Below are 55,208 nucleotides of genomic sequence, written 5' to 3'. Positions count from 1 at the left end.
ATCTGGAACGACCTCGCCTGCGGCCACCGTGAGGCCGCCGCCGTCCTGGTGGCGCTCAATAGCGTGTTCCAGGTGATCGCCTTCTCCGCGCTCGGCTGGTTCTACCTCTCGGTGCTGCCCGGCTGGCTCGGTCTGGAACAGACCGGTCTCGACGTCAGCGTGTGGGAGATCGCCCGCAGCGTGCTGATCTTCCTCGGCATCCCGCTGCTGGCCGGGTTCCTCACCCGCCGCATGGGCGAGAAGGCCAAGGGGCGGGCCTGGTACGAGACGACGCTCATCCCACGCATCGGACCGTTCGCCCTGTACGGGCTGCTGTTCACCATCGTCCTGCTCTTTGCCCTCCAGGGAGACGCGATCACCTCCCGTCCCGTCGACGTAGCGCGCATCGCGCTGCCGCTGCTGGTGTACTTCGCCGTGATGTGGGCCGGATCCATGGCCCTGGGACGCGCGGTCGGACTGGACTACCCGCGGGCGGCCACGCTGGCCTTCACCGCGGCGGGCAACAACTTCGAACTCGCCATCGCGGTCGCCATCGCGACTTTCGGCGCCTCCTCTGGCCAGGCCCTGGCCGGAGTCGTCGGCCCGCTGATCGAAGTCCCGGTCCTGATCGGCCTGGTCTACGTCGCCCTGGCCGCGCGGCGCTTCTTCCCGACCCCCGACAGCGCCGTTCAGTCGGCAGTTGCTCCGGAAGGTCCCGCCCGTGTCTGAGTCCCGCAAGCCCTCGGTGCTGTTCGTCTGCGTCCACAACGCGGGCCGCTCCCAGATGGCCGCCGCCTTCCTCACCCACCTCGCCGGCGACCGCATCGAGGTCCGCTCCGCCGGATCCGCCCCCGCGGACACGATCAACCCCGCCGTGGTGGAAGCGATGGCCGAGGCCGGCATCGACATCGCCGCCGAAACGCCCAAGGTCCTCACCAGCGAGGCCGTACAGGCATCCGACGTGGTCATCACCATGGGCTGCGGCGACACCTGCCCCGTCTTCCCCGGCAAGACCTACCTGGACTGGAAACTCGACGACCCGGCCGGACAAGGAGTGGCGGCTGTGCGACCGATCCGCGACGACATCCGCACCCGCGTCCAGAACCTGATCAACGAACTCACCCCGGGACACCGCGCGTGACCGCCACCACCGGCACCCTACGAATCAGCGAGCTGACCACCGAGCACGCTGAGGACGTGCTGGCGATCTACCAGCTCGGCATCGATGAAGGGAACGCGACCTTCGAGACCACCGCACCGACGTGGGAAGCGTTCGATGCGGGCAAACTCCCCGGCCACCGGCACATCGCGCTCGACGCCGACGGGCACGTCCTCGGCTGGATCGCCGCCACCAAGGTCTCCGACCGCTGTGCGTACGCGGGCGTGGTGGAGCACTCCGTCTACGTCCACCCCACAGCTCGCCGTCAAGGCGTCGGGGCCGCGCTCATCGACGCACTGATCGCCTCCACCGAAGCGGCAGAGATCTGGACCATCCAGTCCGGCATCTTCCCCGAGAACACCGCCAGCCTCCACCTCCACCAGAAGGCAGGCTTCCGCGTCATCGGCACCCGCGAACGCATCGGCCGCCACCACGGCACATGGCGCGACGTCGTCCTCATCGAACGCCGCAGCCCAACCATCACCTGACCAAGGCCGAAGTCGCCCCCGGCGCCCGCCCTGTTGAGCCGGGACACGATAGTTGGAGCCAGTGCGGCGAGGTGACCTGGTGGTCTTGACCTTCCGGAACGCTTGTTGGAACCATCTGGTCGCGCTTCTTGCTACGTTCGACGCATTGCCATTCATGTTGGAACCAGTTCCGGACATCTCGGTCCTGCGGCGTCCGTGGTCGCTTTCCCGGGAGGTATGGAACCGAGCGCGCGTACGCAGGGCGGCGGGTGGGGTGGCGGCGACGGCGGGTGGGCCGCTGTGGTCGCGCCTTGCCGCTTGGGGTGAGCTTCTTGTCCCGGTCTCGGTGGAGGGCGACAGGGATGGCCTGGACCTGGGCAAGGGCTGGACCGGGCGGTGGGCGGTGACGTGGAGGACCGGCAGTGACCAGGTGTCCTATCTGGTACGGGATCTCGTCCGGACACCGGTGGTGGACGGCGATCCGATTCGTGTTTCTCGACATCCTCCTTGAGAAGATCGATGTGACTGAGTGCCACGGTTGGCCAGTATGAGCGTCACAGTCGACCGCTCGGCACCGACGACACATTGGTCTACCTGGACACTCGACCGCAACGGGATACTCCCCCCGTGACTACCGCTGCGTTCGTTGTCGTATCAGGGCTGCCAGGAAGCGGAAAGAGCACTCTGTCCCGTTGTCTGGCCCGACATCTGGACCTCCCGGTGATCGACAAGGACGTGATCCTGGAGTCTCTCTTCGACTCCCTCGGAGTCGGCGATGAGGCATGGCGCCACAAGTTGAGCCAAGCAAGTGACGACATCCTGTTCGCACTGGGCGCGGATGCCGACCGTGCCATTCTCGAAAACTGGTGGCACCACGACACCGCCCCCGGAAGGCTCACGAGCCTCGCCGACCTCCTGATCGAAGTTCACTGCGACTGCGACGCCGCCCTCGCTGCCGAACGATTCCGCACGCGCACCCGTCACCCCGGCCACCTGGACCCGCAGCTCACCTCTGCCCAGGTCGCCGAACGCGTGGCAGCCATCCGCGCCGCCTACACAGGGCCGCTCCGCCTGGACGGCCCCCTGCTGACCGTCGACACAAGCCACCACGTCGACACCCTCGACATCGCCAACAAGGTCGCACAGATCTTGACAGCCAGCTCAGAACCTGAGACAGGAACGGCCAGCTCAAGCACTCAGCGTCCGGCTGAAGCACTCAGTCACACTCGATCCCAGCCCTGGCACGTCTCGACTCCAACAATCCCGGCCAGGTTCCAACTAACGTGTCACGGCTCAGGCGCCCGCCCTGTACAACGCTCAGGGCCCGCCAACTAAAGCACTCACTCGCCAACTACGGCGCTCAGTCACACCACGATTCGGCTCGAAGCTAAGGCCGCCGCCGATGCTTCTGCGAGCCCCTGGCCGCAACCGGAGCGAGCCACTTCGACCGCATACACCGGCCGTGGACGCAACCGCGTGCTTCTCGCCGGACCGGCCGAAATCATGGCAAGTAGCTGCCACCGGGCAGGAGCCGTGGAGGTGGGATTAGGGTGGAAAGTGTCATCGCGCGAATGTTCCGTCAAGGCCGATGAACGGATCGAAGCAATGCCCAGAGCGACCAAGACACCACCTCCCACCAGCGCAGACTCCCGGGCACCGGCTCCGGCCGCGAGGAGAGGATCCCACGGACCCCGCGCCGCGGCCGACCGCGTCTGCTCACGTCATTCGGTCACCGTGTGCTTCGGGGGGCGGCGGGTGGAGCTTCCGTCGGAGGAACAGCTCTGCTTTCTCGCGGGCGTCGGCCTTCTCGCCGCGATCGAGGTCATCGAGTGGCCGGTCGCGGCGGCCATAGCGATCGGGCACGGGCTCGCCCACAGCCAGCACGGCAAGGCGCTGCGCGAGTTCGGAGAGGCCCTGGAAGAGGCATGACCGAGTACACGCCGGACTACCCCGGGATGATCGTTCCGGTCGGGCAGGTGGAGCCCGTACCGCGCCGCATCCGCGGCTACGTCGCCGGCCGCCCCGTCTTCGACACCGTGCGGGCGCGCTATGTGTGGCTCTGGCCGGGCTATCCGCAGTACTGCGTTCCCCGCGAGGACATCGCCGAGGGGGCGCTGGTCGACGAGGGCCGGAACCTGACGCTGAAGGTCGGCGGAGCGCGCCGCCAGACCCTCCAACTGGGCTCGCTCACCCGCCCCGGCGCGGCCTGGGAGTGGGCGCAGGACGCGCCTTCCGGCATCGTCGGCCACGTCAGCTTCCGGTGGGAGGCCATCGACGCCTGGTACGAGGAGGACGAGCAGGTGTTCGTCCACCCCAGGAGTCCCTACACCCGCGTCGACGCACTCCGGTCGGGCCGCGGTCTCCGCGTGGAGCTGGACGGCACCGTGCTGGCCGACGCCCCGAACTCGGTGATGGTGCTGGAGACCGGGCTTCCGACGCGCTACTACCTGGACCGGGTGTATCTCGACTGGACGCGCATGGAGCCCACCGAGACCGTCACCAGCTGTCCGTACAAGGGGACGACGAGCGGTTACTGGGCCGTGCGGACCGACACGGCCGCCTACCCGGACCTCGCCTGGGCATACGACTTCCCGACCCGGCAGGTCTCCCCCATCGCGGGGCTGGTCGCCTTCTACAACGAGAAGGTCGACCTCTATCTGGACGGCCGGCCGCTCCCCCGCCCCGCCCCGGTCAACAGGGTGACCTGGGAGAACGAACACCGGTAGAGGGCAACGCCCGATCACATGGTGGTGCCGCCCCCACGGGTATGGGGACGGCACCACCGTGTGATCGGGGCGCGTCATTTGACGCCGATGGGCGCTCCGGGACCGAGCGGCAGGTCCAGGCCGTAGAAAATGCCGAGGATCGTCAGCCACACCACCAGGAACGGCACCACGAAGATGGCGAGCCGGGAGATGAGGGTCCCCAGTCGGGCTTCCGGTTCGTATTCGCGGACCATCGCCAGGATGAGGAGGAGATACGGGTTCATCGGGGTGATGGCGCCGGTCGCCGAGTCACCGATGCGGAAGGCCGCCTGGCTGAGCGCCGGACTCATGTCCATCAGCATGAACGCCGGGATGAACACGGGACCGACCAGGGACCACAGGGCGGATCCGGAGAGGATCACCAGGTTGAGGCACGAGGCCAGCAGGACGAACGCGATGATCGCCCAAAAGCCGGTCACACCGATGGCGTTGAACAGCGCGGCGGCCTTCACCGCCAGCAGCACCCCGAGGTTGGACCAGGTGAAGAGTGCGATGACCTGGGCCGCGAAGAACATCATCACGATGTAGCCGGACATGTTCTTCACCGAGTCGGTCATGGCGGTGACCACGTCCTCCGTGCCGGTGAGCTTCCTGACCGTGAAGCCGTAGGTGAGCCCGGCGATCAGGAAGGCGCCGAAGAGGACCGGGACGACACCGCTGAGCACGGGCGAGGGCACGAAGGCACCGCCCTCTCCGCGCAGCGGGGCGCCCGATGGCAGCCAGAGCGCGAGGACCGCCGCCAGGTACAGGCCGACGACCGCGCAGGTGTACGCGAGCCCCTTGCGCTGCACCGGGGTGAGCGTCAGGTCCTCCCGCGGGGTCTCGCCGCTCTCGGCCGCCTGGTAGGGGCCCAGACGTGGTTCGAGGACGCGGCTGATGAGGAATCCGCCGAGCAGCCCCAGGACGACACTGCTGGCGGCGGTGAAGAAGTAGTTGATGAGCACATGGATATGGAGGCCCTCGGCGGCCGGCAGCACCGAGGCCGCCTGCTGGGTGATGCCCACGTACAGGGCGTCGAGCGAGCCGATGGTGAAGCCGGCCGCGTAGCCCGCGGTGACACAGGCGAAGCCGCCGATGAGTCCCGCCACGGGATGGCGTCCGGCGCTCTTGAACACCAGGGCCGCCAGCGGGGGCAGCACGATGGCGCCGACATCGCTCATCATGTGCGCCTGGCTGGCGATGACCGCCACCGCGTACGGCAGCACGGCGCGCGGCACCCGGGCCAGGGAGGCCCGCATCGCGGTTTCCAGCAGGCCGGTCCTCTCCGCGAGTCCGACCACCATCATCAGCACCAGGACGGCGCCGATCGGCGGGAAGGTGGCGAAGTTGGGGATCAGGTTCTCCAGCAGCCAGCGCAGTCCCTCACCGGTGAGCAGCCCGCCGATGTCCTTGGTGTCATCGGTGCCGGGGACGGTGACGGAGAGGCCGATGAGGGCGAGGACGGTGGACAGGACGGCCAGCAGCACGAAGAGCCCGGCGAACAGCACGATGGGGTTGGGCAGGGCGTTGCCGGCCCGTTCGATGAAGGAGAGGACACGGTCGAGGCCGCCGCGCCGCTCCTTGTCCGGGGAGGTGCCCCCGGGGGCGGGCAATCCGGTCGCCGTCGGCATCAGGGCCGCCTTCCGGCCGGCGTGGCCGACGGCAGGAGGCCCTTGGTGTCCTTGCGGACATGGCCGTCCTGCACGACGCATACGACGTTGGCGGGATCGCCGAGGACACCGATGTCCGCGAGCGGGTCTCCCTCGCAGACGACGAGGTCGGCGACGCGGCCGGGGGCCAGGGTGCCGAGCCGGTCGGCGACGCCGAGGAGTTCGGCGGCGGTCCGGGTACCGGCCACGATGGCGTCCATGGGGTCCATGCCCAGGTCGACGAGGTAGCTGAGCTCCATCAGGTTCTGCCCGTGCGGGCAGACGGCGGCGTCGGTGCCGAGCGCGATCCGGGTCCCCTGCTCGATGGCGCGGGAGATGTTCTCCTTGGTGATGCCGGACCAGCGCACCTTCTTCTCGTAGTGATAGGGCTCCATGGTGGCCTTGTCGATGCCCGCGTAGACGGTGGAGAGGGTCGGGACGACGAAGACGCCGCGCTCCCCCGCCATCTCCCGGGCCCGGTCGTCCAGGCCGTAGCCGTGCTCGATGCTGGTGACGCCGCCGCGGATGGCGTTGAGGATGCCCGCGTTTCCCTGGGCGTGCGCGGCCACCGGCTTGCCGCCGTGGCGCCGGCACTCGTCGACCACGGCGCGGATCTCCTCCTCCAGGAGCCCCTCGTCGTCCGGCTGGTCGTACGGGCTTCCCATGCCACCGGTGGCGCAGATCTTGACCAGGTCGGCACCCGCGCGCAGCACCTTGCGCACGGCCAGGCGCGCCTCGTCCACGGTGTCGGCCAGCTCGGACATCTCACCGCCGCTGAGGTCCGTGCCGTCGGGCAGGCGCACATCGGCGTGGCCGCCGGTGTGGCTGATGATGCGTACAGCGGTGTGCACCCGGGGGCCGGTGATCCGCCCGGTCTCGACGGCGGTGCGGTAGCCGGTGGCCAGGCCGCCCAGGTCCCGGACGGTGGTGACGCCCGCGTCGAGGGTCTGCCGCAGCCGGGTGGCGGTGTCGTAGGTGACCAGGACCGGGTCGAGCTCACCGCGGCGGCCGGGCGGTGTCGCATGGGCGTAGGCGAGGTGGGTGTGGCAGTCGAAGAAACCCGGCAGCACGGTACGGCCGCCCGCGTCGATGACACGACCGGTGAAGGCGTCGCCGGAGGCCGGGGGCGCGGTCGCCGCCGGGCCCGCGTAGGTGATTGTTCCTTCGGCGTCGGCGATGACGACGGCGTCCGCGATCGGGGTCGCCCCAGTGCCGTCGATCAACGTGGCGTTCTCCACGCGCAGAGCGGTCCTGGTGGTCTCGGACGTGGTGGCATCCGTCATGAGCGAGATCTCACTCCTCGTTGAGGGAACTGGTGGGGAGGAGTGTCGATCCATCGCGTGTTTCGGGTGTTATCATGCAGCATTCCATCGAGATTCACATGCGATACGCAGAAAAGCGCCGCCCATGCAAACGCAGGATTACGCCGCGCATGACCTCGACGAGCTGGATCGTGGCCTCGTGCACGCGCTGCAGATCCATCCCAGAGCACCGTGGACACTTGTCGGTGATGTCCTCGCGGTGAACCCGGTGACGGCCGCACGACGCTGGCAGCGGCTCCAGGAGGCGGGGCTGGCCTGGGTGACCGCCTACCCGCAGCTGTCCGACTCCCGGGTCGTGGTGACCGGCATCGTCGAGGTCGACACCGAGCCCGGGGTCGGGGAGGACGTGGCCGAGGCCCTGGCGGCCGAACCCTCGGTGGCGAACGTCAAGCTCACGGCGGGAAGCCGGGATCTGGTGATCGCGCTGCAGGCTTCGGACCTGGGTGAGCTCGCCCAGCTCAGCACGCTCCTCTTCCGGGGCGCGCCAGGGGTGCGGGCGACACGTACGCATGTGACCACGGCCCTGCCCTCCGAGGGCAGCCGGTGGCGGCTTCGCGCTCTGGACGCCGCGCAGTGCGCCCGGCTCGAGGCGGCGCTCCCGCCGGTCGAACCGCTCCCGCCGGGGACGTCCGGCTGGGACCCCTTGGACGTACGGCTCCTGGAGCTGCTGAGCGTCGACGGGCGCATGGCGATCAGCGACCTGGCGGAGCGCGCCGGGGCGCCTTTGACCACGGTCCGCAGAAGGCTGCGGGGACTGCTGGGCTCACGGGTGTGCCTGCGCTGCGACCTCGCCCGGCCCATGTCCGGGTGGCCGATGGCCGCGGTGTACTTCGCGTCCGTACCGGCCGAGCGCCTGGAGGAGACCAGCCGGGCGCTGGCGGGGGTGCGGGAGGTGCGGTCGTGTGCGATCACGGCGGGCCCGCACAACCTCGTGATCGACGTCTGGCTGCGCGCGGCCGGCGATGTGCACGCCTTCGAGGCGCATCTGTCCAGGCGGCTGCCGCAACTGACCATCGACGACCGCTCGGTGGTGCTGCGCACCGTCAAGCACATGGGCCGGCTGCTGGACCGAAGCGGCCACAGCGTGGGCATCGTCCCGCTCCGCCCCTTCGCCACCCCGGCTCCCGGGAGTGCCACGGCCACCTGATGTGCGGCCCGGCCCACGTGGGCATCGGACCCGTCGGGCCACGTCGGGACCGGTCCGGACTGGTCGGCGGCACACCGGACGCGCGGGCGCTTTCCGCTGTTCGTGTGCGTGCCATCTGCCGGTACCTGCGGCCGGACACGCTGGGGCGCCATGGCACCTGTGCGCGCGACAGTCCAGGCCGTTCCGCTGGTGGCTACGGCCATCGTCATGCTCGACGCGGCCACCGACTTCTTCCCGGACGCCCCTCTGGTCGGCGTCGTCACACCGGTGCGCCTTGCGGTGCTGGCGGGGCTGGTCGCCACGGCGGTGACGGCGCCTCGGCTCGCCACCTTCCGCACCCGGCTCGACCCCGCCATCGCACTGCTCCTCCTCAGCGCCGTCGCCACCACGTACGTCGGCGGGCACCCCGACGCGCCGCTGCGCGCCCTGATGACCGCCCTCGCCACCTTCTACCTGCTGGTCGGGATCCGGCGGGCGCAGCCCGAGTCCTGGCGGGCGGTCGCACTGCTCGCGCCGGCCGCCGCGGCGGCCGCGGCCACCTCGGCGTTCGCCCAGGTGACCAACGAGGTGCCGACCGGCTTCTGCCGCACCGGTCTCTTCACCGACGTCGACTGCGACAGCGGCGGGCCCGGGTCGATGATCCGCGCCACCGGCACCTTCGCCAACCCCAACCTGCTCGCCGCGTTCCTGGTGCTGCTCACCCCGATCGCCCTGCTGACCGCGGTGACGGTCGCCGAGCGCACGGCCCGTGTCGCGGTCGTGAGCGTTTGCCTCGTCGGCTACGGCGCGGTGCTGACCACCTTCTCCCGGGCGGGCTGTGTCGCTGCGGCTGCGGGCCTGCTGGTGCTCGGCGGCGCCTACTGGCTCGCTCCCCGCCTCGGCCGGTGGGGGGTGCGGACGCTGACGGTCGTGGGGCTGGCCGGGCTGGTGGCCGTGACGGTGGCGCTGTGGGTGGTGTCGCGGGCCGGGGACGCGCTCGGTGTCCGGGGCCAGGCGTGGAAGGCGGCCGTCGACCTCGCCGTGGACCATCCGCTCGGTGTCGGGCTGGGGCGGGCCGGGGACGCGGTTTCCGCCGCCGTACCCGGCGGCCGGACGTTCGTCCACGCCCACAACATGTGGCTGAACTGGCTGGCCGAAGCGGGCGTGGCCGGTCTGCTCGGCATGGTGCTGGTGACCGTGATCGCCGTCGCCACGGCGGTCCGTGCCGCCCGGGAGAAGTCCGTGGCCGGAGTCGTCGGGCTCGCCGCCCTGACGGGGTTCTTCCTCGCGGCCACGGTGGACCACCCGGCCAACCTGGACCGGATCGCCATGCTCTTCTGGCTGGTCCTCGGCCTCGTCATGGCCGAGGTCCCGGGCCGGTGGCGGGACTCCGGGACACCCGCCCGGACCCCCGCCCGATCGGGCCGCCGCGCGCGGCGCCGCTAGGGTCTGTCGGCGAAAGTTGATCTTGATGGCCGGTGGTCATGTGCTGCGGGACATGCACGTCGATGCCGCCGGCTCCCGGATTGTGGCGGCCGCCGACGCGGGGCAGAGTGGTCTCAGAACTGTCCGAGCGAGGCAGAAGGCGCACGGCAGGGTTACGGAGGTGTGGTGCATGTCCGAGAAGGATCCGGCGCACGGGACCGCCGACGAGCGGCCGGAAATCTCGTGGCCGCCCGAAGTCCAGATGCTGCAAGACGTCACTCCGCCCTTCTTCCCCGAAGGTGGTTCGGGAATGACCATCCGTGTCGAGTGGCCTCCCGGTCACCCCGGGCTCCCTCCGCACCGCCACTCGGGGCCGGCGTTCGGCTATGTGATGGAGGGCGCGGTCCGGTTCGAGATCGAGGGTGAGCCGGAGCGTGTGGTCGAGGCCGGTGGGACGTTCTGGGAGCCGGGTGGTGACGTGATCCACTACCAGGACGCCAATGCCCTGTCGGACGCGCCGACCACATTCCTCGTGACCATGGTGTGCGCGCCGGGTCAGCCGATGCTCACGTTGGTCGACGAGGAGGAGCTGAAGGAGCGGGCGCACCTGCGGGCCCCACGTCCTTCCAAGGGCTGACCCGCTCCGTCTCACTCCTCGAAATGCACTCGCTTCCGCACCCTCCGGCCCCAACCATGACCCCCATGGTTGATGCCTCCTTGTACACGGCGTTCCTCCTCGCCGCGTTCGTCCTCTGCGTCACTCCCGGCCCCGACATGATGTTCATCGTGGCGATGGGCGGCCGGGGCGGCCCCAGCGCGGGGGTCATGGCGGCCTTCGGGGTGGCGTGCGCCATGTTCGTGCACGCGGTGGCCGCGGCGCTGGGGCTGTCGGCGCTGTTCGCGGCGCTGCCGACGCTCTATCACGTGCTGCGCTGGGCGGGGGTGTCGTATCTGCTGTACCTGGCTGTCAAGGCGTTCCGGGACCACTCCCTGCCGGGCGAGGAGAGCGGGAACGTCGGCCCGGGACACCGGCGTGCCTTCTGGCAGGGAGCCCTCATCAACCTGCTCAACCCCAAGGTGATTCTCTTCAACATCGCCTTCCTGCCGCAGTTCGTGAACCCGGAACTCGGCCATGTGCCCGGCCAGTTCATGCTCCTGGGGGTCACCTTCGTGGTCATGGGCTTCTGCGTCGACGGGTCGGTGGGCCTGCTCTCGGGGAAGCTCGCCGGACTACTGCGCCGCAGCCGCCGGGTGGCGCGGGGGCTGAACGTCTTCAGCGGGACGGTGTTCACCGGGCTGGCGGTACGGCTGGCCGCCGCACCGAAGTAGGCCGCCGGGGGCAGGCCGGGGCAGCGCCCTGCGGCCACCCGCGCCGGGGTCCGGACAGCGGACCGTTCGCCTGGTCCCGCCCGCTCGGCGGCGACGAGAGTGGGCGGGCGGTTCGGGTCAATCGGAAGGCGGCTCACGGCGATGGCGAACACGGTGCGGCGGGGCTACGCGCCCAGTCCCTTCGGACAGTTGCACTACGCGGAGTGCGGGTCCGGCGAGGCGGTGCTGCTGCTGCATCAGACGCCGCGTTCCTGGACCGAGTACGCCGATGTGCTGCCCCTGGTGGGCCGGGCACACCGGGCGATCGCCATGGACACCGTGGGGTTCGGCGCCTCGGCCAGGCCCGAGGGGCCGCACTCGATCGAGCGGTTCGCCGACGGGGTGGAGGCCCTGGCCGACGGGCTCGGGCTGGACGCGTTCCACCTGGTGGGCCATCACACGGGCGGTGTGGTCGCCGTGGAGGTGGCCGCCCGGCTGGGCGACCGGATCAGCAGTCTGCTGCTCTCGGCCACGGCCTTCGTGGACGAGGCCAAGCGCGCAGCATCCCCCTCGCGCCCGCCGGTCGACCATGTCGATCCGAAGCCGGACGGCTCGCATCTGGTGGAGCTGTGGAATAGGCGCCGCGGCTTCTACCGGGAGGGCGAGGAGGCCGCGCTGACCCGCTATGTGATCGACGCGCTGACCGTGCTGGACCGGGTGGAGGAGGGACACCAGGCGGTGTACCGGTACCGGATGGAGGAGCGGCTGGCGCACATCACGGCCCCGGTACTCGCCATATGCGCCCCGGAGGACCACTACTCGCTGCCCGCGCTGGAGAAGTTCGCGGCGGCGCTCGGCTGCGAGACCGCGGTCCTGCCCGGCGGCCACGTACCGGCGCCCGAGCAGCTGCCCGGGGAGTTCGCCGACGTCGTCACCGCGTGGGTGGACCGGCCTCGGCCCTGACCCGGTCCCACGTCGTCTCGGTGACGCCACGCCGCCGCAGCGCCGCCTTGCGCACCTTGCCGGTCTCGGTGAGCGGCAGTTCCCGCAGGATGTCCACGTAGCGGGGGGCGGCGAACGGGGGCAGCTCGAGCTCGCAGTGGCGGATCAGGTCGGCCGGGTCGAGGGTGCTGCCCGCGCGGGGCAGCACGGCGACCATCACCTCGTCCTCCGCCAGCTCGGACGGCACCGGGAAGACGGCCGCGTCGGCCACCGCGGGATGGCTGCGGACGACCGTCTCGACCTCGCAGGAGGAGATGTTCTCCCCGCGGCGGCGGATGACGTCCTTGATGCGGTCCACGAACCGGAACCAGCCGTCGGGCTCGCGCACCACCCGGTCGCCCGTGCGCCGCCACGCGTCCGCGGGCTCCGCAGGCTCGCCCAGGTAGCCGGTGGCGAAGGCGTACGGCCGGTGGCTGCGCACCAGGAGCTCGCCGGGGGTGCCGTCGGGGACGGGGGTGAGCAGTTCGTCGACGACGCGGGCGTCGAAGCCGTCGCGCTGGGTGCCGATATAGCCGGGCCGCTGTTCCTCGGGGTGGTGCCGATGACGAGGTTGGTCTCGGTGGAGCCGAATCCGTCGACCAGGGTGACGCCGAACCGCTCGCGGAACGGCTGCCAGGCGTGGGCCGGTGTCGCCGGGGAGAGTCCGCGTACGGCCCGGTGGGCACGGTCGTGCGGGCCCGGCGGCTGGGCCAGCAGCATCGGCACCATGGCGCCCAGCAGATAGACGACGGTGGCCCCGGCCGCGGCCGCCTCGGTCCAGTACCGGGAGGCCGAGAACCGGGGGCGAGGGTGTACGCCGCCCCCACGGTCATCGCCTGCGCCAGCGCGTTCAGCGCGTTGGTGTGGAACAACGGCAGGCAGGTGTAGAGGACGTCGTCCGCGGTGAGGCGCAGCGCGCCGGAGACGTTGCGCCCCCACCAGACGAACTGGGCGTGGGGGCAGCGGACCCCACGGGAGGTTCCGGTGGTCCCGGAGGTGAAGAGGACGCACGCGGTGTCGCCCGGGCGGACGGGGGCCGCCGGCAGGGCGGGGCCGTGGCCCGGCCGGGGCACGTCGTCCGCTCCCGCGAGCCACAGCGTCCCCCGGTACCCGGCCGCCCGCAGGCGCTCCGCCGTCTCCTCCTCCGCGAGCAGCTGGGTGGGGCGGGCCTGGTCCAGGACGTTCCGCAGCCCGCTGCCGCGCAGCTGCGTGTTCAGCGGGACCAGCTCGGCGCCGAGCCAGGCGGCGCCGAGGAACAGGTCGACGAGTTCGACCCGGTTGCCCGTCATCGCCGCGATGCGGTCGCCCGGGCGGCAGCCGCGGGCCGCGAGGGCCCCCGCCATGGTGGCGGCGGCCTCTCGCGTCCGGCGGTAGGTGCGGACGGTGTCCCCGATCCGCAGGAAGGGGCGGTCCCCGTGGTCCCGGGCCGCGGTGTGGAGCAGCCCGGGAATCGTCAGGGAGGTCACCGCAGCACCTCGCGCTCGCGCAGTTCGCGGATCCGCTCCGGTGGCAGCCCCGCGACCTCGCGCAGCACGTCGTCGGTGTCGGCGCCGAGCACGGGTGCCGCCGTGCGGACGCCGCCCGGGGTGCGGGTGAGCCGGATGGGCGGCCCCTCGTGCAGGAAGGCGCCCGCCACCGGGTGTTCCGCGCGGACGTAGAAGCCCCTGGCCCGTAGCTGCGGGTCCTGTTCGACGAGGTCACGGCCGTCCTGCACCGCGCCCGCGGGTATGCCGTGCTCCTGGAGGAGTTCGGCGGCGGCGTCGGCCGGCAGGGTCCTGGCCCAGCCGGCGAGGGCGTCGTCGACCAGGTCGGCGTGGTGTGCGCGGTCGGCCGCGGTGCGGGTGCGTTCGTCGGTGGCGAGGCCGGGGCGTCCGATCGCCGTGCACAGCCGGGCCCATTCGGTGTCGTCGCGGACGCTGACGGCCAGCCAGCGGTCCGCGCCGAGGCAGCGGTACACGCCCTGTGGGCGCCACCGCGGATCGGTGTTCCCGGCGGGCTCGACGGGGTTGAGCAGACTGGTGCCCATATGCGAGGCGATCGCCTCGAGCTGGGACAGGTCGATGTGCTGTCCGCGCCCGGTCTCCTCCCGGTGTTCCAGGGCGGCGGCGGTGGCGAGCGCGGCCTGCAGTCCGGCGACGATGTCGCCGTGGCCGTAGATCACCCCGACCACGTCGTCCGGGCCCCATCCGGTCAGGCCGGTGAGCCCCGAGGAGGCCGACACGGTGTCCGCGTAGGACACCCAGCCGCTGCGCGGGCCGCTGTGTCCCATGCCGGACATGCTGACGTACACCAGGCGGGGGTTGATCTCGCGGAGGGTGTCGTAGCCCAGGCCCAGTTTGGTCATGACGGTGGCGCTGAAGTTCTCCACCAGGACGTCGCAGGAGGCGATGAGCTCGCGCAGTACGGCGATGCCGTCCTCGGTGCGGGTGTCCAGGGCCAGGCTGCGCTTGTTGCGATTGACCTCGTTGAAGTAGCCGTTGGTGTTGGGATCGGTGTGCGGGCCGCGGGACAGATGCATGAAGGGCGCGAACCGGGTGGGGTCGGGACGGCCCAGCGACTCGACCTTGATGACATCGGCGCCATGGTCGGCGAGCACCTTGGTGCAGTAGGGCCCGGCGAGCACCCAGGTCAGGTCCAGGACGCGAACGCCGTGCAGGGCGGGCCGCGCGGGTTCCGCGGACGCCGCGGGCACCCGTGGGGCCGGCCGGTGCTCCTGCAGCAGCCGCTGGTCCGCACCCCGTTCCGGGACGTCCAGCTCCTTGATCCGGTGGCCTTCCGGGAACGCGAAGGGGAAGCCCAGGTCGGTGCGGCCCCCGGCGCGGAGGAAGAAGTCACGGGCGGCGAGCTGCGGGTTGCCGGGCATCTCGTGCGGCAGGTCTACGGACGCCCAGGGCAGCTTCCTGGACTGGGCGAGCTCGGCGAATTCGGCCTTCGGCCACCGGCCCGCGAAGTCCTGCACCACCTCGAAGACGTGCTGCTGGTACTTCTTGCGCTCCACCGGGTCCTGCCAGCGCGGCTCGGCCAGGTCGGCCTCGGCGCCCTCCTCGCGCAGCCAGGCGAGGAGCGCGTCCCACATGCGGGGACTGCCGCCGAGGCCACCGCCCAGATAGCCGTCGGCGGCCCGGAACAGTCCGTGCGGCACCAGCGGATGCACCCGGCCGGGGCGTCCCGGCACCCGGTCCTCGTGCAGATAGGCGAGAGTGCCGGCCTCCAGCGCGGCGGCCGCGCACGCCTGGGCGGACACATCGGCGAGCTGGCCCGGCCCGGTGCGCCGCGCCCGCAGTCCGAGCAGCGCGGCGATCGCGCCGTGCACACCGGCGAGCTGCTCCGCCTGGTTCTCCGGCAGGCGCAGCGGCGGGCCGTCCGGGTCGCCGACCTGCGCGAGCATGCCGCCGAGCGCGGCGACCACCAGATCGGTGCCCTGCCAGTGGCTGCGGGGACCCACCGTCCCGAAGGGGGTGACACGGACGTGGACGAGGTGGTCCAGACCCGCGACGGCCTCCGGCGCGCCGTCCGGTGTCCCGTCGAGAAGGACATCCGCTCCCTCCACCAGGCGCCGCAGTTCCTCCGGGGACGCGGGGGTCACCGACCGTTTACCGGCGTGCCAGTGGACGAACGCGTCGCCGTCCAGTTCCCGCCGGGTCGGATCCCCCTCCTCGGGCTCGACCAGGACGACCTCATATCCGAGGCCGACCAGGAGCCGGCCCGCGAACCGGGTGAAGGGGCTGGACAGTTCGACGACGCGTACGGCCGGGTTGCTCACATCTCCTCCGCGGGATGCTCAGGCGTGCTGCTGGTTGAGGAAGCCGGTGACCGCCGTGTAGTAATCGTGCGGCCGCTCCTCCTGAAGGTGGTGGGAGACCTGGTCCATGACGTGCAGATTGCCCTTGGGGACCATGCGGGCGAGCATCAGCGGATAGTCGGGGGTGAGGAACGCGTCGTACATGCCCCAGATGAAGAGGGTGGGGGCCTGGATGGCGCCGAGCTCCGCGGTGAGGTCCTGCCAGTCGCCGCGGGGGTTGTCGGAGGCGCCGGCGAGGGCGGTCTCCTCCGGGTCGAGACTCTGCTCGTAGCGCAGGGTGACGGTGTCGTCGGGGATGGCACCGGCGTCGTACCACTCCAGGCGGGCGATCAGGTCCCGCATCTTCTCCCAGGAGGGGCCGGTGCCGCCGTAGTACACATCACGCGCGTTGCGGCCGCGCCGGCCGCCCTCGGGCAGCGGGGCCAGCGGGCCGTGGAACACGGGCATGCTGCCGGTGATCGTCAGCGACCGGACCCGCTCGGGGTACTTCGCGGCCAGGTTCAGCGCGATGGTTCCGCCCCAGGAATTGCACACGAAGTCGGCGCGTTCGATGCCCAGGGTGTCGAGCAGGGCGACCGTCTTGGCGGCGTGGTAGTCCCACATGGGGCCTTCGATGACAGGTTTCGCCGACTTGCCGTACTGCAGGATGTCCACGAGGAAGCAGTGGCGGTCCTGGGCGAACAGCGGCGCCACCTGTCCGAAGTCGGACCAGCCCGTGCACCCGGGGCCGCCGCCGTGGAGGAAGACCGTCGGGCTGCCGCCCGGCGTGCCCAGCTCGATGTAGTGGTACGTGACGCCGTCCGCTTCCGCGTGGGCGCCCTCCGGCGGCTTCTGGATGTTCATGAGGTCCATGCCCCGATGGTGTGGTGCCGGTGATCTCCCCCCAAGCGGTCCGGTCCGCTGAGCGGGCCGGTCCCGTGGTGACCGCCTCCGGGCGGTGGCTAGCCTCCCGGTCCGACGTGTCCGCGGTAGTCGTGCGCAGAAAGGCAGTACATGTCCGCGTGGGAAGTTGCCGAGGAACGGGCCAGGGCGGCGATCGGCCGCCCGGAACACCGGGACCTGGGGGTCGTACGGGCCGAGGACGCGGCGGAGTTCGCGCGCTCGGCCGGGGAGACCGGCCCGCATCTGGTCGACCCCGGCCACCCGGACTTCACCGTCCACCCGATGTACCCGGTGAGCCTGTTGCGCGGTGCGGGAGGCGTTGGCCAGGAGGAGTTCCGGCCGGACGGCATGTACCGCGACGAGGTCCCGGGCACCGACGGCCTGGATGTGCGGCTGATGGCGGGCGGCCAGGAGGTCCGGTTCACCGGCGAGGTGAGGGCGGGCGACCGGATCCAGGTCCGCCGGGTCCTCACGGATGTCGAACGCAAGGGCAGCGGAACGCCGTTCCTGCTGCTGACCGTCGAGAAGACGTACACGGCGGAGCGGGGCACGCTCGTCCGGGTGCGGGAGAGGTTCATCGTCCGATGAGGGTTCATACGGGGCAGCCCGTACCACCGGTGGAGTTCACCCCGGATGCCGTCACGCTGCTGCGGTTCGGGGCGGTCACCCGCAATGCCCACCGCATCCACTACGACACCGGGTTCGCGCGTTCCGAGGGGCTGGACGGCCCGGTCGTCATGGCGCAGCTGCACGGCTGTCTGATGCACCGGGCCGCCAGGAGCTTCGCGGGTCCGGGCGGACAGGTGCTGGAGGTCGGATGGCGGAACCGGGCCCCGGCCCTCGCCGGGGAGCGGCTCGTGGTGAGCGGCACGGTCGGCGAGGTCGATCCGGAGACGGGGCGGGTCACCCTGGAGCTGGTCGAACACGGTGGGCAGGGTGATGTGGTGTGCTGCCGGGGCACGGCCGTGGTCCTGATGGGCTGACCGCGCCCCGCGTCGGGATGAGATCGCTCGGGCGAGAACGTCCCTCGGGCGAGGTCCGGGATCACCCCTCGGGCGGGATCCGGGAGCATCCCTCAGCCGAGATCGAGGACCACCTTGCCGATCGCCTCCCCGGACCGCAGGCGTGCCACGGCTTCCGCCAGGCCGTCGATGCGATGGTGCTCGATGGGCAGGGTGAGCTCCCCGGAGGTGAGGTCGCCGAGCATCCGCTTGGTGTCGGCGGCGACCTCCTTGCCCCGGGTCATCAGGTTCACCGGCAGCAGCGACACATCGGCGAGGAGGAAGTCCGCCAGGTCCACGGTGAACTCCCGGCCCGCGGTGTAGCCGACGAGGGCGACCCGGCCACGGGGACGCACCAGCGGCAGGGAGTCGCGCAGGACCGGCCCGCCCACGGTGTCGATGACGACGTCCACCGGGCCTCCGACCGCGTCGGCGCACAGGTCGGTGGCGAGCACCACCTTGGCGGGGGCCGGGACATGCGGCAGCTTGGCGGGGCGGCCCACCACGCCGATCACCTCGGCTCCGGTCCGGGCCGCGACCTGCACGGTGAGCGCGCCCACCGCACCGGCCGCACCGGTCACCAGGACCCGCTCCCCGGGCCGGACGCCCGCCACGGCGTGCACCGAGGCCCACGCCGTCCCCGCGGGCGAGAAGTAGCAGCAGGCCATGGCGGGGTCCGTGCCCTCGGGCACGGCCTCCACGGCGGCGTCGGGGACCAGCGCGTGCTCGCTCCAGGCGCCGTCGCGGCGCATTCCGAGGGCCTTGCCGCGGAGGAGGACGAGGCTCCCCTCGGGGTGGACATCGGAGGTGACGACGGTGCCGCTGCCGGCGGTGCCGGGAATCGACGGCAGGTCGGGGAGGATGCCGAACTTGCCGTCGACGACGTTCAGATCGAGGTGGCTGACGGCGGCCGACCTCATCCGCACCAGGGTGTGGCCGGGCCGTGGCTCGGGGACCGGCCGCTCGACGAGCCGCGGCAGGGTGCCGAACTCCTCCAGCACCAGGGATTGTGACGTCGGGTGGCTCACGTTTTCGCTCCGTATCCACGGGCTCACGGCCGTGTTCGGTGGTGGCGGACCCCGCGCACGCTAGACCGCGCCCGCCGTCCGCGCACCGGGACGGGTCCGCTCAGCGGGACGCGCCGCCGCGGCCGCCGTCTCGTCCTCCCTCGGGAAGGGAGCGGTCTGCTGAGCGGACCGGATCCCTTGGGCGGATCCGCGCCGCGCCGGATGCTCGGGTCCACCGAAAACCGGCAGCAGGAGGACACGCACGATGACGGTCGAGGACTCTCCCGACACGGCCACCCCCGTCCGGAGCCGCCGCAGAAAACCCGCCGAGCCCGGTCGCCAGGACTGGTCGTCCTGGCCCCATTACGACGGCGCCGCAGCGGGCTTCCGCGGCTACTGGTATCCGGTCACCTGGTCCAGCCAGGTCACGGGAAAGCCACTGCCGTTCACCATCTGCGGCGAGCGGATCGCGCTGATCCGCGACAACGGTACGGCGTACGCCCTGCACAACCGGTGCCCGCACCGCGGTGTGCCGCTGTCCGAGGGCAACCAGCAGTTCCCGGGCACGGTCAGCTGCCCTTACCACGGCTGGACCTTCGATCTGCCCACCGGGCGGCTGTCGGCGGTCATCACCGACGGCCCCGGGTGCCGGCTCACCGGCAAGCTGGGCGTGCGCACCTACCCGGTCGAGGAGCGCCTCGGCATGGTGTGGGTGTACATCCCGATCGCCGACGAGGAGCCGCACTCGATCGACTCCCAGCTTCCGGAGGAGCTCGTCTCCAACGCCTTCGTGATGGGCGGGCGGATCGAGCCGCGCGGTGGCAACTGGCGGTTCGCCTGCGAGAACGGCTTCGACGAGGGCCACGCCAAGTATCTGCATCGCACGGCCCTGTGGCGGCTGTTCAAGCCCATGCCGACCTGGAACATCACCCGGATCGTGCCGCGTGGCCGGTGGATCTTCCGGGTCCAGGACGAGGTCCACTGGGACGCCGAGTTCCCGGGGGTGGGCCGCTGGTCCAACAAGCGGTGGTGGAAGATGCAGCCGCCCAAGGAGACCTTCAACATCGGCAACACCGGCAAGGCCGACAGCGTCGACCCGACGATCGAGGCGCAGGACTTCCCCGGGTTCGCCTCCCTGTCGATGCCGGGCGTGCTGCGCATCGCCTACCCCAAGTTCATCCACTACGAGTTCTACGTCCCGGTCGACGAGGACAACCACCGCTATGTCGGTGTGATGGTCAACTTCACCGAGGGCTGGGAGACCCTGCGCTTCTACGCCAAGTACCTCGGCGCGATCCGCTGGCTGTTCCACGGCCAGTTCTCCGGCCAGGACGCGTGGATGGTCGATGTCACCGACGCCCCGCCGGAGAAGCTCTACCGACCCGATATCTCGCTCACCGCCTGGCGGAATCTGAGCGAGGAGGAGTACGGCAAGAAGCTGGCCGCGGTCGACGGTGCGTCCGCACCCGAAGAGAAGGCATGACATGTTCCGTAAGCTGTTCACCCTGCTGCTGGGCGCCGCGATCGCCGTCGGGATCCCACTGGCCACAAAGCGCATCGCGCGGACCACGATGACCCAGGTCCACAGGATCAACCAGTGACCGCCGACGGCCTGGCGGGACTGGATGAGCGGCGGCGGTCCTGGGCCCTGGACGCCGCCCGCCACATCAGCACCGACCGGCTCCGCGAGCTGATCACGGGCCTGGTGAACATTCCCAGCCCGACCGGTGACGAGGGCCCGCTGGCCGCCCATATCGCCGGCACCCTGCGCACCGCCGGCTGCCACGCGGCCGTCCAGCCCCTCGACGACCGCCAGGCCAACGCCTGGGGGCGGCTGACCGGTGACGGCACCGGCCCCGACCTGATGCTGTACGCGCCCATCGACACCCTGACGGTGGGCGAGGAGAGCGAGGACGTGCCGTGGATCGGCCCGGAGCTGCGCGAGGACATGCGCCCCGCGGCCACCGTGTACGACGACCTGGTCACCGGGCTCGGCGCCTCCAACCCCAAGGGCCACGCTGCGTGCGTGATGATGGCCGTCGAGGCGATCTCGCTGGCCGGTGTCCCGCTCGCCGGTGATCTGGTCGCGGCGTTCGGCGCGGGCGGGATGCCCACCAACGCCCGGCCCGTGGGCACCCGCCTCAACACCGGCCAGGGCGCCGGGTGTTCGTTCCTGCTGGAGCAGGGGGTGTGGACCGACTACGCGGTCATCGCCAAGCCCGGCTGGACCGTCTCGTGGGACGAGGTCGGACTGGTCTGGTTCGAGGTGACGGTCGGCGGCATCCACACCTACGCGGGCTCCCGCCACCGGCTCCCGTACGACAACGCCATCGCCCGCGCCGGGGAGGTGGCCGCGTACCTGGAGAAGTGGTTCGAGGGGTACGCCGAGCGGCACACCTCGGGCACGGTGGCGCCGCAGGGCATCGTCTCCTCCATCCGTGGCGGCTGGCCGCGGATGGCGGCGGTCACCCCCGCCGTGTGCACCCTGATGGTGGACCTGCGGATCAGCCCGGACATCACACCGATGCGGGCCAAGCGCGAGTTCATGGACGCGCTGGCCGCACTGCGGGCCGCCTCGCCCGGGCTCGACGTCCGGGCGGAGATGGTGCTGGCGATTCCCGGCACCCGCACCCCCCGCGAGTCGTGGATCCACCGCAGCGCCACGGCCGCCTGGGAGGCGCTGGAGGGGCGCGAGTACGAGGTGATCCCCGGGAACAGCGGCGCCACCGACGCCAACATCCTGCGCGGCCGCGGCATCCCCACGGTGCGGGTCGGCATGCCCAAGGTGGCGGAGGCGCCGTTCGAGATCGACTTCGCCCGCGGCATGAACACGGTGTCGCTGCGGGCCATGGAGAAGCTCACGCGCCATCTGGTCCGCACGGCCGTGGACACCGTCACCCGGTCCCGCGACGAGCTGGAAGGAGCAGGGGCATGACCGAGATCGTCCTGGGGGTCGGAGCGTCGCACAGCACGCTGATGAACACCCACTGGGAGGAGACGTACCACAAGGACCGCGCCGAGCGGTTCCGGGACGCGCTCGGCCAGGCGCGGGACGCGCTGGCCGCGGCCCGCCCGGACACAGTGGTCCTGGTCGGCTCCAACCACTTCCGGGGGTTCTGGCTCGACCTGATCCCCAGCTTCACCATCGGGGTGGACGAGTGCGTCGCCAGCGGCGAGTCCGCCACCCCGAAGGGCCCGCAGCCGGTGGACCGGGAGCTGGCCCTCCACCTCGCGGGCTCGCTCGTGGAGCGGTCCGGTTTCGACGTGGCGTTCTCCGCCCGGCTGCAGATCGACCACGGCCAGTCGCACGCCGTCCAGTATCTGCTCGACGGGCTCGACGTCGACCTGGTACCGCTCGTGGTGAACGTCTTCGCGCCGCCGCTGCCCACCCTGGAGCGCTGCGAACAGTTGGGCCGGGCGATCCGGGAGGCGGTCCTGGCCTTCCCCGGCGACCGCCGGGTGGCCGTCATCGGCTCCGGCGGGCTGTCCCACCGGCTGCCCTGGCCGGACTGGCGCGACCCGAACGGCGAGGACGAGGAGTTCATGGTCGGGGCCTGGCTCAACGGCCGGGAGAACTGGCAGGACTACGACGTGCGCCGCCGCGAGATCATCCGGGCCGCCGAGGCGTCGCTCAACCCGGAGTTCGACGAGGAGTTCCTGTCCTGGATGGAGCGGGGACAGGCGCACCGCCTCACCGAGTACACCACCGCGGAACTGGAGAAGGTGGCCGGCAACGGCGCCCAGGAGCTGCGCACCTGGCTGCTGATGTCCGCGCTGCTCGATCACATCCCGGGCCGGCGGCTGGCCTATGAACCGATGCCCGAATGGCTCACCGGCATGGGGGTCGCCGTCCTCGATCCCGCACAGGCCCCCGCACAGACCCCCGCGCAGACCAGCGAAAGGCAGTCATGAGCATCTGGAACGAGCTGTCGGGCATCGACTACCGGCACGCCTACGTCGACACCGGCGACTTCAAGACCCGCGCCCTGCAAGCCGGTCCCGAGGACGGCGAGCATGTGGTGTTCCTGCACGGGACGACCGGCCACCTGGAGGCGTTCGTACGGAACATCCCGGCGCACGCCGAGCGCTACCGCTGCCACTCCATCGACATGCTGGGCCACGGCTACACGGGCAAGCCCGACCGCCCGGCCGAGATCCCCCTGTACGTCGAGCACCTGATGGCCTATCTGGACGCCGTCGGCGCCGAGCGCGCCCATCTGGTCGGCGAGTCGCTGGGCGGCTGGGTGGGGTCGTGGGCCGCGAGCGAGCACCCGGACCGGGTCGCCTCGCTCCAGCTTCTGTGCATGGGCGGTACGAAGATCAACCCGGCGATCATGGAGCGGCTGAAGACGTCCACCAGCGACGCGGCCCTCAAGGACGACATCGCCTTCACCCGGGAGCGGCTGCGGCTGCTGTGGGCCCACTGGGACGAGGACCTGGGCGAGGAGCTGACCCGGATCCGCTACGACATCTACCACCACCCCGATTTCCAGCGGAACCTGCACAATCTGCTGGCGCTCCAGGAGCCGGAGGCCCGCGAGCGCAACCTGCTGCGGCCCGACCGCATGGGCCGGATCAAGGCGCCGACCCTGGTGGTGTGGGGCAACAAGAACCCGCTCGGCGACGTGCCGGAGGCCGAGGCCATCGCGGCGGCGATCCCCGGGGCGCGGCTGGAGGTGTTCAACGAGTGCGGCCACTGGCCGCAGCACGAGAAGGCCGATCTGTACAACCCGCTCAGCCTGGAGTTCCTCGCCGCGTCCTCGGCCACCTGATCGTGAGGTACCTGTCATGACCGTAGTCCCCATCGACCAAGCCGTCAGAGCCTGTCCCGACCCGATGAACTCCGTCCTCGGCAAGGTCCGGTCCATCCTGGAGGCGTTCACCGCCGACGACGACTCACTTTCGCTCGCCGATCTGGTGCGCCGTTCGGGAGTGGCGAAGGCGACCGTCCACCGGCTGTCCCAGGAGCTGGTCGCATGGGGGCTGCTGGAGCGGGCGGGCTGCAACTACCGGCTCGGACTGCGCCTGTTCGAGATCGGGCAGCGGGTGCACCGGCAGCGCATCCTGCGGGAGGTGGCCCAGCCGTATATGGAGGATCTGCTGCTGGCCACGCGGGAGACCATCCACTTCGCCATCCATGACGGGCTGGACGTGGTGTATTTGGAGAAGATCCTCCCCCACCGGGGGCTGAGCGAGGAGTCGCGGGTGGCGGGGCGGCTTCCGCTGTACTGCACGGCGACCGGCAAGGCGATCCTCGCCCACTCCCCCGGCAGCCTGTTCGGCGAGGTGATCAGGAGCGGGCTCAAACCGTTCACCCGCCACACCATCACCTCGCCGGGCCGGCTGCGCACCCAGCTGGACCGCGTCCGCGACCAGGGCATCGCCACCGAGGCGGAGGAGGTCCGGCTCGGCTATATGAGCATGGCGGTCCCGGTCTTCGGCCGGCAGAACACCCTCGCCGGGGCCCTGTCGATCACGGCGCCGACCTACCGGGTGGACGCGATCGCCCATGCCAGCGCGCTGCGTACGGCGGGCCTTGGCATCAGCCGCTCGCTGAGGTCGGCGCTGTGACGGCGCCCGTCGTGTCCTCCCCCGCGCTGGACGAGGTGCTGGCACGGGCGCGGGAGCTGATCGACCAGTGGCGGGACGAGGACTGCGGCACCCCGACGGTCAAGGACTTCTGCCGTTACGCGGCCGCCCTCAACGACGGCGCGTACATCCGCCGGGCCCGCGTCCTGGAAGCGGACGGCCGGCCCGTCGAGGCGCCCGCCCTGTTCCTCGCGGCCACCATGAGCTGGGAGGACGGCCCGCCGGAGGACGAACTGCGGCCGGATGGCCTCGCCCGGCGCGAGTCGCCGTGCACCGAAGGTCTCCCGGTACGCCAGGTGCACGGCGGCCAGTCGGTGCGCCTGGTCCGGCCCCCGGTGGCCGGTACGCGGATCACGGCGGCCCGTGCGGTCGTCTCCGCGCGGCACAAGCACGGACGGTCGGGCGAGTTCGTCCTCCTGGGCGTGCGGACCCGGTTCCTGTCGCCCGACGGGAGCGAGCTGACGTCCGTGGAGGAGACGATCGTGGTGCTCGACGCCACCGGAGGTGACCGATGACGGCGCCCGCTGCCGGGACCGAGTGTCCGCCGCGCCGGTACGCCCACACCAGTGTGCAGTTGTTCCGCTTCAGCGCCGTGTCGTGGAACGCGCACCGGATCCATTACGACGCCGCGTTCGCGGCGTCGGAGGGGTTTCCCGACACGGTGGTGCAGTCGACGCTGCACGGCGAGACGCTCAGCCGCAATGCCCTGGAGTGGGCCGGGCCGGGCGCCCGGCTGGAGTCGGTGGCGTGGCGCAACGTGGCCACGGCGGTGGCCGGTGAGCAGCTGACCTGGGCCGCGACGGTGTCCTCGGTCGAGGGCGCGCGGGTCCGTCTGGACGCGCGCATCCTCAAGGCCGACGGCTCCGAATGCGTCACGGGGACGGTCGAGGTGACGCTCGCCGGATGACGGCCCGGCTCGTCCGGGTGCGGGAGCGGTGGAACCCAAGGCCGGCGGGGGCCTTGGGTTCCACCGCTCCCGCATGTCCGGGCCACGGCGTCCCGGCGCCACCGGTTCCGCACCCTGTCCCGGCAGGCGGACCGATTCCGTTGGACCGTGATCCGCACCTGCCTACGCTCCTTTTCCATGAGCGTTCTCAACGTTGAGCCGGTCGCCGCGGAGGACGCGGCGGTGGTCGAGACGGACATCCTGATCATCGGCGCCGGCCCCTCGGGCCTGTACGGCGCCTACTGCGCGGGCTTCCGCGGGCTGCGTGTCGCCGTGATGGATGTGCTGCCCCAGCGCGGCGGCCAGATCAGCGCGATGTACCCGGAGAAACCGATCTTCGACATCGCCGGATTCGCCTCGGTCCGCGGCCGCGACCTGGTCGACAACCTGGTCGCGCAGGCGCAGACACACGGCACCCGCTATCTCCTCGGCCACCGCGCGACGGAGCTGTCCTACGACGACGGCCTGCCCGTGGTCCGCAGCGACCGGGGGACGACCGTACGGGCCGGGGCGGTGGTGATCACCGGCGGCGTGGGGACCTTCACTCCCCGCCCGCTGCCGGCCGGGGAGGACTTCCTCGGCCGCGGCCAGGTGTACTTCGTGCCCGACCCCACCGCCCACGCCGGCCATGACGTGGTGGTCGTCGGCGGTGGCGACAGCGCCTTCGACTGGGCGGCCCTGCTGGCCCCCGTGGCGCGCTCGGTCCGGCTGGTGCATCGCACCGCGCGGTTCCGCGCCCACCGCGCGTCGGTGGAGAAGGTCCGGGCACTCGGCATCGAGATCCTCACGGATTCCGAGGTCAGTGGCCTGTACGGCGGCGCGCTCCTGGAGGAGGTCGAGATCCGCCACCGCGTCACGAAGGACACCACGCGCCTCCCCGCGCAGACCGTGGTGGCGGCCCTCGGCTTCATCGCCGACCTCGGCCCGCTGCGGGACTGGGGCCTCACCCTGGAGGCACGCCGGATCGCCGTGGACACCCACATGGCCACCAGCCTCCCCCGCGTCTTCGCGGCCGGCGACATCACCGACTACCCGGGCAAGGTGCGCCTGATCTCCGTCGGCTTCGGCGAGGCCGCCACGGCCGTCAACAACGCCGCCACGGTCATCGACCCGGAGGCGGCGCTGTTCCCCGGGCATTCCACCGAGAAGGAGAACTGACATGGCCTACGTCATCGGCGCGTCCTGCGTTGACATCATGGATCGGTCCTGCGTGGAGGAGTGCCCGGTCGACTGCATCTACGAGGGCGAGCGCAAGCTCTACATCAACCCGGTGGAGTGCATCGACTGCGGCGCCTGCGAGGTCGCCTGCCCGGAGCAGGCGATCACCGTGGACCGGAAGGCCGATCCCGAGCACCGCGCGGACAACCGGCGGTTCTTCGAGGAGGTCCTGCCCGGCCGGGACGCCCCGCTGGGCACCCCGGTGGCGCCGGGGCGATCGGCCCGCTGGGCGCCGACACCGCCCTGGTGGGGGGCCGCTGAGCGCACCGGACGTGGCGCCGCAGCCGGTGGCCCCCGCCGGATTCCGACCACTCACACCATTCCTGCCAGGCACAAAAATCTCTATATTGTCCATCCTCAGAACTAATGGTGTCCTTGGTCAGGCGCCAGCGGGCGAGGAGGGCATGTCGTGACGACTGCAGCGGTACCTCGTGGCAACGGCGAGGAAGCCCGGCCGGACGGGCGGTCCCCCAGGTCCGTCCTCGGCAAGGTCGGGCTCATCCTGTCCGCCTTCGGCGACGGCGACCTCGCCCTCAGCCTCACGGAGCTCACGGCGCGCACCGGGGTCGCCAAGGCCACGGTGCACCGGCTCTGCCAGGAGCTCGTCACCTGCGAAATGCTGGAGCGGGACGGCTCGGACTACCGGCTCGGCCTGCTGCTGTACTCGATCGGGCTGCGCGCGCCCCGGCAGCGCACCCTGCGCCACGCCGCACGGCCGGCCCTGGAGAACCTCGCGCAGGCCCTCGACAGCCCGGTGAGCCTGTCCGTGCCGAACGGCAGCGACCTGCTGTGCATCGACAACGCGGGCCGCCACCGCAACCGGGCCGGAGCCTCGATCGGCGGACGGCTGCTCCAACTGCACAGCACGGCCCCGGGAAAGCTCACCTTGGCCCTGCTGCCCGAGCAGTACCCGCTGGCGCGGCTGACCCCCCATATGCGCCGGATGACCGCCCGCACCCTCACCGCCGACCGGCTCCCGGGGGAGCTCGTCCGCATCCAGGAACAGGGCTACGCCACCGACTGCGAGGAACACCGGCTCGGCTATTCCGCCGTGGCCGTACCCGTGCGCGGACCGCGGGACGGCGCCTACCTGGGCGCGCTGTCGGTCGTCGCCCCCACGGCACGCCAGAACGTGCCCCGTACGCTGGCGGCGCTGCGGACCGCCTCGGAGGCCGTCACCACCCGTCTTTCGGTGATCGAGGCATACCGCGCCGAGCCGTAGCCCCCGTTCGTCGTAGTCCTCGGTCCGTGACCCCCAGCCCGTAGCCCTCAGTCGACGAGCAGCCGGGCTATTCCGCGTTCGCTGAAGACGTCCCCGGTGGCGAGGGCCACCGCGCCGTGCAGGGCCGAGGCGGCGCCGAGCTGTGTGGTGGTGATGGTCAGCTTCCGCGTGGCCAGCGGCAGGGCGCGCTGGTACACCACGGCCCGCACCCCGGAGAGCAGGTCGTCGCGCAGTTCGCTGAGCGGCCCGCCGAGGACGAGGGTGCGCGGGTTGAACATGTAGACGAGCATGGCGGCGAGTTCGCCGATCTCGGTGGCCGCCTGCCGCAGGGCCCGGACGGCGGGCGGGTCGTTGTTGGCGACGCGCTCCGCTAGTTCGTGGACCCCGTGCAGCGGGTCCTCCTCGGTGGACTCGGGGATGCCCAGGTTCCGCAGTACGGCGCGGTGCGAGGCGATGGCGCGCACACAGCCGACGTTGCCGCAGGTGCACAGGGCGCTGCCGCCGCCGAGGGACCGGATGTGGCCGACATCGCCGGCCGCGCCGTCCGCGCCGCGGTAGATCCGGCCCTCCGCGGTGGCGAGCCCCGCGCCGATCCCGGTGGCGATCTTGAGGCAGAGCACCGGGGTTTCGGCCCGGGCGTGCACGGCCTCGCCGAGGGCCATGAGGTTCGCGTCGTTGTCGACCTGGGCGGGGGCGCGGAACCGGGTCCGCAGCCGTTCGGCCACCGGGAAACCGTCCCAGCCGGGCATGCCGTTGGGCCGGAGTGGCGAGCCGCGCCACGGGTCCACCGGGGCGGGCAGCCCCATCACCACCTGACGGACCCGGTCGGGGTCGCACCCGGACCGCTCCAGCAGCGCGAACAGCCGGTCGCACACCAGCTCCAGGACCGTTTCCGGCCCCGCGTCGATCCGCACGAGCACCGTGTCCCGCGCGAGGATGCCTCCGCCGAGGTCGGCGATCGCGATCCGCGTCTCCAGGTTGTCGACGTCGGCGACGGCGATGGTGCCCGCCCGCGGGCTCAGCGCCAGCAGCCGCGGGGGCCGCCCGCGCACCGATTCGCCGGACTCCAGCTCCTGCAGGATGTCACGGCCGAGGAGTTGGTCCACCTGCTGGCCGACGGTGGAGCGGGCCAGACCGCTGCGCCGCGCGATCTCGGCCCGGTTCGTCGCCTCGCCGGCCACCACGAGGTCCAGCACTCTGCGCAGTCCGACGGGGACCGCGGGCAGCAGCGCCCGGTCGGCGAAACGACCGTCGTTTTCACGCATTTCCTCAACCTAGCCGCCGTGGATCACCGGCCACCAGCCTTCCTTTAAGACGTTATTAGTTTGCAAGGAAAATTAACAACTGCCTCTTGTTCGCGGTAGCCGAACTAAACGAAGGTGTGAGGCGAGGCGAACACGCCCCACTCAAGGTGTGAGGCGAGGCGAACACGCCCCACTCAACCCTCAGAAGAGGGCCGTCCTCTAGCAACCCCCGTTCCCGAAGTCAACGGCGGTGGACCGCTTCACGAGGCGCGGCCCGCCTCCGCGGCACCCGTGCCGCGGCCTTACGCGACCCGCGCACACCGCCCTGGCCTGCCCTTTTCTCGAGCGTGACCCGCCACAACGCACATTGAGCACCACGGAAAACACATCGACCCGCGTGCCACTGAGCGGACTGTTCATCTCGTCCCGGCGCCGCCGGGGCCCTTGAATACTCGCCAACCCGGCGAGACACCGACACTCCACACAAAGGTGTCGATCACTCGCATACCCGAACACCCCACGCATCACTCCCTGGGAGAGGAACCCCGGCCATGGCCAAAGAGACCCATCGCATCGGCATCCTGGGCAGCGGCAACATCTTCGGCCGGTATGTGACCGGCCTCGCCCGCTACCCGGAGCTGGAGATCGTGCGGGTGGGCGACATCGATGTGGCACGAGCGAAGCAGGCTGCCGCCGAGCATGCCATCCCGGCCTGGGGTGACGACGCGGAGCTGTACGCCGACGACTCGGTGGACATCGTCATCAACCTGACGCCGCCGGTCCACCACGCCCGCACCGTCATCACGGCCCTGGAAGCGGGCAAACACGTCTACGCCGAAAAGCCGTTGGCCACCACGGTCACCGACGGCGAAGCCGTCCTCGCGGCGGCCGCCCGCACCGGGCGCGTCCTCGGATCGGCGCCGGACACCTTCCTCGGCAGCGCCGCACAGACGGCCCGCAAGGCGATCGACTCGGGCTCGATCGGCACGCCCATCGGCGCCTCCGCCTTCATCGGGCACAGCAAGGCCGAGACCTGGCACCCCAACCCGGCCTTCCTGTTCCAGCCGGGAGGCGGCCCCGTGATGGACATGGGTCCGTACTACCTGGCCATCCTCGTCAACTGCCTCGGCCCCGTCTCCACCGTCTCCGCGGCCGGCCGCATAGGCGTGCCCCGGCGCACGGTCACCGCACCCGGTCGGACCGTCGAGACCATCGACGTCACCATCCCCACCCACACCGGCGCCGTGCTCACCTTCGCCTCCGGTGTCATCGCCACGGCCCAGATGAGTTTCGACGTCTGGGACAGCGACCTGCCGTACATCGAGATCTACGGCAGCGAGGGCACCCTGTCGCTGGCCAACCCGAACCACTTCGACGGCGATGTGCGGGTCCGGCGGCACGGGGACGGCGAATGGACCGTCCTGGAACCGGCCCTGGAGCTCTTCGGCGCCGTCGGGACCCGCGAGCAGGCCCGCCGCGGGCTCGGCGTCCGCGATCTCGCCAACGCCGTCGAGGGCGGCCCGCACCGCGCCAACGCCGCCTTCGCCTTCCATGTCCTGGAGGCTCTCTGCTCGTTGGAGGGCTCCGCCCAGCAGGGCCGGTCCGTGACGCTGACCAGTTCATGTGAGCGCCCCCAGGCCCTCTTCACCGTCTGACACCCGCCCGCCCCACCACATCCGAACCCCGAGGCAGGACCCGCATGACCATCCGCCACGACCGGATCGCGATCAACCCCCTGCAGTGGATCGCCACCGAAGACGGCTGGATCGACCCCGCTCTGGCACCGGCCCTGCCCGAGCGCCTCAAGGCCATCCACGCGGCCGGTATCGCCGCCGTCCACGCGGACGTGCCCGCCCAGATGTCCGCCGCCGAATACGGCCGGCTGCTCGGCGAGCACGGCCTGGCGCCCGCCCCGGGCTATATCTCGGGCCCCCTCCCGAGGACGAGAGCAGCCTGCGCGAACTGCTCGACAAGACCGACCGCATCAGCACCCAGATGGCCGAACTGGGCCTGCCCATCGTCTTCGTGGCCACCGGGATGAACAAGCAGGCCCCCGTGTGCACCGCCCCGCCGTGGGCGCCGAGGCGACTCCCGAACGGCTGGAGCGGGTGCGCGAGGTGTTCGCCCGCATGGGCGAGACCACCAGGGCCAACGGTGTCGCCGCCGCGTTCCACCCGCACATCGGCACCTGGGCGGAGACCGAGGAGGAGACCCGCTTCATCCTCGACGGCGTGGACGCGGACGTGCTCTCCTTCGGCCCGGACATCGGCCACCTCGGCTGGGCCGGTGCCGATGTCATCGGCCTCATCGCGGACTACGCCGACCGGGTCGCCGCCCTGCACATCAAGGACTTCCACGCCGAGATCGCCGAACGTGGCCGCACCGAGGGGTGGGCCTACCAGCAGACCGTGCTGGCCGGTCTGTGGGCCGAGCCCGGCCACGCCTCGGTCGACATCCCCGCCACCCTGGCGACACGCTGACGCTGTCCATCGGCTACTACGAGCCCGTCTTCGACTCGCTGGTCCGGCTGGACTCCAAGGCCCGTCCCCGGCCGAACCTGGCGACCTCGTGGTGAATTTCGTCGACCCCTCGGGCATGATCGCCAGGCCTTGAGGTGCAGGGACACGCCGACAGCGTCGAAGGCCTGTACATCTGGGACCGCACCGGGGGGATCGTGCCGGCCCTGGGCAAGGCGAAGGTGCGCCAGGCGCTGAACTACGCCTCCGACCGGGAGTCGATCGTCGAGAAGCTCAACCTCGGCTACGCCACCGCCACCTCACAGATGGCGACCGCCGACAGCGCCTGGTACGACACATCCCTCGAGAGCAACTACGCCTACGACCCGGCCAAGGCCAGGAAGCTGCTCGCCGAGGCGGGCTATCCCCACGGTTTCACCGTCACCATGCTCGATGTCTCCTCCGTCGCGCCGGGCCAGCAGGTGGTCATGACCCAGGCCCTGGAGGACATCGGCATCAAGGTCAAGGTGGACAAGATCCCGTTCACCCGGCTGTTCCCGTCGCGTCAGCCGGCGGGGGCCATGTCGTAGATCGGTAGCCGAGACAAAGGCCCGGGGCCTCACCTTGATCTTCTTGGAGTTGCCCTGGACGGCATCCAGCACATCCCAGGGCGCGTTGAAGGCGTGGTCCTGCAGATAGGCGTTGATCTCGCGGAACGCGGCGGTCTGCGCCGCGCCCTGGGCCTTCTGCGTCGCCTTGTCGATCATGGAGTTGAGCCTCGGGTCGAAGTCCTTGGCGGGGTTCCAGGCGGCGCCCTTGGCCAGCCCGGACTGGATGAAGTCCCAGGGCTGGCCGGACTGCAGCTCGAACCACGACATCGCGTACGTGCTGGAAATGCGGGCCGGCACCGTGCCAGGTGTGTGACGGGTGGGGTACGGCTGTGCCACGTGATCGGTAACCGGCTGTCGAGCCACGCCGGCTACCGCTTAGCATCGCGACGGACCATCGTGAGCTGGTGATGTCAGGGGGGCTTGTGACCGTGATCAGGGAAGCGGTGCGCTTCGGCTGCGCCGTCGCGGTGTCCGGTTTAGCGCTGGTGAGCTGTACCTCCGGCGGAGGCGAGCCGTCCCAGTCGAGGTCTGCGAAGAAGGCCGGTGCCACGATGTCCGCCGGCCCGTCGACGACCGCCGTCGTGGACATCGATCCCGCCGCATTGCCGACGACCCGGGCTCAGGCCGCCGCTCTGATCCGGGACGTCATGCCGGACCCCTCCGCCTTCGGCCCCGGCGCCGTCCCCCGGAGCCCGTACGAGAGCGACCCGCGGCGCCGGCCGGTCCTCGGTGACGACTGTGTCTGGCACCAGCAGGCGCTCCCGAAGGACGTCCTCGCGACCTCGACCCGCTCCTACGAGATCCCGGCGAGGGGCGCCAAGGGCCCGCTCCGGCTGAGCGCCGTCGTCACGGTGCACCGCGATGCCGAGCAGGCGGACTGGGAGAACGCCGAGGTTCTGGAGGAGATGATGCGCTGCCCGGAGCAGCGGCTGCGCTCGGACGAGGTGCTCACCTCGCTGAACGATGTCCCGAACTCCTTGGGCGACTCCGGAAACGCGTACGCCGATGACGTTCTCACCGAACTCGGCAGCTACACGAGCGCCGAAGTCGGCGGCCCCCACGAGTACCTCTGGGGACAGACCCGGATCGGTCAGTTCACCCTCGCCGTCTCCGCCAAGGGCTCCAAGGGCTGGTCCCGGGCAGACCTGTTCGAGCGGCTGCGGGATCCGCACGCCGGTATGCGGGCCCAACTCAAAGCCGCGATCGAGCGGGACACGCCGAAGCCAGGCGGCAGCACGAAGGGCGACGGCCGATGACCGACAAGCTCACCGCCTCCGATCCGGCCCGCATCGGCGGGCACCGGCTGCTGGCCCGGCTCGGCGCCGGCGGCATGGGCGTCGTCTATCTCGGCCGTGCCGAGTCGGGGGAGCTGGCCGCCGTCAAGGTGATCCTGCCCGAGTACGCCGACCAGTCGGAGTTCCGCGCGCGCTTCCGCCGTGAGGTCGCCGCCGCCCGGCGCGTGGACAGTCCCTGGGCCGTGCCGGTCACCGGCGCCGACCCGGACGCGCCCGCGCCCTGGCTCGCCACCGCCTTCGTCGCCGGCCCCTCGCTGGCCGAGGCCGTCGCCACCTGCGGTCCGCTGCCGCCGCGCGGTGTGCGGATCCTCGGCCGGATGCTGGCCCGCGCCCTGACGGCCGTACACGACGCGGGACTCGTGCACCGCGACGTGAAGCCCGGCAATGTGCTGATCGCCGTCGACGGCCCCCGCCTCATCGACTTCGGCATCGCCCGGGCCACCGAGGAGACCGCGCTCACCTCGGCCGACATGGTCATCGGCACACCCGGCTTCCTCGCCCCGGAACAGGCACAGGCACAGCCCGCCTCGCCCGCCAGTGATGTCTTCGCCCTCGGCTGTCTCCTCTCCTACGCCGCCACCGGCCGCCCGCCCTTCGGCACCGGTGCCGTGGACGCCCTCCTGTACCGCACCGTGCACGACGAGCCCCACCTCGACGGTGTCCCCGACGACACGCGCGACCTCCTGGAGCGCTGTCTCGCCAAGGATCCGGCCGCCCGGCCCACCGCCCGGGAGGTGGACGAGACGCTGGTCGAGGACACTCCCCAGGACAGCGTCGACTGGCTGCCCGACGCCGTCGTACGACTCATCGCGGACCGCTCCGCCGCGATGCTCGCCCTCCCGGACATCGAGGCCACGGCCCTCGACGCGGCGGCGGACGGGCAGCCGGCGGAAGGTCCGGCGGACACACCGGTGACGCCGGGCCCCTCCGGCCGCCGCCGCTTCCTGCTGCTCGGCGGCGCGGCCCTGATCGCGGCCGGTGGCGGTGCCGCCCTCTGGGCCGCCCGGCGCGAGGACGGCACCGCGCCGAGCGCCTCCTCCCGCGCCCGCCGCTGGATTCTCGGTGTCCAGGCCGACCTGACAGGCCCACAGAAGACCCTCGGACAGGCCCAGGAGCGTGGCATACGGCTGGCCGTCGAGCAGTTCAACTCCCGCGAGGACAAACCCTTCACCCTCACCCTCAGGACGGCCGACGACCGGGGCGATGCGACGCGCGCCGCCAAGGTGGCCCGCGCCCTCGCCACCGACCGCGACCTGCTCGCCGTGATCGGCTCGACCGGCGACGAGACCACCGGGGCGAGCCTCGACAGCTATGACGAACAGCTCGTCCCCCAGCTCACGGCCTCCTCCGCGCAGTCCGTGTACGGCGTCTCCGAGCCCCGCCACTTCCTCCAGGCCGTCCCCGGCTACACGAGCCTGCCCGCCACGGCCGCCTTCTCCCTGCGGGCCCAGGGCGTCCGGCGCGTGGCGGTGCTGATCGACCGCGACGGCGGCGTCCCGGCCTGGCAGCTCGGCCGCACGATGTTCCAGTACCTCGGTGTCCTCAAGATCGCCGGCCAACCGCGCGTCGTACCGCGGCTGGCCGAGGACCTCGCTGCGGTGGCCGCCGAGATGGTCGCGCACAAGCCGGATGGCTTCGTCTACCTGGGCACTCCCGTCCGCGCGGCGGCCGTCGCGCGCGCTCTCGCGCGGACGGAGTTCAACGGCCCGCGCGTGCTCGGCTATCCGGCCGCCGGCCCGGAGTTCCTGACCGCCGCGGGCACCGCCGCCGACGGCTGGCAGATCTTCGCCCCGTACATCGACCCGTCGGCCGCCCCCGTCCGCGCCTTCGCCACCGCCTACCGAAAGCGCTACGGCTCCGCACCCCCGTACTGGGCGGCCGAGGCGTACGACGTGGCCCGCATGGTCATCACCCGCCTCACCGAGGCCGGCCGCAGGCCCTCCAGGAACAGGCTGTACGACCTGCTGGCGAAGGGCACGTACAAGGGGCTCGTCCGGACGTACGCGTTCGACGAGAAGAACCGGTCGTGGCTCAAGGGGGATGAGGTCTTCCGCTATGAGGTGAAGGGCGGCCGGTACTCCTACGCGGGCAAGGTCGACGTCTGATGCGGCCCCTGACCGCCGACGACCCCGAGGACATCGGCGGGCACCGGCTGCTGGCCCGGCTCGGCGCGGGCGGCATGGGCGTCGTCTACCTCGCCCGTACGGTGGGCGGGGCGCTCGTCGCGCTCAAGACGATCCGCGCCGAACACGCGGCCGACTCGGCCTTCCGCGCCCGGTTCCGGCGCGAGGTGACGGCGGTCCGCGGCCTGACCGGGCACGGGCTGGTGCCGGTCGTGGCCGCCGACACGGAGGCCCGGGAGCCCTGGCTGGCCACGGAGTTCATCCCCGGCCCCTCGCTGGCCGAGGCGGTCGACGGCTTCGGCGCGCTGCCCGTCGCCGCCGTACGGACCCTGGGGTTCCGGCTGGCCGACGCGCTGGCCGCCGTACACGCGGCGGGAGTGGTGCACCGCGATGTGAAACCGGGCAACGTCCTGCTCGCCCTGGACGGCCCCCGCCTCATCGACTTCGGCATCGCCCACGCCACGGGCGCCACCGCGCTCACCGCACCCGGCGCCGTCGTCGGCACGCCCGGCTTCCTCGCGCCGGAACAGGCACAGGCCCGCGCCGGGGAGGTCGGCCCGCCCAGCGACGTCTTCGCGCTGGGCTGCGTCCTCGCCTACACGGCCACGGGCCGGCGCCCCTTCGGCACCGGATACGCGGCGGGCGTCCTCTTCCGTACGGTGCACGAGGAGCCGGATCTGGCGCAGGCCCCCGGCGAGCTACGGGCTCTGATCGGGGTCTGCCTGGCCAAGGACCCGACCGACCGGCCGACGGCCGCCCACGTCGCCGCCGCGCTCCGTGACCCGCGGATCTCACTCGCACGGGAGAGCCCCGAGGCCCAGGAGCGGCACTGGCTGCCGCCCGCGGTCCTGCGCGTGGTCGCCGAACGCTCCGCACAAGCACTGGACATGCCCACTCCCAGGCGCCCCACACCGCAGGCGACGGACGACGACCCGGCCGCCGGCCCGACGCCCTCCCGGGACGCCCGCCCGCCGACCCGACGGCGCGTGCTGCTGATGGGGAGCGCGGCGGCGTCCGTGGTCGCCTTCGGCGGCGGGGCCACCGCCTATCTGACGGCCGGGCGAGGGGGCACCGGCGGCTCGGGCGGCGCCCTTCCCGTGCACACCCTCGGCTTCCAGGCCGACCTCAGCGGCCCGGACAAGGCGAACGGCGTGGCGCAGGAGCGCGGAGCGCGGCTCGCCGTGGAGCGGCACAATGCGCGCGCGGGCATCACGTTCCGCCTCGCCCTCGACACCTTCGACGACCGCGGCGAGAAGACCCGCGCCCGGCAGGCGGCCCGGCAGTTCACCAAAGCCAAGGTGAGCGCCGTCCTCGGCCCCGGCACGGCCACCGCGGCGGACGCCGCCGGTCCGCTCTACCAGGACGCCCGCACGGCCATGGTGCTGATCTCCCTCGACGAGGGCAGCCTCGCACCGTCGCGTCTGCGCACCCTGTGCGTCACCCGCGCGCCCGAGTCCTTCCTGGCGTTGCCGCTGACCTCGTATCTGACCTCCGTACGACCGGTCGACCGCACCGCCGTCATCGACGACCGGGCGGCGGGCCGGACGGGATCGGATCTCACCAACCAGCTCTCGCAGGTGCCGCCCCATGAGGGCACGACCAGCGTCCACCCGGTGGCAGCCGGCAGCGACGACTTCGCTCCCGCCGTCCGCGCCGCCCTCGCCACCAAGGCGCAGGCCATCGTCTTCAGCGGCATATCGCCCGAGCGCGCCGCACGCTGCGCCCGCGCGCTCGCCGACGCGGGCTTCACCGGACCGCGCCTGGGCACCTGGCACATCATGCGCCCGGGCTTCCTCCGACAGGCCGGAACCGCGGGCCAGGACTGGCTTTTCGGCACCCCCTTCACCGACCCCGGCAGCGTGTCCCGGGCCTTCGGGACCGCCTACCGCGCGAGGTACGGCACGGCACCCGGACGCTGGTCCCCGGAGGCGTACGACGCCGTGGGGCTGGTCGCACGCGCCCTGGAGGAGCTGGGCGGCACGCGCGACATCGAGCCCGGGGCCGTGGCCCAGCGCCTGCTCCACGTCACCTACCGGGGACTCGCCAAAACCCTCCGCTTCGCCACCGACGGCACCCCTGCCGGGGAGCGGGGCGCGGGGTACTTCCTGTTCCAGGCGAAGGGGAACACCTTCCGCTTCCTGGGACGCAGTGACCAGGTCACATGAGCTCAGGTGTGCTCGGCCGGGTTGATCCGCGACGTGTCGATCGCGGAGGCGCCGGTGCCCCATTTCTTGAGGATCCGGGCGTAGGTGCCGTTCTCGATCAACTCGTTGACCGCGGCCTGGAAGGCGCGGGTGAGCGAAGAGCCCTTCTTGAAGGCGAAACCGACGTCGAGGCGGTGGTACTCGCCGAGGAAGGAGGTGCGGGCGGCGGACTGGGCCGCTTGGTAGCGCAGTCCGTTGATGGTGGACATGACGACGTCGATGCGGCCCTGCTGCAGGGCCGTGAGGACGGCTCCGTTCTCCGCGTAGACCTTCACGTCGTACGGCTTCTTCCCGGCCTTGGCGCACACGCCCTTCTGCCGGGCGAGGGTCGCCTCGAAGGTGGTGCCGGCCCCGGTGCCGATGGTCAGCCCGCACAGCTCGGTCAGATCGGTGACCTTCCGGCTGAGCGCCGTGCCGCCCTCCTTGACCGCGAAGCCCTGGCCGTCGTTGATATAGGTGACGAAGTCGATGGTCTTAAGACGCTCGGCGGTCACGCCGAAGTTGCCGGTGCCGACGTCGAACTTGCCGCTGCCGAGGGCGGGCAGGATCGTTTCGAAGGAGGCGTCCTGGCGTTCCAGCCTGACGCCGAGCACCTTGGCCACCGCGTCGGCGATGTCGATGTCCTGGCCCGCGGGCTTCTTGTCCGGGCCGTTCGGGTAGTACGCGCCCGGCGGAGCCCCGATCGAGCTGCCCATCCTCAGGGTGCCGGACCTGGCGACCCCGGCGGGCAGCAGGGCGGCGACGGAGTCCACCTTCCGTACGGCGGCGACCGGGTCGTCGGTCGGCGCGGGAGAGGCCTGGGCTCCCGCCGGCGTTGTGCCGTCCGTGCCACCGGAGCCGCCGCAGGCGGTCAGCGCCAGGAGTGACAGCAGCGTCAGTGCGGCGATGCGCGGCCGGGTTCTGGTGCCGGGGTGGTTCACGGCTGGGGGCCTTTCCGTTCTGCGCCGCGGTGGCGGCGATGGGGATACCTGGGTGGCTGTGCGACGGAGGTCAGCCGCGCGCGGCGGCCAGGGTCTGGGCGCCACGCGCCGCACGCTCGGCATCACGCCCCGCGACCTCCTCACGGACGATCGGGATCACGTGCCGGCCGAAGTCGATGGCGTCGCCCAGCAGGTCGTAGCCGCGGGCGGAGAGGATGTCGACGCCGAGGTCGTAGTAGTCGAGGAGGGCCTGGGCGACCGTCTCGGGGGTGCCGACCAGGGCGTTGGAGTTGCCCGCCCCACCGGTCGCCGCGGCGGTCGGCGTCCACAGCGCACGGTCGTAGCGCTCCCCCGCCTCGGCGATGGCGATCAGCCGCTGTGAGCCGGAGTTCTGCGGATGTGCCTGCCCGGTGTGGCGCCTGGTGACCGGCTCGCCGCTCGCCTTGCGGGCCTCGATCGCGCCCACCGTGCGGCGGGCCTTCTCCCAGGCGAGTTCCTCGGTCGGGGCGATGATCGGACGGAACGCCACCTGGATGCGCGGGACGTCGGTACGGCCCGCGGCCTTCGTGGCGGCCTTCACCGCCTCGATCTGCTCGGCGGTCTTCTCCAGGGGCTCGCCCCACAGGCAGTAGATGTCGGCCTCGGCGCCTCCCGCGGCGTACGCGGCGGGGGACGAGCCGCCGAACGAGATGTCCGGGCGGGGCTGTTGGGCCGGGAACACGTCGCTGACGAAGTCATGGAAGCGGTAGTGCTCCCCCTCGTGGTCGAAGGGCTCGTGAGTGGTCCAGATCTTCTTGACGATCTGGATGTACTCGCGGGTGCGGGCGTAGCGCTGGTCCTTGGTGAGCATGTCGCCCTCACGGCCCTGTTCGTGGTCGTTGCCGCCGGTGATGAAGTGCACGGTCAGCCGCCCCTCGCTGATCTGGTCGAGAGTGGCGAAGGTCTTGGCGGCGAAGGTCGGATACGAGACGTTGGGCCGGTGGGCGAGCAGGATCTGGAGTCTGTCCAGCCTGCTCGCGATGTACGCGGCGGCCGGCGCGGGGTCGGGCGATCCGGATCCGTAGGCGAACAGCACCCGGTCCCAGCCATGGTCCTCATGGGCCCTGGCAAGCCGGAGTGTGTACTCCTTGTCGAATGCGCCACCGGAGCGCGCGGTGGTCTCGGAACCGTCATGGGTCGCGGCGATGCCGAGGAATTCCACGGGCATGGGAAGGGCCTTTCGGGAGGACAGGGGGCGGCACGCGGACAGGCCGGAACGGCCCTTCGCATGGCCGTACGGGACGGCAGAGGGGAAATGCCACTGGCTGGAGTAGGCGTGACGACGCCGGGGCGTCGGGAGAAGGGGGTGGCGGCAGCGTGTGTCCGGGCGCTCACAAGGCCGTGTCCGAACGCGGGTCAGCGCCCGCGTACGGCGGTGATACGACGAGAGAGCTCGGCCCGCGACGGGGTCACCGAGGGAGGGAAGGGCCGGTCAGACAGCCCGCTGCCGAGTCAGGCGCAACAAGCGGCCGACCACACCCGACCGAAGTCGATGTGGCCACGGGTGACCAGGCGCTGCTCGGTATTCATGGGAGCAATTAGGCAGTACACCACGCTTCTCGTCAACCACCGCCCGCATTCCGGACCGGCGTTGAGCGGTTCCCGCGTGTGCTTGACAGCTGCATGCGCCGGGTACGTACGATCGATGACGGATGGGCCCGCCGCGCGCGGAGCCCCTTCCGGCCGCGTTGAGGGACGCGGTGAGCGTGATGACGCCGAGCCCGGCCGCACCGCACCCGCCTGCCGCCTTCTCGGGTGTCCGGGTGCGCGTGCCACCGGGCTGTCGCCGACGCCCACCCCCCTCACCCGGAGAGCCTCCCGATGGCCACGCCTTCCCGTACCACCGCCCCCGACGCGGTGCCCGTCCCCGTCGACAAGCGCCCCGAGACGGGCGCCCCCCGCCCCGGCGACCTGCCGCGGATCGTGCCGCGCCGACGCATCGGCCGCCTGCTGACCGCCACCGCCGCGCTTCTGGTCTTCGCGATGGTGGTCAACTCCGTTGTGCGCAACGACGCTTTCCAGTGGGATGTGGTGGGCCGGTACTTCACCACCAGCGCCGTGCTCGACGGACTGCTGCTGACCCTGTGGCTGACCGCCGCGGTGATGGTGCTCGGCTTTCTGCTCGGCATCCCGCTGGCGGTCATGCGGCTGTCCACCAACCCGGTGCTGTCCACCCTGAGTTGGGGCTATGTGTGGATCTTCCGCTCCACACCGCTGCTGGTGCAGCTGCTGTTGTGGTTCAACATCGGCGCTCTGTACCCGACGCTGGGCCTCGGCGTCCCCTTCGGCCCGCAGTTCGTCACCGTCAAGACGGTCAACCTGCTCGGCCCCACCCTCACCGCCGTCATCGGGCTGACCCTGCACGAGGCCGCCTATGCCACCGAGGTGATACGCGGTGGCATCCTGTCCGTGGACTCCGGCCAGACCGAGGCCGCCCAGGCACTCGGGCTCGGCAAATGGCGCACCCTGCGCCGGATCGTCATTCCGCAGGCGATGCGTTCCATCGTGCCGACCGCCGGAAACATGCTGATCGGCACGCTCAAGGGCACCAGCATCGTCAGCGTACTGGCCGTGCACGACCTGCTGTACTCGGTGCAGCTCGTCTACAACCAGACCTACCAGGTCATCCCGCTGCTCATGGTGGCCACCCTCTGGTACATCGCGGTCACCACCGTGCTGAGCGCGGGACAGTTCTACGTCGAGCGGCACTACGCGCGGGGGGCCGCGCGGGCACTGCCACCCACCCCGCTGCAACGGCTGCGCGCCCGTGTGGCCGCTCTCCCGCGCGCCCGGTCGCGCGCCACGACACCCAAGACCACCGTCTGACGCCATGGCCTGTCCGGCCACGAGGGCCGGACGGGCCCATGCGGTACCCGGGTCCCGCGGTTCAGGACCGGGTGCCCTCCGGCACCAGAGGTGTGGCGTCGAGGCGGTGGAACGCGCGGTTGAAGTAGACGAGGCTCTGCCCGCCCGCGCGGGTACGGATGCGCTCGATGTCGACGAAGAGCACACTGTGGGAGCCCATGGGGACGGCGTGTGTGATCGTGCCGATGGCGCTCACCAGGGCGTCCTTCAGAACCGGCACAGCCGAAGACCTGGCAGCCGAAGAAGGCGCCGTTGAGGTTGGTGGACGCGATCCGGTCGAAGCTCTCGGGGCTGATGTCCATCACGGATTCGGCCTTGGTCAGTGCGGCGTTGTTGCGAATCAGGTGCCCCCGCATCGGTCCCCCTCGCGCTGCGCCGGGTGCTGGGTCTGGTGATCTCCGGGGCGGCGACCAACCGCGCGGAACTCGCGCGGCGCAGTGGCCTGGCCCGGTCGACCGTGGGCCAGCAGGTGGAGCATCTCGTCGGCACGGCATCCTGCAGGAGGTCGAGTCCCGGCGGTCCGTCCGCGGACGACCGCCCCGGGTGCTGACGATCAGCCCACAGGCCGGCACGGTCGTTGCCGTGGACGTCGACACCACCGCCTCCCCCGTGGCCATCGCCGATCTCAGCAGACGGCTGATCGCACAGGACACGGTCTCCGTCCGGATCGACGCGGCGCCGAGCACCTCCGGGAACGCTTCCGCGGGCCCCGGTCGTGGTGGACAACGACGTGAATCTGATGGCCCTGGGCGAGGCCGAACAGGGCGGGGCGGAAACTCCCCTGCTCTGCATCAAGATCGCGAGCGGTATCGGGGCGGGCCTCGTCACCGCCGGCGGCGATACCGCGGCGCCGACGGAGCCGCGGGCGACATCGGCCACACCCGGGCCGTCAGCGGGGGCAAGGTCCTGTGTGTCTGCGGCAGCGTCGGCTGCGTGGGAGCGATCGCCTCCCACTGCGCCGTCCTGCGCGGCCTCGGCATCCCCGAGTCGACCGACGACGACCCTCTCCACGGCACCCGGGTGCTCGCCCAGCGCGTCGCCGAGGCGTGGGCGGGCCCGCGGGGAGCCCGCCGAGGTCGTCGTCGGCCGAGCGTCAGACCACCGGGGCCGGGTAAGTCGGGTACTCCACCCCCGAGACGTACTGGACGACGCGGATGACCTGGCAGGAGTAGCCGAACTCGTTGTCGTACCAGAGGTAGAGGATCGCGTTGTCGCCCTCGACCTTGGTGGCACCGGCGTCGACGATCGAGGCGTGGCGCGAGCCGATGAAGTCGTTGGAGACCGCGTCGGGGGCGCTGGTGAAGTCGATCTGGCGCTTGAGCGGCGAGGTCAGGGACACATCGCGCAGATAGTCCAGGACCTCCTCGCGGGTGGTCTCGCGGGCGAGTTGCAGATTGAGGATGGCGATCGAGACATCCGGCACCGGGACGCGGATCGAGCTGCCGGTGATCTTCGCCTCGAGGTCGGGCAGGGCCTTCGCGACGGCGGAGGCGGCACCGGTCTCGGTGATGACCATGTTGAGCGGCGCCGAGCGGCCACGGCGATCGGACTTGTGGTAATTGTCCAGCAGGTTCTGGTCGTTGGTGAACGAGTGGACGGTTTCCACATGGCCGCGCAGGACGCCGTACTCGTCCGCCATCGCCTTCAGCGGCGGGACGATGGCGTTGGTGGTGCAGGACGCGCAGGACAGGATCTGCTCATCCGGCTTGATCGTGTCGTGGTTGACCCCATGGACGACATTGGGCACATCGCCCTTGCCCGGCGCGGTCAGCACCACCTTGTCGATGCCGGGGCGCAGATGCTTCGACAGCCCCTCGCGATCGCGCCACTTGCCGGTGTTGTCGATGAGGATGGCGTCCTTGATGCCGTACGCCGTGTAGTCCACCGAGGTCGGGTCGTCGGCGTAGATCACCTTGATCTCGTTGCCATTGGCGTTGATCGTGCTGTTCGCCTCGTCAACGGTGATCGTGCCCTGGAACTGGCCGTGGATGGAGTCGCGGCGCAGCAGCGAGGCACGCTTGACGAGATCCTCACCCGCCCGGCCGCCGCTCCCGCGGACGACGATGGCGCGCAGCCGCAGGCCGTTGCCGGAGCCGGCCTTCTCGATGAGCAGGCGGGCGACGAGACGGCCGATGCGGCCGAATCCGTAGAGGACGACATCGCGTCCCTCACGGCACTCGATCTTGTTGGCACCCGTGGCACCGGCGACGGCCTCGGCGGTGAACTCCTCCACCGAGAGACCGCGGTCGTCGGCCCGGTGGGTCTCGGCGAGCAGGCCGATGTCGATCTGGGAGGGGCCGAGGTCGAGCGCGGTGAGCGCCTGCAGGAAGGGCAGGGTGTCGGTGACCGAGAGTTCCGCACCGGCGATCTGGCGGGCGAATCGGTGGGTCTTGAGGATGCTGACGACCGACTTGTTCACCAAGGAGCGGCTGTGCAGCAGGACCGTGACGTCCCGCTCCCGATGCAGCTTCCCGATGACGGGGATCATCGACTCCGCGATCTCCTCGCGGTGCTTCCAGTTGGTGAACGAGTCCTCGTTGAGAGTCACAGATCCATCTTTCGAGCTAGGTGGCGCTCATATGCTAACCCCCCAGGTCACGGAGGTACCCGGCACCCCCCACGGCACCCTGGGAGGAGTCCGTCGAAGGACGGCCGCGGGTGACGGTGCCTCAGCTCACCGGGCCCGGCCCCTTTCGTATCCCGACCTCTTTCGTATACGGCCGGAGTTTCGCTTATGAATTGTGACGTGGATATCGGCTGTAAAATAGGAATTTAGTGGGCGGCGCTTTTCGGCCAGCGGCCACCGCGAAACTTACCATTAACAGGAATTTACCAGTGAGAAATACCACTCCCCCAGGGATCAGCGCCCGGTAGCGATCCGCCTCCGGAGAGGTAGATGGTTTTCACAGGCAACCATCTCCGCTGAGTGAAAGGGATGATCACTGTGTGTGGCATCACCGGCTGGGTCTCCTACCGCCGCGATCTGACCTCCCACCGCCAGGTCCTCGACGCCATGACGGAGACGATGGCCTGCCGAGGCCCGGACGCGGCCGGAGCGTGGGTGACCGGCAGGGCTGCGCTCGGCCACCGCAGGCTGGCCGTCATCGACCTGCCCGGCGGGGCGCAGCCCATGACCGTCGACACCGCCGACGGTCCCGTGAGCATGGTCTACTCCGGTGAGGCGTACAACTTCACCGAGCTGCGCGATGAACTGCGCCGCAGGGGCCATGGCTTTACCACCGACTCCGACACCGAGGTCGTTCTGCGCGGCTACCTGGAGTGGGGCGAATCCCTCACCGAGAAGCTGAACGGCATGTACGCCTTCGCCATCTGGGACTCCCGCACCGAGAAGCTGGTGATGGTCCGGGACCGGATGGGCATCAAGCCGTTCTACTACTACGAGACCGACGACGGCGTCCTCTTCGGATCCGAGCCCAAGGCCATCCTCGCCAATCCGCTCGCCGCCCCCGAGGTCGGCCTCGACGGGCTGCGGGAGATCTTCTCCTTCGCCAAGACACCGGGGCACGCGATCTGGAAGGGCATGAAGGAGCTGCGCCCCGGCCACATCGCCGTCGTCGACCGCAATGGACTTCGCGAGCAGGCGTACTGGCGTCTGGAGGTCTCCGAGCACACCGATGACCAGGACGCGACCGTCGCCCATGTGCGGGAGCTCCTGGAGGACATCATCGCCCGGCAGCTCGTCGCCGATGTGCCCCGCTGCACCTTGCTCTCCGGGGGGCTCGACTCCTCGGCGATGACCTCGCTCGCCGCCCGCAAGCTCGGCGAGCACGGCGAGACCGTCCGCAGCTTCGCCGTGGACTTCCCCGGGCAGGCGGAGAACTTCCGCGCGATCGACGTGGCGCCCAGCGTGGACACCCCGTATGTGCACGCCGTGGCCGAGCATGTGAAATGCGACCACCGGGACATCATGCTCGACGGTTCCGCCTTGTCCGACCCGGCGGTGAGGCAGGCGGCCATCGCGGCCAGGGATCTGCCCACCGGGCTCGGCGACCGGGACAACTCGCTCTACCTGCTGTTCAAGGCCGTTCGCGAACAGTCGACCGTTGCTCTTTCGGGCGAGTCGGCGGACGAGGTCTTCGGCGGCTACCCGTGGTTCCACGACGAGCGGCGCGAGGCCGACACCTTCCCGTGGCTCGCCGGAGGACTGACGCTCGGCGACACCAAGAGCCTGCTGTCCCAGGACCTCACCGACAGGCTCGACCTGGACACCTACCTCCGTGACCACTACCTCAGCGCCCTGGACGAAGTCCCCCTCAAGGACGGTGAGACCGGCCTGGAGAAGCGCATGCGCCAGGTCTGCTACCTGCATCTCACCCGCATGGTCAACACCCTGCTCGACCGCAAGGACCGGATGAGCATGGCCGTCGGCCTGGAGGTCAGGGTGCCGTTCTGCGACCACCGCCTGGTCTCCTATGTCTTCAACACCCCCTGGTCGCTGAAGACATTCGACGGGCGGGAGAAGAGCATTCTGCGCGAGGCCACCCGCGATGTGCTGCCCGAGTCCGTGGCCAACCGCAAGAAGAGCGGTTACCCCGGCAGCTTCGACCCCGCCTATCTCTCCGCCATCAAGCAGCAGGCGGGCGACCTCATCACCTCGGGACACCAGGCCCTCGAGCTGTGCCGCGTCGAGACGCTGAAGGAGGCGATCGCCGCACCGGCGGAGGACATCACCACCCAGCAGCGCGCCACCATCGAGCGCGCCCTGGACCTGGCGACCTGGATGGACCTGCGCAAGCCCACCATCACGCTCGACTGACACCCGCGGTTCGACCGCACCGAGAGGGACGGACGGGGACCTGGCCCACCAGGTCCCCGTCCGTCGTCCCGGTGGCCTCGTGTCAGACGCCCTCGTGCGCCGGCGCGTCCTTGGCTCCGGATGGCGCGGCCGTGAGATAGCGGGTGAGCATCGCGACGAGTTCGTTCTCCAGCCGGGTGGTGTCGATGGAGTCGGGCGCCGCGATGAGCACATGGACGACCAGCTCGATCGTGGACACGATGAGCCGGGCGGCGACGTAGGTGTCCTCGACCCCGACCTCGGGATGGCGCTCGAGCAAGTCCTGGGTGTAGGCGATCCGCTCCCGCTCCTGGCGGGCGATCTTTTCGAACAACTCCGGCGAGCGGGGGGCCTGTTCGCCCATGACGCGGAGCAACTGCGGGTCGTCGAGGTGGTTCTCGATCACGGTGCGCGCGAAACCACGGAGGATCTCCTCGAGGGATTCGGGCTCCTCCGCGTCCTGGCGGTTGCGGATGGCGGCCGCCCCGGCATCGAGGTGACGGGTCACCAGCTCGGCCAGGATCGCATCCTTGTTCGGGTAGTACTGGTACAGCGAGCCGATCGAGATCCGTGCGTGCTCGGCAATGCGGTTGGTGGTCCCGGCGGCATAGCCGTATTCGGCGAAAATGTGAGCAGCGGCGGTGAGGATGCGCTGCCGGGTGAGCTCGGCCCGGGCCTGGCGTGGCTGTTTACGTGGCTGAAGTCCGCGACGGCCGGTCGTCATGACACCTCCTGGGCGGCGCCGGGAAAGCGAGTGGCGCAAGACCTGAGTAATTACTCACAATGGTGCCATGAACTGCGGCGGAGCGGTGGATCACCGTCGTCGGCAGGGAGCGGGAGGCGACCGGCACGGCCCTCGCGCGCCCGCCGCTCCCCTCCCGGAAGGAGTCCTCATGACGCAGACCAGCACCCGCCCCCGGCGGCTGCCGCCGGCCGAGGTCCACGCCCGGCTCGGGGAGCCCGAAGCCATGATCAAGGACAAGAAGCTGGACCATATCGACGAGCACTTCCGCTTCTTCATCGCGCACTCCCCCTTCCTGTCCCTGGCCACGGCGGACGCGGCGGGGCGCGCCGACTGCTCGCCCCGTGGCGACTACCCAGGGTTCGTGAAGGTCCTCGACGACCGGACGCTCGCGATTCCCGACCGCCCCGGCAACAAGATCGCCGACTCCTTCCGCAATCTCGCCGAGAACGACGGGGTCGGGCTGCTCTTCCTCATCCCCGGGATGCGGGAGACCCTGCGGGTCAACGGCCGTGGCTATCCCACCGATGAGCCCGATGTGCTCGCCCGGATGCAGACCGAGGCCAAGGATCCGGTGCTGGCGATCGTCGTCGAGGTGGCGGAGGCGTACTTCCACTGTGGTCGCTCGCTCATCCGCTCCCGGCTGTGGGACCCCGCGAGCCAGGCCCTGGCCGACGAGATGCCGTCGGTCGGTGAGATCGCCGCCGCCCAAATCGGGGCGGACATCGATCCGAAGGTGCTCACCCACGCTCTCGAAGAGAGCTACCGGAAACTCTACTGACCACGGCACAAGGTGAATCAACGATGCAACAGACCGTCGTCGACCACATCGAGCAGGTCGCCGAAGACGTCGTCTCCCTCGTCCTGCGGGGCGCCACCGGTCCGCTGGCGCCCTGGGAGCCGGGGGCCCATATCGACCTGGCCCTGCCGAACTGGCTGACCCGGCAGTACTCGCTGTGCGGCGACCCGGCGGACCAGGAGTCGTATCGCGTCGCGGTGCGGCACGACCGCCTCAGCCGGGGCGGTTCGGAATACATCCACCGGTTTCTGCGCCGGGGCCGCACCCTCGATGTGTCGCTGCCGCGGAACCATTTCCCGCTGCTCCCCGCGCCGGAGTATCTCTTCCTCGCCGGCGGGATCGGCATCACCCCGATCCTGCCGATGCTGCGGGCTGCGGTCACCTCGGGCGTCCCGGCGTCGCTGGTGTACATGGGACAGTCGGTGGCATCCATGCCCTTCGCCGACGAACTGCGCTCCTCCTACGGTGATCGGGTACGGATCGTCGCCACCCGGGAGCAGGGCAGGCCGGACTTCGCCGCTCTCGGAGCCGCGCTGAGCCCCGGCGCCATGGTCTATGCCTGCGGCCCCGGACCGATGCTCGCCGCGGCCGACGCCGCGTTCCCGGCCGGGCGGCTGCACGCGGAGCGGTTCCGCCCGGTGCCCAGGTCGTTCGCCCCCAATACGGCGTTCGAGGCGGTGTGTGCGCGGTCGGGGCAGACGGTTCAGGTGCCGCCCGACGAGTCGCTGCTGGACGCCCTGACCCACGCCGGATATCCGGTGGCGTCCGGATGCCGCGAAGGGGTCTGCGGCAGTTGCGAACTCGCCGTCGTCGAGGGCGAGCCCGAGCACCGGGACGACATCGGCGCTCCCGCGGGCCGCATGTACGCCTGTGTGTCCCGCGCCCTGTCCCCGCGGCTCGTCGTGGACCTGTGACGCCACGGCGAGCGGACTCGAACGGAAGGCGAGGAAAGACGTGCTGCCCAAGGTGCGCACACCCGAATCACGGCGAATGATCACGCTGGAGGTACGAGGGAACACCACGCTGACACCCGGTTTCTCGACCATCACGCTCGGCGGCCCGGAACTGGAGCATCTGAAGCCCACGGGCTTCGACCAGACCGTGCGGCTGTTCTTTCCCCGCGAGGGGCAGGAGGGGCTGAGAATGCCGAAGCTCTCCAGCGAGGCGTGGATGGCGGAGATTCTTCTGCTGCCGAAATCACGCAGGCCCTGGGTACGCAACTTCACCATCCGCCGGGCCCGGCCCGAACTCGGCGAAGTGGACATCGAGTTCGCGCTGCACGGCGACACCCCGGCCTCCGCATGGGCCCGGCGCGCCCAACCCGGAGACCCGGCGGGCATCTTCGACATGGGCGTGACCTACCTGCCGCCCGCTCATGCCGAATGGCAGCTGCTCGCCGGGGACGAGAGTGCCGTGCCGGCGATCCTCGCCATCCTCGAGCACGCTCCGGCGTCACTGGCGGCGGAGGTCTTCCTGGAGGTGCCGGAGACCGCCGACATCCGCGCGGACATCACCGCTCCCGAAGGCGTACGGGTGCGGTGGCTGGCCCGGGACAGCGCGGACACGCTGCCCGGAAGGCTGGCCCTCGACGCGGTCAGGACGTCGTCGCCGCGGCCGGGCCGGTTCTACACCTGGGTCGCCGGGGAGGCCGGGCTGGCCACCGGGGTACGCCGCCATCTGGTGCGGGAACACGGCGTACCGAAGCCGGACATCGCGTTCTTCGGGTACTGGCGGCACGGCCGCTCGAGCCCCGGCTGACCCCTGCCGCTCCGCCGGTGCGGTGTGCTCACACCGGTGGCCGCGGGTCGTACTGGATGCCACGTCGCACCTGACGTGCGCGCTCCGGCGAGGCCAGCCGGGCCACCAGGTGAAGAGCCATGTCGATACCGGCCGAGACCCCCGCGGAGGTGATCACGTCACCGTCGTCGACGAACCGCTCATCGGGCCGTACGTCGATCGTCGGGTCGAGCTCCGCGAGCAGGTCCAGCGCCCCCCAATGTGTGGTCGCGGGCCGCCCGGCCAGCAGCCCGGCCGCCGCGTAGACCAGCGAGCCCGTGCACACGCTGGTCATCAGGGGAACCGATCGCCGCTGGGACCGGACCCACTCCAGGTGCTGGTCATCCTTCAGCTGGGGCCGGGTCCCCCGGCCGCCGGGGTGCAGCAGCACATCCAGTGCGGGCAGGTCGGCCATCGCCTGATGCGCCTCGACGGTGAGCCCCTTCGCGCAGGTCACGGGGTTGCCGTCGGCGGAGAGGCAGAACACCTGCCACCCGTCCTCGGCGAAGGTGCGCGTCCAGTACGACAGCACCTCCCATGGGCCGATGGCGTCGAGCTCTTCCACATCCGGGAACAGCAGGATCCCGATCTTCCGCATATCCGCAGGGGCCATACCGTGATCCAACCAGACCCGCCCCCGCTCGGCCACGGGATTTCCCACGAGGCCGCCGATCGCCGTCGGCGGCCTCGCGCTGCCGTGCTGCGGTCACGGTCGGCCGGTCAGTACGGCAGCGGCCGGTTCTCACGCGCCCAGACCTGTTCCGCCTCGCTGCGCGGGGGCGGCGGCGCCATCCCGTCGATCATCCAGAGATCCCGGGGCGTCTCGTCGATGTGGAACTCGCAGTGCAGCCCGCGGTCCCGGGTGTGAGGGGCCAGCACGCGGTCGAGCCCCTCGGCGGACCTCTTCCTCGTCTCGGGGTCCGACAAGTGGCGGGCGATGTGCTCGACCACGACCCGGACGGTGCGGTTCGACGGCTCGCCGCCGACCAGGAACGAGGACTCCGGGATGTCATGGAAGAGGGTGACGACGTAGAACTTCGGCAGCCCGACCTGGGTGTAGTACTCCGTGACGTCCGCCGCGAATTGCCGCTTCTGCTCGGCGGAATAGGCGTCGACCGGATGGTAGACGTGCCACAGGGGCATGGCGTCTCTCCTTCGAAGACAATGATGGTGGCAAAGGCAACGGCGGTGACCGGTGAATGTCGCCGCGGCCGGTCAGCGACCGAGGGGAACGGTGAGGCCCTCCACCGGCCCGGCCAGCGCCGCCTTCATCTGCCGGGTCACGTCGTCGACGAGCACCTCGCTGACGCCGTCCTCGACGCCGTCCAGAACCTTCTTGGCCACTTCGGCGGGAGAGGTTTTCTGGGCCGGGATCCCGGCGACCATGTCGGTGTCGGCGAAACCGAGGTGCACGCCGACGACCTGGGTCCCCTGCGGCGCCAGCTCGACCCGGAGGGAGTTCGTCATCGACCACAGCGCGGCCTTCGATGCGCCGTAGGCGGCCGCGCCGGCGCCCCAGGACAGCACGGAGTGCATGTCGACCAGCGCGCCACCGCCATTCGCCCGCAGGACCGGGGCGAAGCCGCGTGCCACCCGCAGCGCCCCGAAGACATTCGTTTCGAACGTCGCCACCACATCGGTCATGTCCGCCGTCAGCAGCGGCGAGGGCAGCAGCACTCCCGCGTTGTTGATGACGATGTTCACATCCGCGGCCCGGTCGGCGAGGGCCGCGACCGCGTCCGCGTCGGTGACATCGAGGGAAACGGCCTCGACCCGCGGGTCCTCGCTGGGGCTGGGCTTCCGCGCGGTCGCGTAGACCTTCGCCGCCCCACGCTCCAGCAGCGCCTCCACGAATGCCTTGCCGATGCCACGTTGACCTCCGGTCACCAGCACCACGGAACCATCGATCGCAACCATGTCGGACCCTCCTTGTCCAAGAGCGCGCTCGAACCGGCAGGGGCGGCGGACCGTGAGGCCGCCGTCCCCGTGGCGCGCTAAAATAGATTATTAGCATCATCTATAACCGGTCGCAAATATCATCGGTGCGGTACCGGCATCCCGTACCCGAGTCCGGCAACTGACGCAGAAGGAAGTACCGACCATGCCCCGAGCATCCCGAGCCGAGGCCGAGCGCCACCGCGAGCAGGTGATCGCGGCCACCGCGAAGCTGGTGCGCACCCACGGCGCCGACAAGGTGAGCGTTCCCCAGGCGATGGCGGCGGCGGGTCTGACCCACGGCGGGTTCTACCGCCACTTCGCCTCGAAGGACGAATTGATCGCCCAGGCGTGCACGGCCGCGTTCGCCGAACGCCTCGCGGCCATGGACGACCTCGCCGAGGCCGAGGCCGCGGGCCCTGACGCGGACGGAAACGCGGGCCACGACACGGGCGAGGAGCGCGGCCGCGGCGCCCGGGCGGCCTTCCTGGCGACCTATCTGTCCACCCTCCACCGCGACAACCCCGCGCTGGGGTGCGCCGCCGCGGCACTGGCGGTGGACGCCGCGCGTGCGGAGCCCGGCGACCCGCTGCGGCGGGCCTACGCCGATGGCATGCGCAACCTGGTCGACGGAATGGAGCGCATAACGAGGAAGTCCGGCGACGACTCGCCGGACGAAGGGACGATTCTGGTCGAAGTGTCCACCATGATCGGGGCGTTGGTCCTGTCACGGGCCTGCGCGGGCGACGACCTCTCGGACCGCATCCTGACCGCGGTACGCGACCACGTCCTCGGTGACGATGAGCACGCACCCGGCGGGAAGGACACTTCCGACACCGCCGGGTGAAGCGCGCGCTCGCGTCACGGGGGGAACCTCCGTGACGCGAGCGCGCGAGCGGACTACCGCCCGAGCGCCGAGGACAGCCGCGCCGCGAGGGGCTCGCCGTCGAGGAAGTCCAGCAGCTCGCCGAGCGCAGGTCCGGTGGCGGGGCCGTGCCGGGTGACCGCGAAGGCGGCCGCGGCGTTGGCGCCCCGTACGGCGGTGCCCGGGTCGAGCCCGTGGCCGAGGAGGGCCAGGAACGCTCCCGTATGGGCGTCGCCCGCGCCGTTGCTGTCGACCGCGGTCACCCGGCGGCCGGGGATGTGCAGGGCCTCTCCGCCGGGCGGGACCAGCCAGCAGCCGTCCGCGTCGGCCCGCAGCAGCACACCGGTGCGCGAGCCGAGCCGGGCGGCGAGCGCGGCCGCGGCCTCCTGTGCGTCCTCCCGGCCGGTCAGCAGCCGCCCCTCACGCTGGTTGCAGCTGACCCAGTCGCAGCGCTCCAGAACGGGTGCCAGCACCTCCTCCGGGATCTGGTCGGCCAGGGGACCCGGATCGAGGAAGACCCGGATGTGTTCCGGCAGCCGGGCGACGAGCGAGGCCAGGACCGGGCCGTTGACCGGGTAGGCGAGCCCGTAGCCGGAGATCTGCACCATGTCGCCGGGGCGCAGCGCGGCGAGCACGGACGTCGCGTGGGCCTCGGTCAGCCGGGCCTCCGCTCCGAGACTGGTGGCGAAGGTGCGCTCGCCGCCGCCGTCGACGAAGGCGACGCAGAACCCGGTGTCCTCCTCCCCCATCGGAGCCAGCACCATCTCCATGCCTTCCCGGGCGAGGTCGGCCCGCACCCGGTCGCCGAACGGCCCGGTGCCGTGGGCGCCCGCGTACACGGCCGGGAGGCCCAGGCGGCGGGCGGCGGTGAGGACGTTGAATCCGCCGCCCGTGGTGAGGGTGGTGTCCGTGGAGACGATGTCGCCGCCACGTTCGGGCAGTGCGGGCACCCGCATCACCAGGTCGACGATGGCGTTGCCGAGCAGGACCAGCCGGCCGTCCATGACCTCGCCGGGGGCGCTCTCGTGGCCGCTCATGAGAGCTCCCGCGCGGCCTGAGCGGGCAGCACCTGCTGCTGGGGACGCTGCCCGGACGCCTCCTCGCGGACGGTGCCGTCGAACCTGCGCAGCACGGCGTAGACGGCGGCGGCGAGCAGCAGGGTCACCACCCACCCCAGGCCGTTGGACCCGATCCAGCTGTGGGACAGCGGCCCGGAGAACCACACATCGGTCGCGCTGGTGCTGGCCTCGGTGAACAGCAGGCCCACCACGATGGCCGCCGCCCAGGCGATCATCGCGGCCCAGGCGATCCCACCCCGGAACCAGTAGCGGCTGGACCGGCCGACGTCCATCAGGGCCGCGCCGTCATAGGACCGGCGGAGTATCAGGTCGACCGCGAAGACGCCCACCCAGGCGTTGATGGGGACGGCGAGGAGCGTGAGGAAGGTGATGAACGGGCCGTAGAAGTCCTTGGCGATCAGGATGAAGTAGATCCCGCCCGCGAAGGTGACGACCACGTCCAGACCGACGGCCAGGGTGCGCCGGACCCGTATACCCAGGGTGATCATGGTGAGTCCGGCCGAGTAGACGGACAGGTGGTTGGAGAGCAGCAGTCCGCCGAACGCGGCGATCAGATACGGGATGGACATCCACGACGGCAGCATCGTGTTGATCGCCGAGACGGGGTCGGAGGCGGAGGCGAGATTCGGTTCTCCCGCCGCGAGGAGCGAGCCCAGTGAGATCAGCACGACCAGCGGGATACCGGCGCCGAAGGCGGAAGCGGCCACCAGCCTGCCGCCCGGAATCCGCCGGGGCAGGTAACGGGCGTAGTCGGCGCCCGTGTTGGCCCAGCCGATCCCGGTACCGGCGGCGATCATGCCGACGCCCACGACCATCGCACTCACCGATCCGACCGGGGCGTGGAAGACCTTGTCCCAGTCCACGGTGGTCGCGAGGAAGATGATCACGACCAGGTTGAGCAGGCCGAAGATATAGCTGGCCCACCTGTTGATCCACATGATGGTGGCGTGGCCCAGACCGCTGATCAGCAGCGTGCAGCCGATGAAGACCAGCAGACACACCACGGTCAGGACGGTGTTCCGCCGGATGCCGAAGGCGGCGTCGAGCAGTGCCAGCAGGGCGAAGGCGGCCGTGGTGGTGTTGATGGTCTCCCAGCCGAGCCGGCTCATCCAGGTGACCAGCGTGGGACCGGCGTTGCCGCGGACCCCGAACACCGCGCGGGAGAGGGTGAGGGCGGGCGCTCCGCCCCGCTTCCCGGCGATGCTGAGGGCGCCCACCAGGGCGAAGGAGCCGAAGGACCCGAGGATGGCCACGACGGCCGCCTGCCAGATGTTCAGGCCCCGGAAGCTGACCAGTGCCGCGCCGAGCGGCAGGCCGAGGATGCTGATGTTCGCGGCGAACCAGGTCCAGAACATCTGGCTCGCGTGGCCGTGGCGCTCGGCGTCCGGAACCGGCTCGATGCCTCGGGTCTCCACGGAGCCGACGCGGTCGTTCTCTGAAGCCGCCATGGTGGTACCTGTCTTTCTGTCCGGGGGCGCTCCGGTGCGGATGTGAGGGCGGGCGTGGGGGTCACTCGGCCGTGCCGGCGCGCAGCGCGAGCAGGGCCGTGGCCAGCGGTTCCAAGTCGAGACCGTTGACCGAGCGCAAAGTGGCGAGGGCTTCGCCGGGGAGGCCCGAGGCCCCGCTGACGGCA

Annotated in this window: 55 protein-coding genes and 3 pseudogenes (2 of these 58 only partly in view); 39 read left to right on the top strand and 19 right to left on the bottom strand. The window is 71.0% G+C overall.

The features are described 5' to 3' along the window. From arsB to BLV72_RS35990, 6 genes are all read left to right on the top strand, one after another. Positions 1-708, top strand: the 3' portion of a protein-coding gene (arsB, locus tag BLV72_RS36015; RefSeq protein ID WP_093467651.1) for an ACR3 family arsenite efflux transporter. The gene continues 405 nt to the left of window position 1, outside the view; 708 of the gene's 1,113 nt are visible here — the last part of the coding sequence; its start codon lies off the left edge, out of view; its stop codon occupies positions 706-708. Further along, positions 701-1,120: an arsenate reductase ArsC gene (locus BLV72_RS36010; protein WP_093467650.1), complete on the top strand. Its 420-nt coding sequence runs from the start codon at positions 701-703 to the stop codon at positions 1,118-1,120. The genes arsB and BLV72_RS36010 overlap by 8 nt, the downstream gene beginning before the upstream one ends. Continuing rightward, on the top strand, positions 1,117-1,626 hold the full coding sequence (locus BLV72_RS36005; protein WP_093467648.1) for a GNAT family N-acetyltransferase: 510 nt from the start codon (positions 1,117-1,119) through the stop codon (positions 1,624-1,626). The genes BLV72_RS36010 and BLV72_RS36005 overlap by 4 nt, the downstream gene beginning before the upstream one ends. Before the next feature lie 606 nt (positions 1,627-2,232). Beyond that, the gene (locus tag BLV72_RS36000) at positions 2,233-2,940 is read left to right on the top strand and encodes a P-loop nucleotide/nucleoside kinase family protein (RefSeq protein ID WP_167746452.1); all 708 of its coding nucleotides are present in this window, start codon (positions 2,233-2,235) and stop codon (positions 2,938-2,940) included. A 420-nt stretch (positions 2,941-3,360) separates the two neighbouring features. Then, positions 3,361-3,534: a hypothetical protein gene (locus tag BLV72_RS48265; protein ID WP_167746451.1), complete on the top strand. Its 174-nt coding sequence runs from the start codon at positions 3,361-3,363 to the stop codon at positions 3,532-3,534. Further along, positions 3,531-4,331, top strand: a complete 801-nt coding sequence (locus tag BLV72_RS35990) for a DUF427 domain-containing protein (protein WP_093467644.1) — start codon at positions 3,531-3,533, stop codon at positions 4,329-4,331. The genes BLV72_RS48265 and BLV72_RS35990 overlap by 4 nt, the downstream gene beginning before the upstream one ends. 74 nt (positions 4,332-4,405) lie before the next feature. Here BLV72_RS35990 and BLV72_RS35985 read toward each other — a convergent pair whose 3' ends face one another. Together BLV72_RS35985 and BLV72_RS35980 are read right to left on the bottom strand one after the other, a co-directional pair. Then, positions 4,406-5,980 (bottom strand): AbgT family transporter, encoded by a 1,575-nt coding sequence (locus BLV72_RS35985; protein ID WP_093467643.1) that lies wholly within the window; start codon positions 5,978-5,980, stop codon positions 4,406-4,408. Next, the gene (locus BLV72_RS35980; protein WP_093467641.1) at positions 5,980-7,281 is read right to left on the bottom strand and encodes a metal-dependent hydrolase family protein; all 1,302 of its coding nucleotides are present in this window, start codon (positions 7,279-7,281) and stop codon (positions 5,980-5,982) included. The genes BLV72_RS35985 and BLV72_RS35980 overlap by 1 nt, the downstream gene beginning before the upstream one ends. A gap of 124 nt (positions 7,282-7,405) precedes the next feature. Between BLV72_RS35980 and BLV72_RS35975 the strand changes: the two genes are divergently transcribed. The 5 genes from BLV72_RS35975 (at position 7,406) to BLV72_RS35955 (ending at position 12,142) form a co-directional block, all read left to right on the top strand. Continuing rightward, positions 7,406-8,467 carry an Lrp/AsnC family transcriptional regulator gene (locus tag BLV72_RS35975; protein WP_093467640.1) on the top strand — a complete coding sequence of 354 codons (1,062 nt, stop codon included), beginning with the start codon at positions 7,406-7,408 and terminating at the stop codon, positions 8,465-8,467. A gap of 150 nt (positions 8,468-8,617) precedes the next feature. Then, positions 8,618-9,892: an O-antigen ligase family protein gene (locus BLV72_RS35970; RefSeq protein WP_093467638.1), complete on the top strand. Its 1,275-nt coding sequence runs from the start codon at positions 8,618-8,620 to the stop codon at positions 9,890-9,892. A gap of 169 nt (positions 9,893-10,061) precedes the next feature. Beyond that, complete coding sequence (locus BLV72_RS35965) at positions 10,062-10,508, top strand: cupin domain-containing protein (protein WP_093467637.1); 447 nt, start codon at positions 10,062-10,064, stop codon at positions 10,506-10,508. Between the two features lie 65 nt (positions 10,509-10,573). Beyond that, on the top strand, positions 10,574-11,200 hold the full coding sequence (locus BLV72_RS35960; RefSeq protein ID WP_093467635.1) for a LysE family translocator: 627 nt from the start codon (positions 10,574-10,576) through the stop codon (positions 11,198-11,200). A 141-nt stretch (positions 11,201-11,341) separates the two neighbouring features. After that, positions 11,342-12,142, top strand: a complete 801-nt coding sequence (locus BLV72_RS35955; protein WP_093467634.1) for an alpha/beta fold hydrolase — start codon at positions 11,342-11,344, stop codon at positions 12,140-12,142. Here the strand turns inward: BLV72_RS35955 and BLV72_RS50470 are convergent. Then, the gene (locus tag BLV72_RS50470; protein WP_342030694.1) at positions 12,111-12,602 is read right to left on the bottom strand and encodes an AMP-binding enzyme; all 492 of its coding nucleotides are present in this window, start codon (positions 12,600-12,602) and stop codon (positions 12,111-12,113) included. The two genes, BLV72_RS35955 and BLV72_RS50470, sit on opposite strands and share 32 nt — an antisense overlap. Here BLV72_RS50470 and BLV72_RS50465 point away from each other — a divergent pair. Continuing rightward, the gene (locus BLV72_RS50465; protein WP_244321180.1) at positions 12,591-12,905 is read left to right on the top strand and encodes a hypothetical protein; all 315 of its coding nucleotides are present in this window, start codon (positions 12,591-12,593) and stop codon (positions 12,903-12,905) included. The genes BLV72_RS50470 and BLV72_RS50465 overlap by 12 nt on opposite strands. 106 nt (positions 12,906-13,011) lie before the next feature. Here BLV72_RS50465 and BLV72_RS50460 read toward each other — a convergent pair. The 3 genes and pseudogenes from BLV72_RS50460 to BLV72_RS35940 all read right to left on the bottom strand — a co-directional run. Then, positions 13,012-13,626: pseudogene (locus BLV72_RS50460) on the bottom strand (AMP-binding protein); the annotation flags it as partial. Next, complete coding sequence (locus BLV72_RS35945; RefSeq protein WP_093467632.1) at positions 13,623-15,923, bottom strand: CaiB/BaiF CoA-transferase family protein; 2,301 nt, start codon at positions 15,921-15,923, stop codon at positions 13,623-13,625. The pseudogene BLV72_RS50460 and the gene BLV72_RS35945, both read right to left, overlap by 4 nt. An 18-nt stretch (positions 15,924-15,941) precedes the next feature. Beyond that, a complete protein-coding gene (locus BLV72_RS35940) occupies positions 15,942-16,814 on the bottom strand; it encodes an alpha/beta fold hydrolase (RefSeq protein ID WP_093467631.1) in 873 nt (290 codons plus the stop codon). Between the two features lie 141 nt (positions 16,815-16,955). On the opposite strand from BLV72_RS35940, the gene BLV72_RS35935 reads away from it, so the two are divergent. Together BLV72_RS35935 and BLV72_RS35930 are read left to right on the top strand one after the other, a co-directional pair. Then, positions 16,956-17,432, top strand: a complete 477-nt coding sequence (locus BLV72_RS35935; protein ID WP_093467629.1) for an FAS1-like dehydratase domain-containing protein — start codon at positions 16,956-16,958, stop codon at positions 17,430-17,432. Beyond that, positions 17,429-17,827: a hotdog family protein gene (locus tag BLV72_RS35930; RefSeq protein WP_093467627.1), complete on the top strand. Its 399-nt coding sequence runs from the start codon at positions 17,429-17,431 to the stop codon at positions 17,825-17,827. Before BLV72_RS35935 ends, BLV72_RS35930 begins: the two co-directional genes overlap by 4 nt. 92 nt (positions 17,828-17,919) lie before the next feature. Here the strand turns inward: BLV72_RS35930 and BLV72_RS35925 are convergent, their stop codons facing one another. After that, complete coding sequence (locus tag BLV72_RS35925) at positions 17,920-18,873, bottom strand: quinone oxidoreductase family protein (protein ID WP_093467626.1); 954 nt, start codon at positions 18,871-18,873, stop codon at positions 17,920-17,922. A 244-nt stretch (positions 18,874-19,117) separates the two neighbouring features. Here BLV72_RS35925 and BLV72_RS35920 point away from each other — a divergent pair, with 244 nt between their 5' ends. From BLV72_RS35920 to BLV72_RS35875, 10 genes and pseudogenes are all read left to right on the top strand, one after another. Further along, complete coding sequence (locus BLV72_RS35920) at positions 19,118-20,335, top strand: Rieske 2Fe-2S domain-containing protein (protein WP_093467624.1); 1,218 nt, start codon at positions 19,118-19,120, stop codon at positions 20,333-20,335. Between the two features lie 114 nt (positions 20,336-20,449). Further along, entirely contained in the window at positions 20,450-21,787 is a 1,338-nt protein-coding gene (locus BLV72_RS35915) for a M20 family metallopeptidase (protein WP_093467623.1), read from the top strand. Continuing rightward, a complete protein-coding gene (locus BLV72_RS35910; RefSeq protein ID WP_093467621.1) occupies positions 21,784-22,764 on the top strand; it encodes a DODA-type extradiol aromatic ring-opening family dioxygenase in 981 nt (326 codons plus the stop codon). The genes BLV72_RS35915 and BLV72_RS35910 overlap by 4 nt, the downstream gene beginning before the upstream one ends. Further along, entirely contained in the window at positions 22,761-23,624 is an 864-nt protein-coding gene (locus tag BLV72_RS35905) for an alpha/beta fold hydrolase (RefSeq protein ID WP_093467620.1), read from the top strand. The genes BLV72_RS35910 and BLV72_RS35905 overlap by 4 nt, the downstream gene beginning before the upstream one ends. A 16-nt stretch (positions 23,625-23,640) precedes the next feature. After that, complete coding sequence (locus BLV72_RS35900; protein WP_059145574.1) at positions 23,641-24,423, top strand: IclR family transcriptional regulator; 783 nt, start codon at positions 23,641-23,643, stop codon at positions 24,421-24,423. Next, positions 24,420-24,956, top strand: coding sequence for a MaoC family dehydratase N-terminal domain-containing protein (locus BLV72_RS35895; RefSeq protein WP_093467618.1), 537 nt, complete (start codon positions 24,420-24,422; stop codon positions 24,954-24,956). Before BLV72_RS35900 ends, BLV72_RS35895 begins: the two co-directional genes overlap by 4 nt. Then, positions 24,953-25,348 carry a hotdog family protein gene (locus tag BLV72_RS35890; RefSeq protein WP_078646176.1) on the top strand — a complete coding sequence of 132 codons (396 nt, stop codon included), beginning with the start codon at positions 24,953-24,955 and terminating at the stop codon, positions 25,346-25,348. The genes BLV72_RS35895 and BLV72_RS35890 overlap by 4 nt, the downstream gene beginning before the upstream one ends. Positions 25,349-25,525: 177 nt before the next feature. Further along, positions 25,526-26,545 carry an NAD(P)/FAD-dependent oxidoreductase gene (locus BLV72_RS35885; RefSeq protein ID WP_093467617.1) on the top strand — a complete coding sequence of 340 codons (1,020 nt, stop codon included), beginning with the start codon at positions 25,526-25,528 and terminating at the stop codon, positions 26,543-26,545. Position 26,546: 1 nt separating this feature from the next. Beyond that, a pseudogene (locus tag BLV72_RS35880) lies at positions 26,547-26,866 on the top strand (indolepyruvate ferredoxin oxidoreductase subunit alpha). A gap of 148 nt (positions 26,867-27,014) precedes the next feature. Further along, entirely contained in the window at positions 27,015-27,827 is an 813-nt protein-coding gene (locus BLV72_RS35875; protein ID WP_093467615.1) for an IclR family transcriptional regulator, read from the top strand. A gap of 47 nt (positions 27,828-27,874) precedes the next feature. Here BLV72_RS35875 and BLV72_RS35870 read toward each other — a convergent pair whose 3' ends face one another. Further along, positions 27,875-29,092 carry an ROK family protein gene (locus BLV72_RS35870; RefSeq protein WP_093467614.1) on the bottom strand — a complete coding sequence of 406 codons (1,218 nt, stop codon included), beginning with the start codon at positions 29,090-29,092 and terminating at the stop codon, positions 27,875-27,877. A gap of 530 nt (positions 29,093-29,622) precedes the next feature. Between BLV72_RS35870 and BLV72_RS35865 the strand changes: the two genes are divergently transcribed. The 8 genes from BLV72_RS35865 (at position 29,623) to BLV72_RS35835 (ending at position 37,721) form a co-directional block, all read left to right on the top strand. Beyond that, entirely contained in the window at positions 29,623-30,726 is a 1,104-nt protein-coding gene (locus BLV72_RS35865) for a Gfo/Idh/MocA family protein (protein ID WP_093467612.1), read from the top strand. 44 nt (positions 30,727-30,770) lie between these two features. Continuing rightward, positions 30,771-31,112: a hypothetical protein gene (locus BLV72_RS50455; RefSeq protein WP_244321179.1), complete on the top strand. Its 342-nt coding sequence runs from the start codon at positions 30,771-30,773 to the stop codon at positions 31,110-31,112. Between the two features lie 16 nt (positions 31,113-31,128). Continuing rightward, positions 31,129-31,551, top strand: a complete 423-nt coding sequence (locus BLV72_RS50450; protein ID WP_244321178.1) for a sugar phosphate isomerase/epimerase family protein — start codon at positions 31,129-31,131, stop codon at positions 31,549-31,551. Positions 31,552-31,685: 134 nt separating this feature from the next. Then, a complete protein-coding gene (locus BLV72_RS35855; protein ID WP_244321177.1) occupies positions 31,686-32,117 on the top strand; it encodes an ABC transporter substrate-binding protein in 432 nt (143 codons plus the stop codon). 112 nt (positions 32,118-32,229) lie between these two features. After that, the gene (locus BLV72_RS35850) at positions 32,230-32,451 is read left to right on the top strand and encodes a hypothetical protein (protein WP_093467611.1); all 222 of its coding nucleotides are present in this window, start codon (positions 32,230-32,232) and stop codon (positions 32,449-32,451) included. 109 nt (positions 32,452-32,560) lie between these two features. Beyond that, the gene (locus tag BLV72_RS35845; protein WP_244321176.1) at positions 32,561-33,394 is read left to right on the top strand and encodes a hypothetical protein; all 834 of its coding nucleotides are present in this window, start codon (positions 32,561-32,563) and stop codon (positions 33,392-33,394) included. Beyond that, a complete protein-coding gene (locus tag BLV72_RS35840; protein ID WP_093467608.1) occupies positions 33,391-35,538 on the top strand; it encodes a bifunctional serine/threonine-protein kinase/ABC transporter substrate-binding protein in 2,148 nt (715 codons plus the stop codon). The genes BLV72_RS35845 and BLV72_RS35840 overlap by 4 nt, the downstream gene beginning before the upstream one ends. After that, entirely contained in the window at positions 35,538-37,721 is a 2,184-nt protein-coding gene (locus BLV72_RS35835) for a bifunctional serine/threonine-protein kinase/ABC transporter substrate-binding protein (protein WP_093467606.1), read from the top strand. Before BLV72_RS35840 ends, BLV72_RS35835 begins: the two co-directional genes overlap by 1 nt. Positions 37,722-37,723: 2 nt before the next feature. On the opposite strand, the gene BLV72_RS35830 is transcribed toward BLV72_RS35835, so the two are convergent. Both BLV72_RS35830 and BLV72_RS35825 read right to left on the bottom strand, forming a co-directional pair. Beyond that, complete coding sequence (locus BLV72_RS35830; RefSeq protein ID WP_093467605.1) at positions 37,724-38,680, bottom strand: ABC transporter substrate-binding protein; 957 nt, start codon at positions 38,678-38,680, stop codon at positions 37,724-37,726. Between the two features lie 70 nt (positions 38,681-38,750). Further along, a complete protein-coding gene (locus BLV72_RS35825) occupies positions 38,751-39,887 on the bottom strand; it encodes an LLM class flavin-dependent oxidoreductase (protein WP_093467603.1) in 1,137 nt (378 codons plus the stop codon). Positions 39,888-40,540: 653 nt separating this feature from the next. Here BLV72_RS35825 and BLV72_RS35820 point away from each other — a divergent pair. Then, positions 40,541-41,545: an amino acid ABC transporter permease gene (locus BLV72_RS35820; protein ID WP_093467602.1), complete on the top strand. Its 1,005-nt coding sequence runs from the start codon at positions 40,541-40,543 to the stop codon at positions 41,543-41,545. A gap of 61 nt (positions 41,546-41,606) precedes the next feature. Here the strand turns inward: BLV72_RS35820 and BLV72_RS35815 are convergent. Beyond that, positions 41,607-41,810 (bottom strand): annotated as a pseudogene (locus BLV72_RS35815) (flavin reductase); the annotation flags it as partial. Between the two features lie 68 nt (positions 41,811-41,878). Here BLV72_RS35815 and BLV72_RS35810 point away from each other — a divergent pair. Further along, positions 41,879-42,742, top strand: a complete 864-nt coding sequence (locus BLV72_RS35810) for an ROK family protein (protein WP_244321470.1) — start codon at positions 41,879-41,881, stop codon at positions 42,740-42,742. Here BLV72_RS35810 and BLV72_RS35805 read toward each other — a convergent pair. Then, positions 42,678-44,132 carry a glyceraldehyde-3-phosphate dehydrogenase gene (locus tag BLV72_RS35805; RefSeq protein ID WP_093467600.1) on the bottom strand — a complete coding sequence of 485 codons (1,455 nt, stop codon included), beginning with the start codon at positions 44,130-44,132 and terminating at the stop codon, positions 42,678-42,680. The two genes, BLV72_RS35810 and BLV72_RS35805, sit on opposite strands and share 65 nt — an antisense overlap. 396 nt (positions 44,133-44,528) lie before the next feature. Between BLV72_RS35805 and asnB the strand changes: the two genes are divergently transcribed. Continuing rightward, positions 44,529-46,361, top strand: a complete 1,833-nt coding sequence (gene asnB, locus BLV72_RS35800; protein ID WP_093470742.1) for an asparagine synthase (glutamine-hydrolyzing) — start codon at positions 44,529-44,531, stop codon at positions 46,359-46,361. 82 nt (positions 46,362-46,443) lie between these two features. On the opposite strand, the gene BLV72_RS35795 is transcribed toward asnB, so the two are convergent. After that, a complete protein-coding gene (locus BLV72_RS35795) occupies positions 46,444-47,103 on the bottom strand; it encodes a TetR/AcrR family transcriptional regulator (protein WP_093467599.1) in 660 nt (219 codons plus the stop codon). A 169-nt stretch (positions 47,104-47,272) separates the two neighbouring features. Between BLV72_RS35795 and BLV72_RS35790 the strand changes: the two genes are divergently transcribed. The 3 genes from BLV72_RS35790 to BLV72_RS35780 all read left to right on the top strand — a co-directional run bounded on the left by BLV72_RS35790 (position 47,273) and on the right by BLV72_RS35780 (position 49,678). Further along, positions 47,273-47,902, top strand: coding sequence for an MSMEG_1061 family FMN-dependent PPOX-type flavoprotein (locus BLV72_RS35790; RefSeq protein ID WP_093467597.1), 630 nt, complete (start codon positions 47,273-47,275; stop codon positions 47,900-47,902). Positions 47,903-47,925: 23 nt separating this feature from the next. Beyond that, positions 47,926-48,834: a PDR/VanB family oxidoreductase gene (locus BLV72_RS35785; RefSeq protein WP_093467596.1), complete on the top strand. Its 909-nt coding sequence runs from the start codon at positions 47,926-47,928 to the stop codon at positions 48,832-48,834. 76 nt (positions 48,835-48,910) lie between these two features. Next, positions 48,911-49,678 (top strand): siderophore-interacting protein, encoded by a 768-nt coding sequence (locus BLV72_RS35780; protein WP_208905831.1) that lies wholly within the window; start codon positions 48,911-48,913, stop codon positions 49,676-49,678. A gap of 28 nt (positions 49,679-49,706) precedes the next feature. On the opposite strand, the gene BLV72_RS35775 is transcribed toward BLV72_RS35780, so the two are convergent. The 3 genes from BLV72_RS35775 to BLV72_RS35765 form a co-directional block, all read right to left on the bottom strand. Then, the gene (locus BLV72_RS35775) at positions 49,707-50,309 is read right to left on the bottom strand and encodes a DJ-1/PfpI family protein (RefSeq protein WP_244321174.1); all 603 of its coding nucleotides are present in this window, start codon (positions 50,307-50,309) and stop codon (positions 49,707-49,709) included. A 107-nt stretch (positions 50,310-50,416) separates the two neighbouring features. Beyond that, complete coding sequence (locus BLV72_RS35770; RefSeq protein ID WP_093467591.1) at positions 50,417-50,839, bottom strand: tautomerase family protein; 423 nt, start codon at positions 50,837-50,839, stop codon at positions 50,417-50,419. A 72-nt stretch (positions 50,840-50,911) separates the two neighbouring features. Continuing rightward, positions 50,912-51,613: an SDR family oxidoreductase gene (locus tag BLV72_RS35765; protein WP_093467590.1), complete on the bottom strand. Its 702-nt coding sequence runs from the start codon at positions 51,611-51,613 to the stop codon at positions 50,912-50,914. A 184-nt stretch (positions 51,614-51,797) separates the two neighbouring features. Here BLV72_RS35765 and BLV72_RS35760 point away from each other — a divergent pair, with 184 nt between their 5' ends. After that, positions 51,798-52,478: a TetR/AcrR family transcriptional regulator gene (locus BLV72_RS35760; protein WP_093467588.1), complete on the top strand. Its 681-nt coding sequence runs from the start codon at positions 51,798-51,800 to the stop codon at positions 52,476-52,478. Positions 52,479-52,531: 53 nt separating this feature from the next. On the opposite strand, the gene BLV72_RS35755 is transcribed toward BLV72_RS35760, so the two are convergent. The 3 genes from BLV72_RS35755 to BLV72_RS35745 form a co-directional block, all read right to left on the bottom strand. Beyond that, the gene (locus BLV72_RS35755) at positions 52,532-53,533 is read right to left on the bottom strand and encodes a PfkB family carbohydrate kinase (RefSeq protein WP_093467587.1); all 1,002 of its coding nucleotides are present in this window, start codon (positions 53,531-53,533) and stop codon (positions 52,532-52,534) included. Continuing rightward, positions 53,530-55,023, bottom strand: coding sequence for a purine-cytosine permease family protein (locus BLV72_RS35750; RefSeq protein WP_093467585.1), 1,494 nt, complete (start codon positions 55,021-55,023; stop codon positions 53,530-53,532). The genes BLV72_RS35755 and BLV72_RS35750 overlap by 4 nt, the downstream gene beginning before the upstream one ends. Before the next feature lie 61 nt (positions 55,024-55,084). Continuing rightward, positions 55,085-55,208 carry the 3' end of an ADP-ribosylglycohydrolase family protein gene (locus tag BLV72_RS35745; RefSeq protein ID WP_093467584.1) on the bottom strand. 884 nt of this gene lie beyond the right edge of the window, so 124 of the gene's 1,008 nt are visible here — the last part of the coding sequence; the start codon falls outside the window, past its right edge; its stop codon occupies positions 55,085-55,087.

The organism is Streptomyces melanosporofaciens (assembly GCF_900105695.1).
GTDB lineage: Bacteria > Actinomycetota > Actinomycetes > Streptomycetales > Streptomycetaceae > Streptomyces > Streptomyces antimycoticus.
Note: the sequence above shows the minus strand (reverse complement) of the source record. Positions and strands in the feature narration are given on the sequence as shown.

What these genes read in the sequence shown, in the direction of transcription:
- BLV72_RS35810 (WP_244321470.1), top strand. Translation starts at nt 41,879, where the DNA reads ATGTCCATCACGGATTCGGCCTTGGTCAGTGCGGCGTTGTTGCGAATC.
- BLV72_RS35835 (WP_093467606.1), top strand. Translation starts at nt 35,538, where the DNA reads ATGCGGCCCCTGACCGCCGACGACCCCGAGGACATCGGCGGGCACCGG.
- BLV72_RS35990 (WP_093467644.1), top strand. Translation starts at nt 3,531, where the DNA reads ATGACCGAGTACACGCCGGACTACCCCGGGATGATCGTTCCGGTCGGG.
- BLV72_RS35970 (WP_093467638.1), top strand. Translation starts at nt 8,618, where the DNA reads ATGGCACCTGTGCGCGCGACAGTCCAGGCCGTTCCGCTGGTGGCTACG.
- BLV72_RS35975 (WP_093467640.1), top strand. Translation starts at nt 7,406, where the DNA reads ATGCAAACGCAGGATTACGCCGCGCATGACCTCGACGAGCTGGATCGT.
- BLV72_RS35980 (WP_093467641.1), bottom strand. Translation starts at nt 7,281, where the DNA reads ATGACGGATGCCACCACGTCCGAGACCACCAGGACCGCTCTGCGCGTG.
- BLV72_RS35770 (WP_093467591.1), bottom strand. Translation starts at nt 50,839, where the DNA reads ATGCCCCTGTGGCACGTCTACCATCCGGTCGACGCCTATTCCGCCGAG.
- BLV72_RS35840 (WP_093467608.1), top strand. Translation starts at nt 33,391, where the DNA reads ATGACCGACAAGCTCACCGCCTCCGATCCGGCCCGCATCGGCGGGCAC.
- BLV72_RS35775 (WP_244321174.1), bottom strand. Translation starts at nt 50,309, where the DNA reads ATGGCCCCTGCGGATATGCGGAAGATCGGGATCCTGCTGTTCCCGGAT.
- BLV72_RS35910 (WP_093467621.1), top strand. Translation starts at nt 21,784, where the DNA reads ATGACCGAGATCGTCCTGGGGGTCGGAGCGTCGCACAGCACGCTGATG.
- BLV72_RS35930 (WP_093467627.1), top strand. Translation starts at nt 17,429, where the DNA reads ATGAGGGTTCATACGGGGCAGCCCGTACCACCGGTGGAGTTCACCCCG.
- BLV72_RS35865 (WP_093467612.1), top strand. Translation starts at nt 29,623, where the DNA reads ATGGCCAAAGAGACCCATCGCATCGGCATCCTGGGCAGCGGCAACATC.
- BLV72_RS35765 (WP_093467590.1), bottom strand. Translation starts at nt 51,613, where the DNA reads ATGGTTGCGATCGATGGTTCCGTGGTGCTGGTGACCGGAGGTCAACGT.
- BLV72_RS35985 (WP_093467643.1), bottom strand. Translation starts at nt 5,980, where the DNA reads ATGCCGACGGCGACCGGATTGCCCGCCCCCGGGGGCACCTCCCCGGAC.
- BLV72_RS35935 (WP_093467629.1), top strand. Translation starts at nt 16,956, where the DNA reads ATGTCCGCGTGGGAAGTTGCCGAGGAACGGGCCAGGGCGGCGATCGGC.
- BLV72_RS35955 (WP_093467634.1), top strand. Translation starts at nt 11,342, where the DNA reads ATGGCGAACACGGTGCGGCGGGGCTACGCGCCCAGTCCCTTCGGACAG.
- BLV72_RS35905 (WP_093467620.1), top strand. Translation starts at nt 22,761, where the DNA reads ATGAGCATCTGGAACGAGCTGTCGGGCATCGACTACCGGCACGCCTAC.
- BLV72_RS35870 (WP_093467614.1), bottom strand. Translation starts at nt 29,092, where the DNA reads ATGCGTGAAAACGACGGTCGTTTCGCCGACCGGGCGCTGCTGCCCGCG.
- BLV72_RS35790 (WP_093467597.1), top strand. Translation starts at nt 47,273, where the DNA reads ATGACGCAGACCAGCACCCGCCCCCGGCGGCTGCCGCCGGCCGAGGTC.
- BLV72_RS35900 (WP_059145574.1), top strand. Translation starts at nt 23,641, where the DNA reads ATGACCGTAGTCCCCATCGACCAAGCCGTCAGAGCCTGTCCCGACCCG.
- BLV72_RS35820 (WP_093467602.1), top strand. Translation starts at nt 40,541, where the DNA reads ATGGCCACGCCTTCCCGTACCACCGCCCCCGACGCGGTGCCCGTCCCC.
- BLV72_RS35755 (WP_093467587.1), bottom strand. Translation starts at nt 53,533, where the DNA reads ATGAGCGGCCACGAGAGCGCCCCCGGCGAGGTCATGGACGGCCGGCTG.
- BLV72_RS50455 (WP_244321179.1), top strand. Translation starts at nt 30,771, where the DNA reads ATGACCATCCGCCACGACCGGATCGCGATCAACCCCCTGCAGTGGATC.
- BLV72_RS35825 (WP_093467603.1), bottom strand. Translation starts at nt 39,887, where the DNA reads ATGCCCGTGGAATTCCTCGGCATCGCCGCGACCCATGACGGTTCCGAG.
- BLV72_RS35750 (WP_093467585.1), bottom strand. Translation starts at nt 55,023, where the DNA reads ATGGCGGCTTCAGAGAACGACCGCGTCGGCTCCGTGGAGACCCGAGGC.
- BLV72_RS35965 (WP_093467637.1), top strand. Translation starts at nt 10,062, where the DNA reads ATGTCCGAGAAGGATCCGGCGCACGGGACCGCCGACGAGCGGCCGGAA.
- BLV72_RS35920 (WP_093467624.1), top strand. Translation starts at nt 19,118, where the DNA reads ATGACGGTCGAGGACTCTCCCGACACGGCCACCCCCGTCCGGAGCCGC.
- BLV72_RS35960 (WP_093467635.1), top strand. Translation starts at nt 10,574, where the DNA reads ATGGTTGATGCCTCCTTGTACACGGCGTTCCTCCTCGCCGCGTTCGTC.
- BLV72_RS35780 (WP_208905831.1), top strand. Translation starts at nt 48,911, where the DNA reads ATGATCACGCTGGAGGTACGAGGGAACACCACGCTGACACCCGGTTTC.
- BLV72_RS35940 (WP_093467631.1), bottom strand. Translation starts at nt 16,814, where the DNA reads ATGGACCTCATGAACATCCAGAAGCCGCCGGAGGGCGCCCACGCGGAA.
- BLV72_RS35890 (WP_078646176.1), top strand. Translation starts at nt 24,953, where the DNA reads ATGACGGCGCCCGCTGCCGGGACCGAGTGTCCGCCGCGCCGGTACGCC.
- BLV72_RS35885 (WP_093467617.1), top strand. Translation starts at nt 25,526, where the DNA reads ATGAGCGTTCTCAACGTTGAGCCGGTCGCCGCGGAGGACGCGGCGGTG.
- BLV72_RS35795 (WP_093467599.1), bottom strand. Translation starts at nt 47,103, where the DNA reads ATGACGACCGGCCGTCGCGGACTTCAGCCACGTAAACAGCCACGCCAG.
- BLV72_RS35760 (WP_093467588.1), top strand. Translation starts at nt 51,798, where the DNA reads ATGCCCCGAGCATCCCGAGCCGAGGCCGAGCGCCACCGCGAGCAGGTG.
- BLV72_RS35785 (WP_093467596.1), top strand. Translation starts at nt 47,926, where the DNA reads ATGCAACAGACCGTCGTCGACCACATCGAGCAGGTCGCCGAAGACGTC.